46 protein-coding genes and 2 pseudogenes (2 of these 48 only partly in view) are annotated in these 57671 nt (G+C 69.7%); 21 read left to right on the top strand and 27 right to left on the bottom strand.

Annotated elements, in window-relative coordinates:
- Positions 1-121 carry the beginning of a LysR family transcriptional regulator gene (locus ACWEOO_RS06425; protein WP_452142103.1) on the bottom strand. It extends 782 nt beyond the left edge of the window, so the window shows 121 of its 903 coding nt (coding positions 1-121); the start codon lies at positions 119-121; its stop codon lies beyond the left edge, outside the window.
- A gap of 116 nt (positions 122-237) precedes the next feature.
- Between ACWEOO_RS06425 and ACWEOO_RS06430 the strand changes: the two genes are divergently transcribed.
- The 5 genes from ACWEOO_RS06430 to ACWEOO_RS06450 are packed head-to-tail and all read left to right on the top strand — an operon-like array spanning position 238 to position 3602.
- On the top strand, positions 238-948 hold the full coding sequence (locus ACWEOO_RS06430; protein ID WP_452142104.1) for an SDR family NAD(P)-dependent oxidoreductase: 711 nt from the start codon (positions 238-240) through the stop codon (positions 946-948).
- Between the two features lies 1 nt (position 949).
- The gene (locus ACWEOO_RS06435) at positions 950-2026 is read left to right on the top strand and encodes a YbfB/YjiJ family MFS transporter (protein ID WP_452142105.1); all 1077 of its coding nucleotides are present in this window, start codon (positions 950-952) and stop codon (positions 2024-2026) included.
- Positions 2023-2385, top strand: a complete 363-nt coding sequence (locus tag ACWEOO_RS06440; RefSeq protein WP_452142106.1) for an SgcJ/EcaC family oxidoreductase — start codon at positions 2023-2025, stop codon at positions 2383-2385. The genes ACWEOO_RS06435 and ACWEOO_RS06440 overlap by 4 nt, the downstream gene beginning before the upstream one ends.
- A gap of 11 nt (positions 2386-2396) precedes the next feature.
- Entirely contained in the window at positions 2397-2792 is a 396-nt protein-coding gene (locus ACWEOO_RS06445) for a VOC family protein (RefSeq protein ID WP_363709931.1), read from the top strand.
- A 24-nt stretch (positions 2793-2816) separates the two neighbouring features.
- Positions 2817-3602 (top strand): arylamine N-acetyltransferase family protein, encoded by a 786-nt coding sequence (locus tag ACWEOO_RS06450; protein ID WP_452142107.1) that lies wholly within the window; start codon positions 2817-2819, stop codon positions 3600-3602.
- Positions 3603-3703: 101 nt separating this feature from the next.
- On the opposite strand, the gene ACWEOO_RS06455 is transcribed toward ACWEOO_RS06450, so the two are convergent.
- The gene (locus ACWEOO_RS06455; RefSeq protein WP_452142108.1) at positions 3704-4312 is read right to left on the bottom strand and encodes a flavin reductase family protein; all 609 of its coding nucleotides are present in this window, start codon (positions 4310-4312) and stop codon (positions 3704-3706) included.
- A 210-nt stretch (positions 4313-4522) separates the two neighbouring features.
- On the opposite strand from ACWEOO_RS06455, the gene ACWEOO_RS06460 reads away from it, so the two are divergent.
- The gene (locus tag ACWEOO_RS06460; protein WP_452142109.1) at positions 4523-5188 is read left to right on the top strand and encodes an ArsR/SmtB family transcription factor; all 666 of its coding nucleotides are present in this window, start codon (positions 4523-4525) and stop codon (positions 5186-5188) included.
- 63 nt (positions 5189-5251) lie between these two features.
- Entirely contained in the window at positions 5252-5491 is a 240-nt protein-coding gene (locus ACWEOO_RS06465) for a hypothetical protein (protein ID WP_359940554.1), read from the top strand.
- Positions 5492-5822: 331 nt separating this feature from the next.
- Here ACWEOO_RS06465 and ACWEOO_RS06470 read toward each other — a convergent pair whose 3' ends face one another.
- The 4 genes from ACWEOO_RS06470 to ACWEOO_RS06485 all read right to left on the bottom strand — a co-directional run bounded on the left by ACWEOO_RS06470 (position 5823) and on the right by ACWEOO_RS06485 (position 8533).
- Entirely contained in the window at positions 5823-6485 is a 663-nt protein-coding gene (locus tag ACWEOO_RS06470) for an anti-sigma factor family protein (RefSeq protein WP_452142110.1), read from the bottom strand.
- Positions 6482-6991 carry a sigma-70 family RNA polymerase sigma factor gene (locus ACWEOO_RS06475; RefSeq protein ID WP_359940557.1) on the bottom strand — a complete coding sequence of 170 codons (510 nt, stop codon included), beginning with the start codon at positions 6989-6991 and terminating at the stop codon, positions 6482-6484. The genes ACWEOO_RS06470 and ACWEOO_RS06475 overlap by 4 nt, the downstream gene beginning before the upstream one ends.
- A 234-nt stretch (positions 6992-7225) precedes the next feature.
- Positions 7226-8053 carry a hypothetical protein gene (locus ACWEOO_RS06480; RefSeq protein WP_452142111.1) on the bottom strand — a complete coding sequence of 276 codons (828 nt, stop codon included), beginning with the start codon at positions 8051-8053 and terminating at the stop codon, positions 7226-7228.
- Positions 8054-8116: 63 nt separating this feature from the next.
- Positions 8117-8533, bottom strand: a complete 417-nt coding sequence (locus ACWEOO_RS06485; protein WP_452142112.1) for a MarR family winged helix-turn-helix transcriptional regulator — start codon at positions 8531-8533, stop codon at positions 8117-8119.
- 52 nt (positions 8534-8585) lie between these two features.
- Here ACWEOO_RS06485 and ACWEOO_RS06490 point away from each other — a divergent pair, with 52 nt between their 5' ends.
- The 3 genes from ACWEOO_RS06490 (at position 8586) to ACWEOO_RS06500 (ending at position 10449) form a co-directional block, all read left to right on the top strand.
- The gene (locus ACWEOO_RS06490) at positions 8586-9173 is read left to right on the top strand and encodes a TIGR03086 family metal-binding protein (protein ID WP_452142113.1); all 588 of its coding nucleotides are present in this window, start codon (positions 8586-8588) and stop codon (positions 9171-9173) included.
- A gap of 68 nt (positions 9174-9241) precedes the next feature.
- Positions 9242-9856: a hypothetical protein gene (locus ACWEOO_RS06495; protein WP_452142114.1), complete on the top strand. Its 615-nt coding sequence runs from the start codon at positions 9242-9244 to the stop codon at positions 9854-9856.
- Positions 9853-10449, top strand: a complete 597-nt coding sequence (locus ACWEOO_RS06500; RefSeq protein ID WP_452142115.1) for a hypothetical protein — start codon at positions 9853-9855, stop codon at positions 10447-10449. The genes ACWEOO_RS06495 and ACWEOO_RS06500 overlap by 4 nt, the downstream gene beginning before the upstream one ends.
- A 3-nt stretch (positions 10450-10452) precedes the next feature.
- Here ACWEOO_RS06500 and ACWEOO_RS06505 read toward each other — a convergent pair whose 3' ends face one another.
- The 5 genes and pseudogenes from ACWEOO_RS06505 to ACWEOO_RS06525 all read right to left on the bottom strand — a co-directional run bounded on the left by ACWEOO_RS06505 (position 10453) and on the right by ACWEOO_RS06525 (position 26295).
- Positions 10453-10755 carry an alpha-glucosidase C-terminal domain-containing protein gene (locus ACWEOO_RS06505; RefSeq protein ID WP_452142339.1) on the bottom strand — a complete coding sequence of 101 codons (303 nt, stop codon included), beginning with the start codon at positions 10753-10755 and terminating at the stop codon, positions 10453-10455.
- A pseudogene (locus ACWEOO_RS06510) lies at positions 10732-12288 on the bottom strand (alpha-amylase family protein); the annotation flags it as partial. The gene ACWEOO_RS06505 and the pseudogene ACWEOO_RS06510, both read right to left, overlap by 24 nt.
- 51 nt (positions 12289-12339) lie before the next feature.
- Positions 12340-25335, bottom strand: a pseudogene (locus ACWEOO_RS06515) (glycosyltransferase); the annotation flags it as partial.
- 260 nt (positions 25336-25595) lie between these two features.
- Positions 25596-25973 (bottom strand): hypothetical protein, encoded by a 378-nt coding sequence (locus ACWEOO_RS06520; RefSeq protein ID WP_452142116.1) that lies wholly within the window; start codon positions 25971-25973, stop codon positions 25596-25598.
- Positions 25966-26295 (bottom strand): YbaB/EbfC family nucleoid-associated protein, encoded by a 330-nt coding sequence (locus ACWEOO_RS06525; protein ID WP_452142117.1) that lies wholly within the window; start codon positions 26293-26295, stop codon positions 25966-25968. The genes ACWEOO_RS06520 and ACWEOO_RS06525 overlap by 8 nt, the downstream gene beginning before the upstream one ends.
- A gap of 115 nt (positions 26296-26410) precedes the next feature.
- On the opposite strand from ACWEOO_RS06525, the gene mycP reads away from it, so the two are divergent.
- A complete protein-coding gene (gene mycP / locus ACWEOO_RS06530; protein WP_452142340.1) occupies positions 26411-27601 on the top strand; it encodes a type VII secretion-associated serine protease mycosin in 1191 nt (396 codons plus the stop codon).
- Positions 27602-27657: 56 nt separating this feature from the next.
- Here the strand turns inward: mycP and ACWEOO_RS06535 are convergent, their stop codons facing one another.
- The 5 genes from ACWEOO_RS06535 to eccCa form a co-directional block, all read right to left on the bottom strand.
- On the bottom strand, positions 27658-27948 hold the full coding sequence (locus ACWEOO_RS06535; RefSeq protein ID WP_452142118.1) for a hypothetical protein: 291 nt from the start codon (positions 27946-27948) through the stop codon (positions 27658-27660).
- 24 nt (positions 27949-27972) lie between these two features.
- Positions 27973-28302 carry a hypothetical protein gene (locus ACWEOO_RS06540; RefSeq protein ID WP_359940587.1) on the bottom strand — a complete coding sequence of 110 codons (330 nt, stop codon included), beginning with the start codon at positions 28300-28302 and terminating at the stop codon, positions 27973-27975.
- A 117-nt stretch (positions 28303-28419) separates the two neighbouring features.
- Positions 28420-29874: a hypothetical protein gene (locus ACWEOO_RS06545; RefSeq protein ID WP_452142119.1), complete on the bottom strand. Its 1455-nt coding sequence runs from the start codon at positions 29872-29874 to the stop codon at positions 28420-28422.
- Positions 29875-29888: 14 nt separating this feature from the next.
- A complete protein-coding gene (locus tag ACWEOO_RS06550; protein WP_452142120.1) occupies positions 29889-30260 on the bottom strand; it encodes a hypothetical protein in 372 nt (123 codons plus the stop codon).
- A complete protein-coding gene (gene eccCa / locus ACWEOO_RS06555) occupies positions 30257-34141 on the bottom strand; it encodes a type VII secretion protein EccCa (RefSeq protein ID WP_452142121.1) in 3885 nt (1294 codons plus the stop codon). Before eccCa ends, ACWEOO_RS06550 begins: the two co-directional genes overlap by 4 nt.
- Positions 34142-34256: 115 nt before the next feature.
- Here eccCa and eccD point away from each other — a divergent pair, with 115 nt between their 5' ends.
- The 7 genes from eccD to ACWEOO_RS06590 all read left to right on the top strand — a co-directional run bounded on the left by eccD (position 34257) and on the right by ACWEOO_RS06590 (position 42604).
- The gene (gene eccD / locus ACWEOO_RS06560; protein WP_452142122.1) at positions 34257-35585 is read left to right on the top strand and encodes a type VII secretion integral membrane protein EccD; all 1329 of its coding nucleotides are present in this window, start codon (positions 34257-34259) and stop codon (positions 35583-35585) included.
- A 3-nt stretch (positions 35586-35588) separates the two neighbouring features.
- The gene (gene eccB, locus ACWEOO_RS06565; protein ID WP_452142123.1) at positions 35589-37004 is read left to right on the top strand and encodes a type VII secretion protein EccB; all 1416 of its coding nucleotides are present in this window, start codon (positions 35589-35591) and stop codon (positions 37002-37004) included.
- Between the two features lie 87 nt (positions 37005-37091).
- Positions 37092-37415, top strand: a complete 324-nt coding sequence (locus ACWEOO_RS06570) for a hypothetical protein (RefSeq protein ID WP_359940605.1) — start codon at positions 37092-37094, stop codon at positions 37413-37415.
- A 12-nt stretch (positions 37416-37427) separates the two neighbouring features.
- On the top strand, positions 37428-38633 hold the full coding sequence (locus ACWEOO_RS06575; RefSeq protein WP_452142124.1) for a hypothetical protein: 1206 nt from the start codon (positions 37428-37430) through the stop codon (positions 38631-38633).
- Between the two features lie 302 nt (positions 38634-38935).
- Positions 38936-39712, top strand: coding sequence for a type VII secretion protein EccE (locus ACWEOO_RS06580; protein WP_452142125.1), 777 nt, complete (start codon positions 38936-38938; stop codon positions 39710-39712).
- 211 nt (positions 39713-39923) lie between these two features.
- The gene (locus ACWEOO_RS06585; protein ID WP_452142126.1) at positions 39924-40958 is read left to right on the top strand and encodes a LuxR C-terminal-related transcriptional regulator; all 1035 of its coding nucleotides are present in this window, start codon (positions 39924-39926) and stop codon (positions 40956-40958) included.
- Positions 40955-42604, top strand: coding sequence for an AAA family ATPase (locus ACWEOO_RS06590; protein WP_452142127.1), 1650 nt, complete (start codon positions 40955-40957; stop codon positions 42602-42604). Before ACWEOO_RS06585 ends, ACWEOO_RS06590 begins: the two co-directional genes overlap by 4 nt.
- Here the strand turns inward: ACWEOO_RS06590 and ACWEOO_RS06595 are convergent.
- Together ACWEOO_RS06595 and ACWEOO_RS06600 are read right to left on the bottom strand one after the other, a co-directional pair.
- Complete coding sequence (locus tag ACWEOO_RS06595) at positions 42599-43165, bottom strand: hypothetical protein (protein ID WP_452142128.1); 567 nt, start codon at positions 43163-43165, stop codon at positions 42599-42601. The two genes, ACWEOO_RS06590 and ACWEOO_RS06595, sit on opposite strands and share 6 nt — an antisense overlap.
- Positions 43162-43728, bottom strand: coding sequence for a hypothetical protein (locus tag ACWEOO_RS06600; RefSeq protein ID WP_452142129.1), 567 nt, complete (start codon positions 43726-43728; stop codon positions 43162-43164). Before ACWEOO_RS06600 ends, ACWEOO_RS06595 begins: the two co-directional genes overlap by 4 nt.
- A gap of 127 nt (positions 43729-43855) precedes the next feature.
- On the opposite strand from ACWEOO_RS06600, the gene ACWEOO_RS06605 reads away from it, so the two are divergent.
- Positions 43856-45355, top strand: a complete 1500-nt coding sequence (locus ACWEOO_RS06605; RefSeq protein WP_452142130.1) for a protein kinase domain-containing protein — start codon at positions 43856-43858, stop codon at positions 45353-45355.
- On the opposite strand, the gene ACWEOO_RS06610 is transcribed toward ACWEOO_RS06605, so the two are convergent.
- The 6 genes from ACWEOO_RS06610 to ACWEOO_RS06635 form a co-directional block, all read right to left on the bottom strand.
- Positions 45356-47392, bottom strand: coding sequence for a transglutaminase family protein (locus ACWEOO_RS06610; protein WP_452142131.1), 2037 nt, complete (start codon positions 47390-47392; stop codon positions 45356-45358). It abuts the gene before it with no gap.
- The gene (locus tag ACWEOO_RS06615) at positions 47389-48516 is read right to left on the bottom strand and encodes a DUF58 domain-containing protein (protein WP_452142132.1); all 1128 of its coding nucleotides are present in this window, start codon (positions 48514-48516) and stop codon (positions 47389-47391) included. Before ACWEOO_RS06615 ends, ACWEOO_RS06610 begins: the two co-directional genes overlap by 4 nt.
- A complete protein-coding gene (locus tag ACWEOO_RS06620) occupies positions 48513-49511 on the bottom strand; it encodes an AAA family ATPase (protein ID WP_452142133.1) in 999 nt (332 codons plus the stop codon). The genes ACWEOO_RS06615 and ACWEOO_RS06620 overlap by 4 nt, the downstream gene beginning before the upstream one ends.
- Positions 49511-51856, bottom strand: coding sequence for a fibronectin type III domain-containing protein (locus ACWEOO_RS06625; RefSeq protein ID WP_452142134.1), 2346 nt, complete (start codon positions 51854-51856; stop codon positions 49511-49513). Before ACWEOO_RS06625 ends, ACWEOO_RS06620 begins: the two co-directional genes overlap by 1 nt.
- A gap of 78 nt (positions 51857-51934) precedes the next feature.
- A complete protein-coding gene (locus tag ACWEOO_RS06630) occupies positions 51935-53278 on the bottom strand; it encodes a BTAD domain-containing putative transcriptional regulator (protein ID WP_452142135.1) in 1344 nt (447 codons plus the stop codon).
- A 152-nt stretch (positions 53279-53430) separates the two neighbouring features.
- A complete protein-coding gene (locus tag ACWEOO_RS06635; protein ID WP_452142136.1) occupies positions 53431-53619 on the bottom strand; it encodes a hypothetical protein in 189 nt (62 codons plus the stop codon).
- Between the two features lie 235 nt (positions 53620-53854).
- Between ACWEOO_RS06635 and ACWEOO_RS06640 the strand changes: the two genes are divergently transcribed.
- Positions 53855-54694, top strand: coding sequence for a hypothetical protein (locus tag ACWEOO_RS06640; RefSeq protein ID WP_452142137.1), 840 nt, complete (start codon positions 53855-53857; stop codon positions 54692-54694).
- 13 nt (positions 54695-54707) lie between these two features.
- On the opposite strand, the gene ACWEOO_RS06645 is transcribed toward ACWEOO_RS06640, so the two are convergent.
- Positions 54708-55259 (bottom strand): hypothetical protein, encoded by a 552-nt coding sequence (locus tag ACWEOO_RS06645; protein WP_452142138.1) that lies wholly within the window; start codon positions 55257-55259, stop codon positions 54708-54710.
- Between the two features lie 83 nt (positions 55260-55342).
- Here ACWEOO_RS06645 and ACWEOO_RS06650 point away from each other — a divergent pair, with 83 nt between their 5' ends.
- Positions 55343-55678 (top strand): hypothetical protein, encoded by a 336-nt coding sequence (locus tag ACWEOO_RS06650; protein WP_452142139.1) that lies wholly within the window; start codon positions 55343-55345, stop codon positions 55676-55678.
- 522 nt (positions 55679-56200) lie between these two features.
- Here ACWEOO_RS06650 and ACWEOO_RS06655 read toward each other — a convergent pair.
- A complete protein-coding gene (locus ACWEOO_RS06655) occupies positions 56201-57208 on the bottom strand; it encodes a hypothetical protein (protein WP_452142140.1) in 1008 nt (335 codons plus the stop codon).
- Positions 57209-57462: 254 nt separating this feature from the next.
- Positions 57463-57671, bottom strand: the 3' end of a protein-coding gene (locus ACWEOO_RS06660; protein ID WP_452142341.1) for a GmrSD restriction endonuclease domain-containing protein. The gene runs 1936 nt beyond the window's last position; the window shows 209 of its 2145 coding nt (coding positions 1937-2145); the start codon falls outside the window, past its right edge; it ends in the stop codon at positions 57463-57465.

Consider the following 57671-nt stretch of genomic DNA (forward strand, 5'->3'; position numbering starts at 1 on the left):
GCTCGAGCGACTTGATCTGCTGCGACAGGGACGGCCCCGCGATGTGCAGCCGCGCCGCGGCCCGGCCGAAGTTCAGCTCCTCGGCGACCGCCACGAAGTACCGCAACTGGCGCAGCTCCACGCCCCGCAGCCTAGTAGGCCGAGCCTCCCAGCTGAGAGCAAACCGGTCGTGGAAAAGCCTCCATGGTTCGACAACTATCGAACTACAGACAGCACCATTTCCCGAACAGGAGCACCATGAACCACCAGAAAGTCGCCGTGATCACCGGAGCCTCCCAGGGCATCGGCGCCGGGCTCGTGACGGCCTACCGCAAGCTCGGCTACGCCGTCGTCGCGAACTCGCGCACGATCACGCCCTCCGACGACCCCGGCGTACTGACCGTTCCCGGCGACCTCGCCGAGCCCGGCACCGGCGCCCGGGTGATCGAGCAGGGTCTGGAGGCGTTCGGCCGGATCGACACGCTGGTCAACAACGCGGGCATCTTCGTCGCGAAGCCGTTCACCGAGTACACCGACGAGGACTACGACGTCGTCACCGGCCTGAACCTGCGCGGTTTCTTCGACGTCACCCGGCGGGCGATCGCCGCGATGCTCGAGAACCCCGACGGCGGTCACGTGGTGAGCATCACCACGACGTTCGCCGACCGCGGCTTCAGCAGTGTCCCGGCCGTCCTGGCCGCGCTGACCAAGGGCGGTATGAACTCCGCCACGAGGTCGCTGGCCACCGAGTACGCGGCGCGCAACGTCCGGGTGAACGCGGTCGCTCCGGGCGTCATCCGGACGCCGATGCACCCGGAGGAGACGCACGAGTTCCTCGCGGCGCTGCACCCGGTCGGCCGGCTCGGCGAGATCGAGGAGATCGTCGACGCGGTCACGTACCTGGAGACCGCGAAGTTCGTCACCGGCGAGATCCTGCACGTCGACGGCGGCCAGCAGGCAGGTCAGTGACATGAAGCAGTGGCGCCTGGCGGGACAAGGCGCGGCGGCACTGGCCGGCGGTATGGGCATCGGCCGGTTCGCGTACACGCCGATCCTGCCGCTGATGCACTCGCAGGCCGGTCTTTCGCCGCGTCTCGGAGCAGCGCTCGCGACGGCCAACTACACCGGCTACCTGGCCGGTGCGTTGGCAGCGGTCGTCGTACCGCGGCTGCTGCACTCCCGCTGGGCGCTCCGGCTGTCGCTGCTGATCCTGGCCGCGACCCTCGCGCTGATGCCGCTGAGCTCTTCGCTCTGGCTCGGTCTGCGCCTGGTCGCGGGAATCGCGAGCGCGTTGGTGTTCGTGATCGCTGTCAACGCCGTGCTCCCCCGGCTGCAGAGCCATCACGTCGGCTGGACGTTCGGCGGCGTCGGCGCGGGCATCGCCGTGTCGGGCATGGTCCTGGTCGGCGGCAGTTGGCGTACGGCGTGGTGGATCACCGCCCTGCTGACGGTCGCCTGCGCGATCCCGGCCTGGCACCTGACCGGCTCGTCGGCACCTGCCACTGTCGCCGGCGGGACCAGGTCGCGCCATTTCACCGCGCTGCTCACCAGCTACACCCTGGAAGGGATCGGCTACATCATCGCCGGTACGTTCCTCGTTGCCGCGATCAACGAAACCGCCTCCGGCCCGGCCGGCACCAGCGCCTGGATCGTCGTCGGGCTGGCCGCCGTACCGTCGACCGCGCTCTGGGCGCGGCTCGGCCGGCGATGGTCACGGTCGGCACTGCTGATGGTCGCGTTGCTCGTCCAGGCAGTCGGTATCGCGCTGCCGGCCGTCCTTCCCAGCGTTGCGGCGGCGCTCGTCTCGGCCGCACTCTTCGGCGCCACGTTCCTCGGCGTCGCCAACCTCGCGATCGCGCTCGGCACCGAACTCCGCGTGCCACACGCCGTCGCGGTCCTCACCACCGGCTACAGCCTCGGCCAGATCGTCGGCCCGCTGGCGGTCGGTCCGCTACTGCACAACGGATACCACCAGGCGCTCCTCGTCAGCGCCGGCGTCGTCGCGCTGGCCGCGATCGCCGCTCATCCCCTCAGGAGAATCGCATGAACCACGTCCTCACCACCGTCCTCACCACCGTTCTGGACCAGTGGAAGTCGGGTATCGACGACCACGATCCGTCCCGCGTCGCGGCGCTCTTCACGAAGGACGCCGTTTTCCAGGGCTTACACCCGTACGGCGTCGGGCGCGACGCGGTCGCCGGGTACTACGACTCGCAGCCGCTCGGCCTGTCGCCGCGGTACCGGATCCTGGAGACCCGGGAGCTCGCCGACGATCTGATCCTCGGCTACTTGACGGTCGACTTCACGTTCACCGACCGCCCGACCCTGACCGTCAACCTCGGCGTACTGCTGCGCCGGACCGACGAAGGCTGGCTGATCGCGCACTACCAGGTCTCGCGGTTGTAGATACTGGCCGCATGAGTGCCAAAGAGCTTCGGCTGGTTGTGACGGTTGACGACTATGACGCCGCGGTGGCCTTCTACCGGGACGCGCTCGGGCTGCCCGAGCGCGAGTCCTACACGACGGGCGATGCCGAGGTGATGATCCTCGAGGCCGGGCGCGCGACGCTCGAGATCGCGAATCGCGCGCAGGCCGACTACATCGACGAGGTCGAGGTCGGGCGGCGGGTGGCCGGCAAGTTCCGGGTCGCGCTCGAGGTCGACGACTCGGCCGGGACGACGGCCCGGCTGGCCGAGGCCGGCGCCGAGGTGGTCGCCGAACCCACCCGGACGCCGTGGAACTCGCTGAACGCCCGCCTCGAAACCCCCGGCGGCATCCAGCTCACGTTGTTCACGGAGCTTGACCTCAAGTGAACTGGAAGTGTTGAGGTAGCGGGCATGTGGAACATCGAGACCCTCGACCTGGACGCCTACCTCGCCCGGATCGGGCACGACCGTGTGCCGCCGTCGGCCGACGCACTGCGCAGCCTCCACCAGGCGCACGTGCTGGCGATCCCGTTCGAGAACATCGATGTGATCCTCGGCACCCACCCCGGCATCGGCCTCGACGCGATCCAGTCCAAGCTTGTCGGCCGGCAGCGCGGCGGGTACTGCTACGAGCACGCGCTCCTGTTCGGCGCCGCGCTCGAGCAGCTCGGGTACGACGTCGTACGGCGGGTCGCTCGCGTGCAACCGCACAAGGCCGGGCCGCGGACGCACGCGCTGCTCAAGGTCGGCGTCGACGGGCAGGAGTTCCTGGCCGACGTGGGGTTCGGGGCCGGGCAGCTGTACCCCACGCCGCTCAAGGACGGCGCCGTCGTCGACCAGGCCGGCTGGGACCACCGCCTGGAGCTGCAGGGCGACGTCTGGACCCTGTCCAAGAAGACCGCCGACGGCTGGATCCCCCAGCACGCCTCCAACGACGAACCGGTGCGGCCGATCGACTACGAGGTCTACCACCACTACGTCTCCACCCACCCCAACTCCCCCTTCACCGGCCGCCCCGTCGTCATGCGCGTCGCCGAAGGCGTCGTACGCCGCCTGGTCGGCGACACGCTGACCGTCGAACACGCCGACGGCCGCAACACTTCCCGCGCCGTGCCCGCCGCAGACCTCCCCGACGTACTGGCGTCCCTCGACGTAATCCTCACCGACGAAGAAATCGACCGCCTACGCCTGATGTAGGCGACCGCCATCGCCGAGTCGTGGGAACTGGCTGCGCCGGACGACCACAGTCCACGACTCGGCGGAGGGGGCCGGAGCCAATCGCCACGACTCGGCTCTCGTCACGCATGTCTTGGGGTTTCGGTGCGGAAGGATTCGCCCAGCTCGGGGCCCAGGCCGTAGTAGTGGCGGAAGTTGTAGATGAGGGGTGACCAGGCGGCGGGGTCGACGTGCGAGGTTCCTGGTACGACGATGTGCTCGGCGGCGTGGACCCGCCGGACTTCGGCCTGGGCGATCAGGAAGTTGCCGCTGGCATCGAGTTGCGCGTGGACGACCGTCGCTTCGAACTGGAGCGGGCATTCGGCGACACGGGGCGGGGTGACGAGTTCGGAGGGCGTCGGGGTGAGGCCGGCTGCTTTGAACTTCTCGCGTTCGTGGTGGAAGCGGGCGCGTTTGTGCTCGGGGACCGGGTGCGCGGCGGTCAAGGGGGCGAGCCGTTCGACGGCTGTCCACTGGTCGGGCGACGGGTAGTTGATCACGACGTCCCGGCGCTCACGCAGGTTGATCGCCGTCTGCCCGGAGACACCGACCCCCAGGACCACCACGTCACCGAGCGCCCACGCGGACGACATCGGGGCGAGGTTGACGGTGCCGTCCTCGTTCTCGGTGCTGAGCAGGGCGACCGGCGTCCCGACGTACAGGATGAATGGTTCGATCGTCAGGTGCGTCACGAAGCTCGACGCTAGGCGCGGTTTCGTTCGGCACACGCCGAACCGTTGCGCCGGCACCAGCCCGAGCCCAAACCCACCCCGCACCCCAAGCCTCCCCCAGGCACCCGCACACCCACAGCTCGCCTCAGGCACCCGTGCTCGCGGCCGGCGTTTGCCGTGTGGCTGGATGGTTCGGTGGGGGGCTAAGTGTGGGGGCGGGATGATGGGGTTATGAGTGCCGAAGGTGAGGAGTTGGCGGGCTGGGCGCGGATGTTGGCTGATGGGACTCGGGCGACGGTTTGTCTGGCGTTGCTGGATGGGCGGGCGTGGACGGCGAGTGAGTTGGCCAAGGTGGCGAAGGTGTCCCGGCCGACGATCAGCGAGCACTTGAATCTGCTGGTCGGCGGCGGGCTGCTGACCGAAGTACGACAGGGTCGGCACCGGTACGTGAAGCTGGCCGGACCGGACACGGCCGAGTTGCTCGAAGGGCTTGCCGCGTTGGCGCCGCGGCGGCCCGAGGTGGTGAACAGTCTGGCGGCCGTGAGCAAACGGGACGCGTTCGCCCGGGCGCGGACGTGCTACGACCATCTGGCAGGCAAACTCGGCGTCGCTCTCGCCGACGCGATGACGGAGCGGGGTCTGGTCGACTGGTCCGAGGGGATCAGCCTGACGCCGAAAGGCCAAGCCTGGCTGGACGATCTCGGCATCGAGCTCAGCACCCGCCGCGGACGCCCGGCAGTCAGGTCGTGCCTGGACGTGACCGAACGACGACCGCATCTGGCAGGTGCGGTAGGCGCGGCATTGTGTGAGCACGCGTTGCGCCACGGCTGGGTGACGCACATCCCGGGTGGCCGCGCTCTCAAGGTGAACGGCGCGGTCCAGGCGTTCGGATTCTGAGAACCGGATGCGGGAACACGCTTTCAAGAGGCGCCGCGGCCGTTTTGCACCTAGCCTTCGGCCATGACTGAGTTCGAGCCCGGCACCGATCTGGTGTCCCGACTCCCTCTGCCCAGCCATGTCGTCGTCCTGGTCGATGACACCTGGCGTCGCGGCTGGCTGATCGGCCGCGATCACGAGGAATCGGGATGGACCGCTCTGGTGCAGTACGAGGGCGACGACGGCAACGAGCGGACGGAACGCCTGCCGGCCGACCGGATCGCTCTGCCCGCGTCGGAAGGCCCGACTGAGCAAGCGTCCTAGGGAGGGTACGCAACGCGAAGGCCCCCGGTGGTGATGAATCACCGGGGGCCTTTGCACGTAACGCTGCCAGGGCGCCTCAGAAGCATCGAGCACCCCGGCCCAGGCCCTTCGGGCGGTTGACCTGGGACGGGGTCCTCGGTGGCGTTACACAGGGTGTATCGCTGGTGACGGCGCGAGTGTTACAGATTCCCCAGAACTTTCTTGCGGCCCGGTCACGACGTACGGCGACCCCGGCGCACGTCCCTGAACGCCGGGGTCTGGAACGACGGCCTCTCGAGCGACTGTCGTCCCTTCACCTCTAGGTGCCCCGACAGCCTGTGTGCATTCGTGTTCAGAAACGAACTGCCAGTAACACTCGTCCGGTTTCGGAGCTGCGGATGTCCAGGGCCCGGATCTCGTTGCGCTGCAGCTTCGTCGTCGCCGCCGGTTTCACCGTCGTCCCGGGCGCGGACGTCCAGCTCGCGATCAGCTGCACCTTGCCGGACGTGTCGGTGACGTACAGCTCGTATCCGCGGGCGCGTTCGCTCGGCGTCGCGAGCTCGTCGTACCGGCAGCTGATCTCGATCGTCGTCCCCCACGGCTCGGGCACCAGCCGGGCGTCCGCGGACAGTTTGCTGGACACCGTCTGGGCGAGCACGACGTAGTCGCCCTTCGGCTCGTCGCGGGTCAGCGGGAGCACGACGAGCGCGCCGATCACGGCGGCGGCGACCGCGATGCCGGCGGTCAGCGCACCGAGCCGGATCCGCTGCCGGCGCCGGTCGCGCTGGACGGTGCGGACCAGGCCGGGCAGCAGGTTCGGCGGGTCGGCCGCGACGGTGGCCATCGCCCGCTCGGCCGGCAACGCGGCCAGCACACCGGGTACGCCGGCCAGCGACGCGACCCCGGCCGAGCATTCCGCACAGGTGTGCAGATGCTCCTCGTACACACGCCGGTCCTTCGCCGACAGCGCGCCGAGCAAGTAGGCCGCGTCCCAATCCCGGTACGGGTCACTCACTGGCTTGTCACCCCCTTCTCCTGCAGCGCGAGCTTCAACGCCCGCAGCCCGTAGTGCAGCCGCGACTTCACGGTGCCTGACGGGATGTCCAGCTCTTCGGCGATGTCGGTGACCGTCCGGCGTCCGTAGTACGCGCGAACGATCACCTGCCGGTGTTCCTCCGACAGCTGCGCCAGTGACTCGGCCACCAGCCAGGCGTCGAGTACGGCGTTCGCGTGGTCGGCGCTCGGGTTCTCCGGGAGGTCGTCGCTGGCGACCTCCCGGCTGACCCGGGCGCTGCGCCGGTCGTCGATGACGAGGTTGCGCGCCACCGTGAACAGCCAGGCCCGGGCCCCGGCCTCGTCCTCGGTCAGGATGTTCGGCCGCCGCCACGCGCGAAGCAGGGTCTCCTGGACGACGTCTTCGGCCAGCCGGTCGTCGCCGGTCAGCCGGACGACGAACCGCCACAGCGCAGGCGCGTGGACGTCATGCAGCTCACGCAGCAGCATCGCCCGGTCGTCGGCCATCGGCGCTCCTGCTCTGTGGACAGCGGGGTGGAAGATCGAGTCGGACACGTCACTTGGTCACTGCGGCTGAAGAAGAGCGCCGCCTTCTCGCCACCATTCTGCACAGGCAGCAAAGCACCCGCCTGGTGCACCGTGAAGTACGCGCCGGCCATCGAGCCGGAGCACAGCAGCGCCGCTCCTCGCGGTGTGGTTTGGTCGTGTGCCTGGTTCGAACGATTGAACGCAGTACATGGTTCAACGGTGAGTGATTTCTAGATCACACTCCGGATCGGTTGCCTTCCGGGTGGCGAATTGGTACCCGCGCGCGGCGACGGTCAGCCCGGCGCCCCAGACGACGTACGCCGGGACCGCGACCCAGAAGAAGCTGTCCGGCAGACCGACATCGCCGTACGCGGGCTCGCCCTGGAGCACGTTGACGATCATCTGGATCAGCCCGACCGTGAAGTACGCCGTGATGCCCGCGCCGAGCGTGAAGCCGGGGAGCAGGAGGAGCCATCGCGGGAAGTACCGGCCGATGCGGTGCACGAGCAGGAACGGCAGGAGCGTTCCCGCCAGCACGAAGCCACCTTCGAACAGAAGGACCGACAAGTTGCCGTCGTACGGCATCTGCCCGAAGCCGACGACCGCCTGCGCCGCGAGCCTGGTCAGGCAGCCGGCGACGGCCAGGCAGGCGCCGGCGACCGAGGCCCAGTGCGGCCACGGCTGGGCCGCGGCCTGATGAGCTTTCGCCAGGCGGCCGAGCAGTACGGCGCCCGCGACCGCGCCGAGACGGCTGAGCATCCCGAGCAGATCGAAGGGAATTCCGAGACCCGGCAGGACCATCGCGACCAGGTCGAGCAGGATGAACCCAGCCGCGGCGAGCCAGCCCGCGGCGAGCACCCAGAGCAACCGCGGCCGGACACGGATCACGGCCAAGGCTGTGACGAGACAGCCGATCGCCGCGGCCCAGTTCGGAATCAACAGGTCACTGCCCGGCAACTTCCACTCGAAGGCGTGCCCGGTCGCGAACCAGACCCGCAGACCGCCGTACGCCACTGCCCACACCACGACCGCTCGCTTCATGCCGCCAGTCTGTTGAGCTCCGGAGGCGATCGGATCACTCGCGCGAGGGAAAGGCCTCCACCGTCAGCGTGAGTGCAGCTCCTGCAGGATGCGGAGGAAGGCCTTGCGATCGGCCGGCGTGAGCGCGGTGAGGACCTGTTCCTCCTGCGCCTGGATCTCCTTGCGGACGGTACGGCGTACGCGCCGACCCTGCGGCGTGATCGCGAGCAGCCGGACGCGACGGTCGGCGGGGTCCGGGGTGCGGTCGATCAGCCCGGCCTGCTGGAGCTCGTCGAGGGTCCCGATGATGCGGGACTTGTCCGCGCCGATCGCCTCAGCGAGCGCGGCCTGGGTCCGGACCGGGGTGTCGTCCAGCGCGGTGAGCACCGAGTAGCCCCACATCGAGACCTCGTGGGCGGCGAGCACCGGCAGCTCGAGCGCGATCAGCTCCCGCACCAGCGGGTACAGCATCGCGGCCAGGTCGGGACGCTCGGTTGCCATGCCGGGAAAGGTAGCACTGGCGCAATCATATGCTGGCGCATACGATAGGCGCATGCACACTATTGACTATGTTCCGCTCGACGCCGAGGCCGTCCGGGCCGGCATCGAGCTCGTCTCGACCGCGACCCCCGCCGACCTGTCCCGGCCGACGCCGTGCCGGGCCTGGACGCTGTACGGTCTGCTCGCCCACATGGCCACCCAGCACTACGGCTTCGCGGCCGCGTCCCGCGGCGAGTCCGATCCGGCGGTCTGGAAGCTGCGCGACCTCGGCGACGACCCGGTGAAGGCGTACGTCGAGTCCGCCGAGCACGTCCTGGACGCGTTCGCGGAGCCCGGCGTCGCGGACCGCACGTTCCCGCTCGTGGAGTTCGGCGCCGACTTCCCCGGCGGGCAGGCGATCAGCTTCCACTTCATCGACTACGTCGTGCACAGCTGGGACGTCGCGAAGTCCCTCGGTACGACGGTCACCTTCGCCCCCGCCACGCTCGAGGCGGCCCAGGCGGTGGCCCAGGTCGTCCCGACCGGCGACGTACGCCGCACGCCCGGCTCGCCGTTCGCGCCCGACGTCGCGTGGTCCGGTGACGACCCGCTCGACCGGATCGTCGCGCACCTCGGCCGCGATCCACGCTGGCCCAACTAGCGGTCAGATACTTGCCTGATCCGGCCATCCGCGGCCGTCGGCGGCATCGGCGGCCGAGCGTCGTACGCATGAATGACGAACGGTTGATGCTCCCGATCGGGCACCTCGTCGGCGCCGGCCGGGTACGGCGCGGGACCGACGTGGTCGCGCTGGACGACCGGCAGTACGCGGTCTGGGCACTCGCGCACGGCTCCCCGCATGCGGTGGCCGAACAGATCACCTGGCAGCGCGACTCGATCGTGGAGCTCGCCCGGCACACGGGGATCGCGAACGCCGCGGATCTCGTCCAGGAACTGCTCGGCATCGGACTGCTGGCCGAGGTCAGCCTCGCCGGCGAGGAGACGCTCGACTTCGCGCGCAGCCATCAGCTGACGCCGCTGATGCTCGGGCTGGGGAACACCGCGAGCGATCCCGGCCGGTTCGCCATCGGCTTCCTCGGACAGCCGGTGCTGCACGTCGACTTCGCCGTCTACGACCTGTGGCAGTGGTCGGCGATGGACGACACGCTCTGGGCCGTCTGTGAGAGCGCGGCGGATCTGGTTCGCCGAACTGCTGAGGACACGACGGGCGGTGTCGACGCCGAGATGCTGCTCGCCAGGTTTCTGGCGGCTCTGCACCCGCTGCTGCTGGTCAATGCGGCGTACGTCGATGTCAGCTTCCGGTTGAGTGGAGTGAGCGCATGAGCAACGCACTGATCTTCCCGGTCGGCCACTACCTCGGCGCGAATCATCCGGGCGGGCAGCACGTCGTCCGGATCGGCTGGCAGCAGTACGAGCTCGAGGCCGGCGATGAGCTGGCCGTGTGGGCCCTCGCTCACGGCGTACCCGGCACTGCCGACGCTCCCTGGACCCGGGCGACCGCCGAGACCGTCGCCCGGGCCGGTGGGATTGCTGCGGCGCCGGTTGTGCTCGACAAGCTGCTCGGCCGCGACCTGCTCGTCGAGGTCGAGCCGGGGACCGCGGAGGCACAGGAGTTCGCGCGCAGCTGCCGGATCAGGTCGCTGCTCGTCGGCTCGGGCGAGCACCCGAGCGCCCCCGGGCGTTACGGCCTCGGCGCCGTCCCCGCCAACCCGACGGCGCGGGTCGACGGGTTCAGCTACGAGCTGTGGACCTGGGGCCATGCCTGCGACAGCCTCTGGCTCGCCTGCGAGTACTTCGCTCGCGCCGAAGCCGGACAGGGCGTCGACGCCGAGGCCGAGCCGATGCTCGACCGCGTTCTGCCTGCGGTTCAGCTGCTCCTGGCCAACGGCGCCGCGTACCTCGACGAAGCCCGCTGAAGCTCACTTCGGTGCGCGGCGGCTCAGGGTGAGCCAGTAGAAGCCGTTGCCTTCCAGCGTGACGGCGTACGGCAGGTCGCCGATCACCCGGAACCGCTGCGGCCCGAGGATGTCGGCCGGTCGCCGTCCGGCCCAGGCGCTCAGATCCAGATCGGTCGCCTGGGTCGTGCCGGCGAGGTTGAAGATCCCGAGCACCACCTCGTCACCGTCCTGCCGGGCGAACGCGAGCACGTGGCCGTTGCTGCCGTCGAGATCGATGAAGTTGCCTATGGCAAGCGCAGGATGCTGCTTGTACGCCCGGATCAGGTCGCGGGTCCAGTGCAGCAGCGACGACTCGTCGTACAGCTGCTCCTCGACATTGATGCCTCGGAAACCGTCGGCCGGCGGCAGGTAGAGATGCCGGGGGTCGGGGTCGCCGTTCGACGGCCGGTACGGCGCGGCGACCGAGAAGCCCGCGTTGCGGTCCGGGCGCCACGGCATCGGGGTGCGCTGGGCGTCCCGGTCCGGCAGCGCCGGGTTGTCGCCCATGCCGAGCTCGTCGCCGTAGTAGATGATCGGCGACCCGCTCAGCGCGAACAGCAGTCCGTTGGCCAGCTTGATCCGCGCGGGGTCGTTGCCGAGCAGCGGCGCCAGCCGTCCGACGAAGCCGTCGTTGGACTTGCGCTGGTGCGTCGGGTCGTACGTCGCGTGCAGGTACTTGCGTTCGGCGTTGCTGACCATCTCGGTGGTGCGCTCGTCGTGGTTGTCCAGGAACGTCATCAGCGCGGCGCTCGCGGGCAGGGCGGGACGATGCCGGACGAGCTCGCGGATCGGCTCGGCCACCTCGCTCGCGAGTGCCATGTACAGGCGGGGCATCAACGCGAAGTCGAACGCCATCTGGAATCCGTCGCCGCCCTTGGCCGGGTCGCCGAAGTACGCCATCAGGTCGTCGAGCGGCTGGTTGGCCTCGCACAGCACCATCGCGTCGTACCGGTCGGCGAGCGCGCGCATCCGCCGGACGAAGGCGTGCGTCTCCGGCAGGTTCTCGCCGTTCGTGCCTTCCCGGACGTACAGGTACGGCACGGCGTCCACCCGGAACCCGTCGACGCCGAGGTCGAGCCAGAACTCCTGCGCGTCGAGGATCGCCTGCTGGACCGCGGGATTCTCGAAGTTCAGGTCCGGCTGGTGGCTGAAGAACCGGTGCCAGAAGTACTGCCCGCGCACCGGGTCCCAGGTCCAGTTCGAGGTCTCGGTGTCGGTGAAGATGATCCGCGGACCGATCAACGGTTGGCCGGACGCCGACGTGATGCGCAGCCAGGTCGACTCCGGGTCGATGGCCCGCCGCTCGCCGGTGTCCGGATCGACGATGTACTCGCCGCCGTCCGGATCGGTGTGCAGCGGGGTGTAGAACCGCTCGGGCGTGTCCGACCAGACGTAGAAGTCGCCGTACGGGCCGTCGGGATCGCGGCGGGACTCCTGGAACCACGGGTGCTGGTCGGAGCTGTGGTTCGGGACGAAGTCGACGATGATCCGGATGCCCCGCCGGTGGGCCTCGGCGAGCAGTTCCTTGAAGTCGTCGAGGGTGCCCGCGCTCGGGTGGACGTCGGTGTAGTCGCTGACGTCGTACCCGCCGTCCTTGAGCGGCGAGGGGTAGATCGGGTTCAGCCACAGGCAGTCGACGCCGAGCAGTTCGATGTAGTCGAGCTGCTCGATCAGGCCGCGGAGGTCGCCGTAGCCGTCACCGTCGCCGTCGCGGTAGGCCCGGACCAGCGCCTGATAGAACACGGCGCTCTGGTACCAGTGCCCGCCGTCGCCGCTCCCGGGGTAGACCACCTCTCCGATCTCCTCGGGACTGCGCACCTGGTGCGCTTCGATGCCGCGGTAGACGTCGACGGTCTGCTGCGCGATCACCTCCCAGTGGTACATCGGGGACAGCGCCTTCTCCCGTGCGGCTTCGGCCCGCCGCCCGGCGCCGGCCGGATCGTCCAGGACACCGAGGATTGCCGTGACCAGCTCGTCGACGGCACCGGCCGGATAGGCCAGACCGTTGCTCTGGTCAACGAATCCGATCTGGTCCGAGGCCACCAGCGGCAGCCCGGCGGTGGCCAGCTCGTTCGCGACCACACCGAACGGCTCGTAACGGCTCGGGATCACGCCGACGTCGGCACTGGCCACCAGCTCCGGCAGGCCCTCGGCGTGGCCGATCCGGCCGAGGAAGACGACGTCCCCGGCGGCGAGGCGCCCTTCGGTCACCAGCGCGGACACCTGTTGCTTCAGCTCGGCGGCGAACTCGCCCGTGTCGTCCCCGACGACCCGCAGTTTCGCGTCGGGGTAACGCCGTTGGACGGCCGGCAACGCGGCGATCAGGTCCTGGACGCCTTTCTCCTTGGCCAACCTGCCCTGGTAGTAGATCACCGTGTCCTGCGGCCCCGCCTGCAGCCGGGCACGAGCCGAGTCACGATCCACCGTGGCGCGGTCGATCTTCCACCGGCTCGGGTCGGTGCCGTTGGGAATGATCGTGACGCGGTCCGGTGACAGGTGGAAGGCCGCGACCGCCTCCTCCTTCATCTTGGGCGAGTTGACGATGACGTGGTCGGCGCGGCGAACTGTGCGCCACTCCAGCGCATGGATGCTGCGGCTGGTGTCGGTGTCCAGCCGGCCATCACGCCGGCCGATCTCGGTCGCGTGCACGGTCAGCACCACCGGTACGCCGTACGCGTCGGCGAGGTCGAACGCGGACCGGGTCATCCATCCGTCGTGGGCGTGCAGTACGTCGGGCAGCTGGTCGGGGTGCGCGGCCAGGTACTCCTGCCAGGCGGCCAGCGTCCGGTCGCTCATCGCATCGGACCAGCCGACCTCGTCGGCCTTGAGGTGGTCCTCGGTCCGGTACCCGTCGGGCGGCGGGATCAACATCACCTGCAGGCCGCGGCCCTGGCTGATGAGCTCGGTCAGTCCGGCCGCGCCGAAGCCGAACAACTGCCTAGTGACGTTGAGCGCGTAGTGCCCCAGGCCGACCTGCGCGGGCAGCAGTGCCTTGACCACCGATCCCAGGCCGCCGACCTGCGCGCCGAGGCCCTGCAGTGCCGACTCCCAGGAGTTGTGCGCGATTCTCAGTGGTCGCGCGGTGCCGGGCGCCAACGACACCGCGGCCACGTCCTGTTCCAGTACGTCGACGCGCGACGCGACGCGATCGATCAGTGGGATCAATTCGGGCTCCAGAAGAGCGAACCGCTCGGACACGGTCCAAGGCATCAGGCCGAGACTGGTGACGGTGTCGAGCAGAGCGAGATCGGCCCGTACGCCGGTCTTCGGGTCGGACTCCGGCGCCTGGTCGGCCACCCAACCCAACACGGCCAACTGGGTCTCCTGTCCGCGTTCGTGCGCGCCGTCGGCCGGGGTCCCGACCAGCAGCTCACCGATCTCGCGCAGTTCGTGCCCGACCGCCGGAAACACCTCGACGGCATCTCTCAGCAACCGCGAAACGGTCACGGTGACGCTGTCCTCGTCGGCCTCCCATTTCGCCGGCGCGTGGTTCTCCACATCACCCACGACGAACATCAACTGCCGCGAGCGACCGTCCCGCTCCACCCGGACCCGCAGCGGATCGGCCGGATCGACCTCGGCGCCGTCGAGCTTCGTCAGCAGCTCCAGCAGCGCCCTCGTCCTCCCGTCGGCGAACAGGCCGGCCGTCATCTGGGCGACCGCGGCCGAGTTGTCGACGGTCCGGCCCTCCGTGGTGAACAGCTGTCCCAGAGCCGCCGCGTTGCCGTGCTGGTCGTCGTCCAGCACCGCCCGCAAGGCGCGCTGCTTGGTCTTGCCTTCCGCGATCGCCCCCTCGGCCATCCGGTGGTACCCCTGCAGCGCCTGTTTGCCCGCGCGGAACCAGTTCAGCGGGTAGTGGCCGGCGGTGCCGGTGATGCTGGTCAGGACGGCGTTCACCGAACCGGTCGTCACCTCGTCCTTCGCGGTCTCCCCGGCTTCCGTCACGGCGGCCACGGTCGATCCCAGGGCGCTGACCGCGGCGAACTCGCCGATCCCCGGCAGCAACGCGGTCAGCGGGAAGATCTTCCGCCAGAACGGCGGCATGATCGGCGCCTGCGGTTCGGCGACGACGAGGTCCGCGACGACCTGACCCGGTACGGCGGGCCGAGTGCCGCCGGACTCTGCCAGCGCGGACCAGACCAGGTCGTGGACACCGCCCAGCAACCGGTCGTCGCTCTGGCGACTGCGGACCAGCGACGCGTGCGCGAGCTGGGCGGACGTGAGGTCGGTGTAGTGCGTGTCGAGGTCGCCGTACCCGCTTTCGACCATGGCGTTGATCCAGGTGTTGACGATCGTGTTGCCGGCCTGGACCGCCGCCACCACAGGGCTGACGAACAGACCGATCGCCGTCCCGACCGCGCCTGGCGCCAGGATCGTCGGGTACCGGACATCAAGGACCTGGCCGATGTCCAGGCCTCGGTTCGGACGCCGGTCGAACACCGGCCGACCGAGCTCGTCGTCACTGACCCGGCGAGCGAGCAGGGTGGTCGCCGCGGCGGGCGGGGTCTGTCCGGCCTCCCGGATCAGCGCGCTGATGCCGAGTTGCAGATTGCGGGCCCGCAGCGCTTCCTCCTGCCGGCGCGCGTGGATCCGGCGTACGTCGTCGAACTGGCCTTGCCGCAGGCGATTCGCGACGTCATGGCGGGTACGGCGCCGTTCGCCGAAGGACGCGCCGACGTACCCGAGCCCGGCCGTGACCCCGAACACGGCAGCCAAGGCCCACTGACCCGCGCCGGCTCCGACCAGCGCGATGGGCTCGATCGTCGACATCACGCCGTACGGCAGGTTGGACCACAGGTGATAGCGCTGTGAGCGCTGCAAGACCCAGGGCTCGCTTTCGTACGTCGACCAGCGGCGTGCCGTTGGCGTCGGTCGTGCGGGTTCTGCTGCCGGGACCCTGACCACGTTCTCGAGCAGCGGCCGGATCACGTCCCGGACGTCGTCGCGCAGCATCGCGGCCTGGGCCGTCTCTCGCTCGGCTCGCAGCGCGGCGCCCCGGCCACGGACGGCCTGCTCGAGCTTCTCGCCGGCCAGCTGACCCCGGTACATCAGATAGCCCTGTCCGCAGCCCTCCGCCAGGCCGTAGCCGATCGCGAAGGTCGCGCCCAGCCACGACGAGTTGTGGAACAGGGCCAGGCCGAGTGCGGCGTTGCCGACGCCGATCAGCAACTTGTCCAGCGCCATCCCGCTCAGGAAGATCGCGCGCCGCGGCACCCGGGAGGGCTCGGCTTCACCGCGGTCGAGGCGCTCCTCGAGCTGCTCGGCCATCGCCTGGGCCGATCGCGCCCGGCCGCGCCGGGTCAGGACTCGCCGCAGCGACGAAGGGATGAGATCGTTCAGCTCCGTCAGTGCCTGGTCGTCCAGGCCGAGCTCGGCCAGATGTTCGGTCAGGTCCTTGACCAGCATCCGGAACGTGCGCCAGCCGGCGGCGGACACCAGCTGCTGCTCGAAGCGCGCGAGCACCGCCGCGATTCCGGGCGGCAGCGGCGTCGTGCTGTCCAGGTGCTCCGCGACCACGGCGTACAGACCCTCGATCGTGAGCCGTTCGCCCCGCAACCGGTCGACGCCCGGTGGAGTCCGGAGGTGGTACGTCGATGCCTCGGCGCCGCGCACCACCTGGCCGTGCCGGGCGGCGAGCCCGGCGCCCGGCTCGACGACGACGGTGACGACATCCGGCGAGCCGTCGGTACGCGGGACGGTGATCGCCACGGTGTTCTCGCCCGAGCGGGCGAAGGACAGGCCCCGGCCGTGCGGGCCCTCCTCGAAACGATTGAGCCAGGAGGCCAGCCGAACCAGGTCGCTGCCGTCGAACACCGGGATGACCGCCCGGCTCGGCTCGATACCGGCCTCGCCGAGCGGGCGGGTCTCGATCAGCCCGCGGACGCGGGTGACCCGGCGCGCGCCGTTGTGCCTCAGCACATAGTCCGCGAGCTCCCGGTCCAGGCTCCGCAGCGCGGCGAGCTTGGGCTCGTAGTCAGGGCTGCTGGGCAGCAACCCCTTCTGATAAAGGAATTCCCGCAAGGCCCGAGCGTCCCGCCAGGTCGGTTCGGCATGGTGCAGGCTGAAGCTGCGCAGCCAACCGACTGCGGCCTGGTCGTTGAGACTGAGCTCGTGACCGGCCTGGCCGCCCAGCGCCTGCCAGGTCAGCAGATCCGCGGACACCCGGTCGGCCGCCGACCGGTGACTCTCGATCGCCTTCGCCACCCGTCCGGCCAGCTCGTGAACACTCGGATCAGCTTCGCGGTCCGCCTCGAACGGCACCACGACATCCGCGACCGGATCGGCCGACGGCTGGCCCTGCCCGTCCAGGCGAACCGCGAGGGTGAAGGATTGGTGCCCATTCACACTGACCGTGACCACACCGGCCTGCTCCGTCGGCGCCAGCGTGGCACCCACCGCCTGCTGGAATCGCGGTCGACGCAACGTCTCGTCCAGCCAACCAATGTCGACGGTCAGCGGAAGGCCCGCGACCAGGCCCGGTCGCGCGCCGTACTCGAGAGCGAGCTCGACGAGTGTGCCGTAGCCGGAGCGGTCGAGCAGCCGGAACCGGTCGAAGTGGTTCACGGCGCCGATGTCGAGCCCGGCCGCGGACACCGCCTCGCGCAGTCTGGCGCGGCGCCGGCGGTTCAGTCGCCGGGCGTCGTACCGGCCGAGCTGGTCCGGCGTTCCGGCGTTCAGCCGTCGGTGCCGGACCTGGAGCTTCGTTGCGGTCAGTACGTCGGCCGGCGTCAGCCGGTCCGGTACGTCGTACCCGCGGCGCAGCGCTGCGCTTCCCCCGAGCTGCGCGGCGGCCTGGCTCGCGGCGGTTGCGAGCTCGTGCAGCGCTCCCGGGGCCGGGACCTGTGTGTGAGCCGTCCGCAAACGGTCGGCGGCGAGGGCCAAGTTCGCCGGCCGGTACGGATCGTCCAGTCCCGCGCGGATGTCGGTCAGGGCTTCGCGCACCGTTGACCAGTCGACGAGCGACACGTCGGCCGGCGGCATCGCGAACGCTTCGTCCGCCGCCTGCAGACTCGCCCTGACCGGCTCCACGATCTCGAGCTGCGCCGCGAGCGCCGCGATGTGTCCGGCCGCGGCCGCCTCGACCCAGTCGGCGTCCAGCTCGGCGTCGATCAGCTGCCCGAAGGTCAGGTCGGCCAGCTCACGATCGATGCCCTCAGCAACAATAATCACGAACGCGGCCGACTCGTGGTCGCCGACGCGTTCGACCGTCACCTCGCCGTGCGTCACCGGCCCACGCCGTACGCCGGCCAGCAGGGTCAGGCCATCCCGGGTGGTGACCCGCAGCCAGCCGGGGCCGACCGGCTCGATCGCGGTCACGTTCTCGATCGCGTCGGGGAGCGCCGGGGCGTCGCTCCAGAACCGTACGAGGCTGTCGTCCGCGGGAGCACGCATCGGAGAACCGCGGTCGATCCGGGCGAGGACGGCCGCGTGCTGGTCGGCAGGCAGGTGCAGCAGTTCGTCCGGCGAGACGGGAGTCTCGGCGCCGTACTCGTTGTGGGTACCGATCGGCTTGCCGGCGAAGGGCACCGGCGTACCGGCGGGATCCAGGACCAGCGCCTCGACGCTGACGACGTCGGACCGGGCCCCGCGGAGGACGGCGCTGCGCTCGACGTCCTGCTGGTCACTGTCGACGTACCGCGGCCGGTTGCCGGCGTTGTGCAGCACTAGCCGGCGGCTGGACCCGTCCTCGCGGGTCAGTACAACGAACGCGCGATGATCTTCCGTCACGGTGGTCTCGAGCTGACGGATCGCCGCGAGCACAGCGTCGCGCCCAAGTTGTCGACCGGCCTCGTCGCGGCGAAGCACGAACACGTCTGCGGCCTCGTCGAGTGCCTTCTCCAGCGCGGCATCCGGCAAGGCGCCCTGCTCCAGAGCCAGGTTCCAGGCCGCGATCGCCTGATCGAGCCGCTGCTGGGCGGCCGCCAACTGCCGCTGCACCCGGGCCGCCTCCAGCGTCGGATGCGCTGTATCGGTGGCCGGCGCGTCCCGAACGTCGACGGCCACCTGCAGCGCACCGCCGCTGCGACGAACGGCCTGGTCGAAGCTGTCGGACTGCTCGTGGCCGAGACTTGCCCTGGTCTGGTGATAGTTGGCCGGATGAATCGCGCGCTGTCGGCCTCGGAGAGCGGTGCGCAGCACGCGGTAGAACGGGGCCAGGTCGTGGTTCCGGCGGGTCCTGGCGTCCCGCAGAGCCTCGGGACTGACCAGACCGAGACGGACGCAGATCCGGCCGAAGGTCCCGGTGACGACGCCGTCGAGCCAGGTCCGTACCGCCGACGGCACGTCGCCGAACTCCTCGACGATGTGCGCGTACGCTCTCGCGAGCAACTCCTCGTTGACCAGGTGGCGGGACGCCCCGGCGTACAGCTCGGTGATCTCCTGCCGCCACTGCCGGACGAGCGGTGTGCTTGGGATCCGGTCGATGTCGTTCTGCAGCTGGAGTTGTTCCGCCGGGCTCGACGCGGCGAAGACGAGATGCGCAGCTTCGTGCAGGACGGTTTCCATGATCGCGGCGCACGTCGGGTTGGCGTCGAGGGTGATCACCAACTCCGCGCTGCCGTCCGGATTCGGCTGGAAATGGCCCCTGCGCAGTTCCGTGATGCGCTCGACCTGGCAATATCGCTGGTAGAACGCGTCCTGGGTCGGTGGCGTGACCAATTCGATCCTGTCCAGGACATGCTTCGGCAGCTTCAATCGGCCGAACGCTTCTCTGGCGATCGTTTCCCGCTCCTGGAGGGGCAGGAGGTCCGCGACGACTGCGTCTGTCGCAGCCAGCAGTGACCTGTCGCCCTGCTGCCGTCTCGCGTTGGCGACGGCCGCTTCGAGCAGTTGACGCCGTACGGCGCGGCCGATGAACGACCCGGTCCCGTGACTCTCGATCGCCGTACGACGAGCCGCCGCGTCCGCCGGGAGCGCGGCGACGAACTCGAAGTCGATCGGCCGGAGGTTCCCGTCGCCGTCGACAAAGACCTGCAGGTCGGTCCGGACGTAGTAGCCGGCGTCCAGCAGCCGTTGGAGGTACTGGTCGTACTGGCGAACGGTGTCGAAGGTGACAGCCGCACGCCACTGCTCGGTCTCCGCGGGGTCGACAGCACTCGTACCGATGAAGCCGCCCGGGGCCTGAGCCATTGCGACACCGGCGTAGTCCTGCCCGGCGATCGTCGCCCGGACCAAGCCGTACGGCGTCGGTCCGTAACCCGTTGCGGCGGCGCCGTGCAGGCCTTCGTACTCTGCGATCGCCTGCGCCCGGTACCGGCTCCCGTCGGGCCAGAGCTTCACGACCCACTCGCTGCCGTCAGGTCGCTCGATCAGATAGACGCCGGAGTGAGGGCCGAGCCGCGCGACGGACCCGGCCTCCCCGGCACTGCTCATCCGCGGCAACGACGCCGGCAGCTCACCGAGATCGGTGGCTTCGGCCCAGTCCGCCGGCCGGGTTGTTAGTGCGTCCGGCACCTGCGGCGCCCCGGTTACCTCGGCATCGAACTCGACGCCCTTGCTGAACACGTCCGCATACTCGAGCCCGACCCAACTCTCGACCTCCGCCTTCAACGCGTCAGGGCCGAGCGCCCGAAACCCCGGACTGGTCAGCACAGGCCTGAGCCCGTCGAGCAGCACCGCGTCGTTCCCGGTGACCGCTTCGACGACGGTCACCATCCGACGCTGCTCCTCGAGCGTCAACCGCCGGTACGACGGCACCTGCCCGAACACCTCCGCGACAGCGTCGTCGCCGCGCGGCCCGGAAACGCGACGGGCCCGACCGGAGTCGTGATTGCCGGCCGCGCGCTTCACATTCTCGATCGCAGCCGCCAAAAGCTCGTCACCGAGCAGCAGGCCGCCAGGGACCACAGCAGCGAACTCGACGGGACGGAAGATGCCCCGCTCGTCCACGAACCCACGCAGATCGGCGGGCGGTTGGTGGCCAAGAGCAACCAACCGACGAACGTAGTCGTGAAGCTGCAGCACAGTATCGAGCGTCACCACCCGCCGCCAACGAACAGCCTCCGCCCGAACACCCGGACCACCGCTCAGCGCAGCGCCCTCAAGATCAGCCGACCGCCCGTCACCCGGCGTGGTGATGGAGCCTCCGTCGACGGCGTCTGTTGCGAGGCCGACGTACTGGGTGCCGTCGAGCTCCGCTGTGACCAGGCCTCGGGGCGCCGGGCCGTAGCCGGTACGTGCCGCGAGGTGGGCGCGCTTGAGCTCGGCGACGGCGCGGTCGCGTGCTTCGGGGGTGTCGGGGTAGAGCTTCACCAACTGGTCGGCGGTTCGGCGGATGCCGCCGCCGTCCGGCGGCGCGGAGAGCTCATCCGGTGTGAGGTGCGTCGCCGTGGTCCAGTCGTACGACGGGGGCTCGAGGTTCTCGTTGAGGGGTGGGGCGCCGCGCACGGCGACCGGCGGGGTGAAGATCCGTTCGGCGCCGAGACCGTCGGCCGCCCACGCGATCCACGCGTCGACGACCTCGAGCGGGTTCGACCCGGCGCGGCTGAAAACGGCGAGGTTCACACCGCCGGGAACAGCCGGCGGAGTCGTGGACGGCAACGGTCGGACGCGGCCGACGTCGTACGCCCAGAACCGACCGTCCGGGTCAATCCCGAACTGGAGGTCGGTGATGACCAGGTTGTTCGCAACGAAGAACGCACGGATCGCCAGCAGGCTGTCGAGAGTCGCCTGCGTCGGACGGAGCACCTGCGGCCCGTGGAAGTCCGGGATGCTCGCCCAGATGTCGCGACTGATGGTCGGGAAGCGGTCGGCGACGAACGCGTCGCGTTCGAAGACAGTGGTGTACCGGACCGGCGCGACGACATCGGCCGCGCCGGGTTTGGTGAGCAGGTCGAGCGTCCGGCGGAGCTGCTTGAAGAACGACACCTCGATCGTCGGGAGCGCGATCAGCACGACCTTGTCGTAGAACGCGAAGGCCGCTTTGGACCCACCGACGCCGAGCAGGCGGCCGAGATGCGGCTCGAGGTCGTCGATCGGTACGCCGTCGGGGTTGTCCGGCGTACGCAAGATCAGCGTGTCGTCGGGGCCGAACTCGACCGTGCCCTCTTGATGCGGCATCGTCCGCGGGCGCAGGCTCTGCCAGCCGTCCGGCGTACGGACGACGATGTCGACGCCCATGATGTCGGCGAGCTGCTGTGCCAGGTCCGCGGCCTGCGGCGTACTGGTGTCGAGGACGATCGACACGTTCCGGTAGAGGTCGGTCATCACCGCGAGGTGGTGCGGACTGAGCCGCGCACCCTCGATTACGAAATGCCGCTCATCCGCGTCGCTGACGAGGAATCGCTTGACCTTGCTGCCCGGCGCGCCCGGAAGCGCTGCGGCGAGTGCACGTTCGTCGAGCGAGCCTTCGAGCAGGTCGTCGTACGCCGACTCGACGACACCGCTGGTGAACGCGGGCAGCCCACCGCCGTCGTACCGATTCTGCTGGGCGGGGCGGATCCGCGAGATGTTCGGCCCGGGACGGGACGTGCGGGATCGCGGCGCGACCAGGGAATCGTGGACCGGGCGGCCCCGGCGGATGGCCCTGACCAGGGAGCGAAGGATCGTGTGCAGCGGCTCCAGGTGGTGGTCGCGGCGGGCGCGTTCGAGGGTTTCGTTGCTGATGGCACCGATGCGGAGGAAGGCATCGCCGAGACGGGTGGACAGCAGGTGGTTCCAGGCCTGCCTCAGACGACCGGGTACGCCGTCCTCCGCGAGCGCCGCGAGGAACTCCTCGTCCCGGACCTCCACGGGCTGGTCGGGGTACAACTCGTCGATCTCGGCCGAGAGTTCGGGGTCGAGGCCACGGAGCTCGTGCACCGCGGCGAGCACTTCACTGCGTGTCTCCGGACTGAACAGCCGCCAACCGAAGTGGCCGACCACCTCATGCCAGACCGACGCCGCCACGTCTTCGGCCGACAGGTGGTCATAGGCGGACAGGTAGACGACACCGGTCCCGTTCTCCAGCCGGAAGTACGCGGGCCGCGGACCGGCGGCGGGCTCGATGCCGTACTCCTCCACCAGTACGCCGTTGTTCGCGCCGACAACGACCTTCACCGGCAGCCCACGCGGCAACCGCATCCGCCGCAACACGCCGTCCACAACCCCCTGAACCTCCCCAACCCGCATCCCGCCCGCAGGGTGCGCCCCGTCCGCAGGCCGCGCCCCGTCCGCAGTGCGGGCCTCGTCCGGTCGCCTGCGTCGTGCCCGACCTTCGCCCTCCGCCTCCGCCGCCTTCGACCGCCGGATGATCCGCGGCGGCACCTTCTTCGCCGCCGACGCCTTTGGGGCGGGCGTGCCGGAGGCCGGCGTACCCGAGGCCAGGGTGCCGGCGGTGGGGGTGGTGGGGGTGGTCAGTTGGGAGGCGGCCCAGGTTAGCCAGGTGTTGAGGGTGGTGAGGGCGGGGTCGTTGGGGCCGGTGATCTGGCGGGTGCCGGCTATGTCGTATGCGTGGAACCGGCCGTCGTGGGTGATGGCGAACTGGAGGTCGCCGGGGAGGACGTGGTTCTCGACGGCGAAGGTGTGGAGGGCCTGGAGACTTTCGAGGGTGGCCTGGGTGGGCAGTCCGGGTATGCGGGAGTCGGGGTCCGGGGCTTCTTCGTCGAGGACTTCGTGACTGGTGGTCGCGTACCGGTCGACGACAATCGCATCGCGGCCGAAGAGGGTGGTGACCTGGTGGATCGGGGCTATGACGTGCTCGCCGCCGGGGAGGCTGCGGAGGTGGTTGGTCTGCGCCACTTCGGCGGCAAGGGACACGCCGGGGTGGGCGACCAGGACGACCTTGTCGTAGAACGCGAACGCGGTCTTCGAGCGGCCGGCGCCGAGGCAGGTACCGAGGTTGTCCTCGGTGATCTCGAGCTCGATGCCGTACGCCGAGTTCGCGCGGGGTTTGCGGATGAGCTTGCCGTCCTCGAGGACGACGACACCGTCCGGGCGCAGGGCGGGATCGTCGGCCGGGGTGAGCACCTGCGTGTCGTCGGAAGAGCGCAGGACGACGTCCTGCCCGGTGATGTCGGCGAGCTTCTGCGCCAAGGCGGCCGCGGCGGGAGTCAGTGCGTCGGTGACGATCTCGTGGTTGGCGGTGCGAGCGAGGGACGCGAGCTCGTGCGGGGTCACGCGGCGATCGCCGTACAGGAAGTGGTTGTCGTCTGCAACGGAAACCCGGCTCGATCCGCCGGGAACGTGCGGATGCGCGCCGCCGCGGCGGGTATCCGCGAAGACCTCGCCCGGGCGCGATCGGCGAGGCCGGCCGGCCGGGTCGAGCCTCGGCGCGCCTCGGCGGATGACAGGCGTCGCGGAGACCGTCCCGGCGGGCGAGCCTGCGAGTACTCGCCCGTCCAGGGTCTGGGTGGTCGGGTGCGAGGACTCCTGGTGGGAGGACGCTGCGGTCTGCTTCGTGTCCGGTGTGCCGGAGACGGCTTGCGGCGTCGAACTCCCATGCGCGCCGGGGCCCCTCGGCGACGCCTGAGCGGTCGCGTCGGCGACCGCGGTCTGGGCACGCGGGGTCGCATCGCCTTGCGTGGTCTGGCCTTGCGAGGTCGCGTCAGCCTGCGCCGTCTGGGTGTGCGGGGTCGCGTTGGGTTGGGCGGTCTGACCTTGCGGGGTTGCGTTAGCGTGCCCGGCCTGCGCCCGCGCCGTCGCATCCGCCTGCCCGGCCTGGGCCTGCGCGGTGTGGTCGGCCGGGGTGGTCTCGTTGGAGCCGGGGGCTTGGGCTGTTTGGTCGGGGGTGGTGAGTTGTTCGTCTGTGGTGTCGTTGGGGTCGGTGTCGCTGGGTTGGGTGGCTGGGTTCCGGCGTACGGCGGTCTCTTGGTCCGCGCGGGATTGCTGGGTGCTGGTTGGGGACGACGTACCCGGCTGGGCTGGGCGACCGGCCGTGGTGGTGCTTGTGGTCGTCTGGCCGAGGCCTGCGCCGACCGGGGCCAGCGTCTGCTGGGTTGAGCTCTGCGTTGCGTTCTGGGCGGTGTTCTGACTGGAAGCCTGGCCGAGGTCCTGGGCGCCGTTCGCGGGGGTGGTCTGGCCGGCTGGCGGGGACTGGAGTTGGCCGCCGCCGTCAGGGCCGCCGCCGCCGGGTGGATGGCCGCCGGGGACCGCGGAGATGATCTTGTTGCCGATGTACTCACCGGCCTTCTCGCCGATCGACTCCAATGGGCCGTGTACATCGCTCGGCGTGGAGTTGCGCACCGCGCCGTGGGCGCCGGCCAGCCAGGCCTCCTGCAGGGTCGGGTTGTGCCAGCCCTCGCCGAATCCCAGGGCGGTCAGCGAGCTCGACAGCGGCGACGTGATCGCGTTGTTGACGAACGTACGGCCGATCTTCCCGAGCCCCGGCACCTTCGCGAGCCCGGCCCCGACCCCGTGCGACAGCGGTACGCCGACCACCGCGCCGACCGTGGTCATCGCCGTACCCCGCCAGTCCCAGTCGTGCGTGGTGACGAAGTTGCCGTCGGCATCTTTCACGGGCCGGCCGTTGCCGTCGACGACCAACCGCCGGTCATGACCGGTCGCCTCGCCCCACCAGCCGGCCAACGTGTGCGGAATGACCTCGTCGGCCACCTCCGCGCCGACCAGCCCGAGCACCTTCGGCACCATCTGCCGGCTGAACACGAACTTGCTGGTCTGCTGCGCCGCGTTCGCCACCATCTCGCCGACCATCCGCGCCTGCAGCTTCTTCGCTTCCCGGTTCACCAGCTTCTTCAGCAACTGGAGCAGCAGCCGTTTGACGCCTTCCTGCCCGAGCTTGCGGATCAGCGTCCCCATCACCGGCCCGAGTCCTGCCAGGATCGTGATCCAGCTGACGATGCCGATGATCAGCAGCTCGCGCTTGGTCCGCAGGATCGTGTCGCCCATCGTCCGGAGGAACTCCGCGACGTGCTTGACGTCGTCCGCCATCGCGACGGGACCGCCGGCATTGGCGTCGGTCGCATACCGACGCAGGTACTCGCTCAGCGCGCTCCCGGCCTCGCCCTGGTACGCCGCACCGAAGCCGTTGCCGGCCGCCTGGATCGCCGCCGACAGTTCACCTGTGAGGTACGCCGCGCACACGTCGTACTGGTCTGCCAGCGCGTAGAGCTTGTCCTCGTCGGCCTGCGGCTCGTACCCGCCCTCCAGGATCGCCTTCAGCCATCCCGGCAGATGGAAGCCCACGGCGGCTACTCCGCGCTCTGCGGGGCTGGTTCCCAGTGGTCCCCGACGCGCGCCAGCCCGACATCCGTTGCCCGCACCTGCTGGGCCGAGTCCGAGTCGGTCGCTTCGGTCCGGTCGGCGCAGGCGGTCATCTGGTAGCCGCGGCCGAGCAGCTCGGCCTCGATCGACTTGGCTCCGTCGGGGAACTGCGCTGCTCCGCTGTTGGTCCAGCCGTCCGTGATCTGCTTGCCGTAGTCGTCGTGACCCGCCGCGCTCTCGATCGCCTGTTGCGTCAGCCCGAGCATCAGACCGGTCAGCTTCGCGCGGGCGTCGCCGCCGGCCTGGCGGCACGCCTCCGCCGCGCTGTCCACGCCGTTGAGGTCGACCTGGATCCGGTCAGTCATCGAGGTCCTCCTGGAAGGATTCGTACGCGGCCTGCATCTTGGCGGCCGCCGCGGCGTGCGCCTGGCCGAGGGTCGCGAGGATGGTCGCGGCCAGCGCCTGGGGACTCTCGGTGCGGTAGATGCCGCGGTCGAACTCCAGCTCCCGTACGTCGCCGCGCCCGGTCACGGTCACCTTGACCAGCCGGTCGGGCGAGACGGCGGTCGCGACGATCTCGTCGAAGGCACGATCGAGCGCAGCCGCTGCCGCGGTCAGCCGCTCCAGCCCGCTGTCCAGGCCGAGTGCGGCCAGCTCCTTGTCGAGGTTGAGCTTCGACACGTCCATGATCGACACCTCCGAGTCACCAGGGTGAGGTGTCGGCGGCAACATGGTCAGTCGTTGGCCACAAGGGGTCAGAACCCGTGTCACGATCGGGCCGCGCCGTACGGTCCGGAGCGTGATGACTGTCAGAGCAGCAGCGGCGACCGCCGTCCTGGGAACGCTCGCCGCCACGGCGACACCGGCGTGGGCCGGGCCGCCGGCCGGGCAGTGCCAATCCGCGGAGGCCGGCGGACCGACGATCACCAAGATGCCATGGGCAACTACCTGGCTCGCGCCGGAACGCGCCTGGCCGATCAGCACCGGCCACGGCGTGACGGTCGCGGTGATCGACTCCGGCGTGGACGCGGACCACCCGCAGCTCGCCGAGCCGGGCGCAGTGCTGCCGGGCAAGGACGTCCTGACGCCGGGTGACAAGCGCGCGAACTTCGACTGTGTCTCGCACGGCACGGCGGTCGCGAGCATCATTGCCGCGCGACCGGTGGCCGGGATCGGCTTCCGCGGCATCGCGCCCGGTGCGCGGATCCTCCCGATCCGGGTCAGCGAACGCGACGCGAGCGAACAGCAGGGCGCGGCCGTCGACGCGACCGTGTTCGCCGGCGCGATCCGGTACGCCGTCGACGCCGGCGCGACCGTCGTCAACATCTCGCTGTCGCTGTACGTGGACCAGAAGCCGGTCCGCGACGCCGTGCGGTACGCCCAACGGCATGACGCCCTGATCGTCGCCGCGGCCGGTAACGCCCACAACCAGCAAGGACCGGATCCCGTCACGTACCCGGCGGCGTACCCAGGTGTCCTCGGCGTCGGCGCGACGACGATCGACGGCTCGCGGCTGTCCGGTTCGCAGGTGGGGTCGTACGTCGACATCTCGGCGCCCGGCGGCGGCGTACTGGCGGCAACCCGCGTTCGCGGACACCGCTATTACGACGGCACGAGCTTCGCGACCGGCTTCGTCAGCGGTACGGCGGCCCTGGTCAGAGCAGCAGATCCGCACTTGTCCGCGGCCCAGGTCGCGGGCCGGTTGATCGCCACCGCGACACCGGCGCCCGGCCCGGCCGATCAGTACGGCGCCGGCGTGGTGAACCCGTACCGCGCCGTCCAGGACGTTGTGGGCACCACGCGCCCCGCGGCGCTGCCGCCCGTGAAACCTGTGAAGGTGGATCCCGTGGCGGAGCGGCGTACCGTCGTGCGGCACGCCGCGGATCAGCAAAGCCGCCGGATCGCTGTGCTGGCAGGGGTTGCCGCGTTGCTGCTGGTCGTCGGAGCGATCGTCGTACCTCTCGGCCGCCGCCGCGGATGGCGAGCCGACTGAGACGACGACAGGAGCCCGGCCCCGAGAAGTATCGGGGCCGGGCTCCGGTGGTTGTGTCAGACGTCGAGCGCGGTCGCGGCCGACCTGTCGGCGCGCGCCATCCGAATCCAGGCGTCCTCGAGGGCGCTGCCCCGGCGGCCGAGGATGAGGTTGATCTCCTCGTTGGCCTGCGTCCACAACTGCTGTACTTGCTGCAGCTGCGGCGAACCGGCCTCACTGCGCCAGGCCGACAGCAGCGCCTGCATGGCGGTCTGGAACTGGCTCTGCAGCTCGGTCACCTTCCGGTTCGCGGTGCCCATGTCGACGGAGCCCTGCATCATCGCGGAGCCCGGGTAGTTGATCATCATGACGGCATCCCTCCTGGAGCCTGTCTAGAGCTTGGTGACGTCGAGGACGGAGCCGCCGGACGCACCCAACTGGTGGAACGCGGCCTGGCTGCCGGTGTCCTCGGACTCGTAGCCGGTCTTCGAGGTGGTGATGCCGTCGGACATCTGGTGCAGCTTCGTGCAGAGCCTGCCGACCGCCTCGAGATGGTTGCTGTGTCCCTGCCAGAAGACGTTCTTGATCTGTCCGTCCATCGGGGTGAGGCCGCCCATCGCGTTGTCGAGCGCTGTCATCACCGCCTTCAGGTTGTCGCCGATCGTGGCGGCCTCGTGGGCCGTTCGTTGCATTCGCTGGAGTTCGGTCTCCACACCGGCCATGGTGTTTCCTCCTCGCTGGTTGCCGGCGCGTGATCACCGGTCGATGTCACGCTAGGTCCCGGTCCCGCGTCCTCCGGACGCGTTCCGGATGCGGCCACGGAATGGCCTCTTGTGCCGTCAGAGCTTCCACAGCTCTTCGTCGAGCACGTCGTCGACGGCGGTACGACGGGGGCGCGCGGAGCTCCTGCGCCGGTGTGGCGGAGGCGCTCCGGACGGAGTCCGTTGTTCGCCGTTCGTCCGGCCCTGCAGGTCGGACTGCACTCCTTGGCGGCGCAGCCGCTCGGACGCGGTGGACTCGGTCGGCACCGTGAACCCCGACTTCGCCGCTGCCGCTCCCGGGCGGATCTCTCCGCGAGCGGCGGGGGCGCCGGCGCCCGCGCCGTTCATCGGCGGGTACATCGGTGGAGTGCTCGACTGTGTGCCGGTGGCGCCAGTGGTCGCGGTCTTGCCGCTCAGCGTGGGCTCGGCGCCGGCACCTCCGGCGGTGGTTGCTGAGCGCAACGACTGCGTCCCGCGATCCGTCGTACCGCTGGGCAGGCCGGTGTACCCGCCCCCACCGCCGCCGCCGAGGGGCATGCCGATCGAACCCAGACCGCTGTTTCCCAAGCCACCGCTGTGCGGAGTGGACGGCGGGTAGTGGGTCGGGTTGAGAATCGGCTCCGTGCCGGCGCCACCCGCCAGGGCAGGCTCGTCGGTGGGTAGGCCCTGCGGCACGAGGCTATCCGGGGTCGAGGTGGACGGCGTGTCAGCGCCGAGCAGATCCTTCGCATGCTGGGCGAGCGTCAGCCACTTGTCGAGGTTCTCCGGAACCTTTCCGGTCAGGTCGATGCCCTTGCCGATGACGTCGATGAGTTTGCCGGCTTCCTCCACCGGATCCTTCGCCTCCGGTTCCTTCGCCTCCGGGGTCTTCGGCGACGACGGCTGCTCCGGCGTCCCCGCGTCCGGATCCCCGGGCGCCGCCCCGCCGCCTCCGGAGTCCACGCCGGGTCCCTGAGCACCTGGAGCTTGCGATCCGTCATCCACCCCGGGATTGCCCGGGCCTCCCGGAGCGGCTCGCGGTCCGACCCAGCGACCGGGGCGTTCCGGGTCCTTGTCGGTCAGCGATTCCCTCATCAACTGTGCGACCAGTTGCATCCGGCCGCGGGCGAGGTCGTCGAGACGGTCGATCTCCTGGGTGGCGCGGTTGCGTGCATCGACGTCGTCCGCCGCGGCGTCCCGGATCCTGACCTGCTCGGCGCGCGCGTCGGCGAAACCCCGGATCGCCGGCTGGGCCGCACCCAGCACACTGGCGACGGCCTGCAGCCGCAGCATCACGATCACGCCGAACTGGTTCCAGCGCCGTAGGACGTCGAGGTCGCGGTTGATGCGCTGGTCGAAGGCCGCCTGCGCCGCCGAGTCGTTGCTCTGTCGCCAGACCGTGATCTCGCCGCTCGCCGACGAGATCCCCGCCTCGACGTTGTTCGCGAGCACCGCCGTCTTTCCCCAGGCCTTCGCCGCGGCGCCCCAGGCGTCGGGATGCTCGGCCGCGACGATGTCGTTGAGCTCCGCGGCGTTCAGCTTGCTGTAGTCCATGTCGGCCGCCTCTGCTACTTCGGTGCGGGGTCGGGGAGCTTCGGGAACAACGGCGAGACGTCCTGCGCGAGGTACGACTCGACATGGCGGAAGGTCTCGTTGACAGCCCGTTCGCGGGCCGCGTTGTCGCCGTCCACGCCCGTGTAGGTGCCGATGACGTGATCGGCGAACTGCCGCAGCGCCTCGACCCCCAGCGGGACGTCGGTGCCGAAGGACTCGAGCTCGTGCAGCAACGCCAGATGGATCCGCTGGATGGTCTGGCTCTCCTCCATCCGGCCGGCCAGGTTCGCGCCGTCCTTGATCAGTCCGGCGACCTCGGTGAAGTCCGCCGGCGGCAGCTTGTCGCGGAAGTTGCTGACTTCGTCGGTGTCGAACAGCAGGCTCATACGGTTTCCTCCGTTGCCGGACAGTTCACGAGATGGATGAGGTCGGGGTTGCCGCGGCGGTCGACGTGCACACCGCGGCCGGGCGGGAGCGACTGCGGTTTCGTGGCGCCGAGCAGCGGACCCTCGGACTTGTCGCCGCTCATCAGGAGGCCCGGCGTCCCGAGGTCGCGAAGCCGCGCGATCAGCGGCTCGAAGATCGCCCGGCCCGCGCCGCCGGTGCGGCGGGCGACGACCAGGTGCAGGCCGATGTCGCGGCCCTGGGCGAGGTAGTCGACGAGACCGGACAGCGGGTTCGCGGTAGTGCCGGCGACGAGGTCGTAGTCGTCCACCAGGACATGGATCTGCGGCCCGGTCCACTCGCCGGACAACCTGCGGTCGAGGACCGGAACCAGGTCCGCGACCATCGCCTCGACACCGCGCGGATCCGTAAAGGTTCCCATCACGTGCTCGGCGTCGACGGTCAAGGAGCGCCGGTAGTCGACCAGGATGATCCGCGCCTCGTCCGGTCGCCGGCGCTCGGCGATCGATCGCGCGACCCAGCGCAGGAACCCGGTCTTCCCCGTCTCGGTGTCCCCGAACAGCAGGAAATGCGGGTCGGCGTCGAGATCGACGTACGCCGGTCCGAGGTCGCGCTCGGACAACCCGATGGGCAATCCGGTCGCCGGTCCCTGATGCCGGCTGACCACGACACTCAGCTGCTCGGCGGACAACTGCAGCGGGAGCAGCCGGACGCGGGGTGCACCCGAGACCGGCCACGCGGCGGTGAGTTGGGGTCCCAGGTCCGCGTCCGGGGTGGCCACGACGAAGTGGTGCGCCTTGTCGGCGAGGCCGCGGCCGGGGCTGTCGGTCGGTACGCTCATCGCGGCCCGTCGGTCAAGGATCGAGTCGGACGGGTCGCCGAGCCGGAGCTCGACGCGGGTGCCGAACAGGTCGCGGATCGTGCCGCGCAGGTCGAACCAGCGCGAGCAGCTCGCGATCACGTGCACGCCGTACGCGAGGCCGCGGCCGGCGATCTCCGCGATCGTCGTCTCCAGTTCCTCGAAGTCCGACCGCAGGACCGGCCAGCCGTCCACGACGAGGAAGACGTCGCCCCATGGGTCGCGCGCGAACTCACCGGCCGCGCGCCGTTCGCGGTACGACGCCATGCTTTCCACACCGTTGTCCGCGAAGTGGCGCTCCCGGGCGGCCAGCACCTGGTGGACCTCGGCGACCGTCCGGCGTACGGCGCCCGCGTCCAGGCGGGCTGCCACGCCGCCGACGTGCGGGAACTCGCGCAGCGCGGCGAGTGATCCGCCGCCGAAGTCGAGGCAGTAGAACTGCACCTCGCGGGGCGTATGGGTCAGCGCCAGCGCCGAGACCACCGTGCGGATCGCGGTGCTCTTGCCGCTCCGGGGACCGCCAACCACCACAGCATGCCCGGCGCCGGCCGAGAGGTCGACGACGAACGGATCGCGCCGCTGCTCGAGCGGTTTGTCGATCAGGCCGATCGGTACGCGCAGGGCTCCGCGCGCCCTGGCGGCGGCGACCGTGAGGCCACGCTCGGGGTCGACGGTCAGCGCCGGCAGCAGGCTGGTCAGGGCCGGCGGGTCGTCCAGTGGTGGCAACCAGATCTGGTGGGCCGGTTTGCCCTTGTTCTGCAGACGATCGACGAGAATGTCGAGCAGCTTGTCGCCGACACCGTCCTCTTCGGGCTGCTCGTCCGGGTCGATCGTCGCGGCCGGAATCGACACGTACGCACTGGTGTACTCGGACACGTCGTCAGCCACATCGTTTCCGGCGGTCGAGCTGACGGCAGCGCGGTGCACACCAGACACGTACGCGGATCGGAACCGGACCAGCGTCTCGGTGCCGATCTGCAGGAACCCGTGCCCGGGCGCCCTGGGCAGCTCGTACGCGTCCGGGATGCCGAGCACCACCCGGCTGTCCATCGCGGAAAACGTCCGCAGACCGATCCGGTACGACAGGTGCGCGTCCAGCCCGCGCAGCCGGCCCTCCTCGAGTTTCTGGCTGGCCAGCAGCAGATGGACGCCGAGCGCCCGGCCGAGCCGACCGATCTGGTTGAACATGTCGATGAAGTCGGGCTTGGCGGACAGGAGCTCGGAGAACTCGTCGCAGATCACCAGAAGCGTCGGTACCTCGGGCAGGTCGGCGCCGGCGGCCCTGGCGAGCTCGTACTCGCGGACGGACTCGTAGTTGCCGGCCCGCCGGAGCAGCTCCTGGCGGCGGATGAGCTCACCGCCGATCGCGTCGGACATCCGGTCGACGAGCGCGAGTTCCTCACTGAGGTTCGTGATCACGGCGCTGGTGTGCGGCAGCCGGTCCAGCTTGGTGAACGTGGCACCGCCCTTGAAGTCGACGAGCGCGAAGTTCAGGCTGTCGGACGGGTGCGTCGCGGCAAGCGCGAGCACCAGCGTCCGGAGCAGCTCGCTCTTGCCGGAGCCGGTCGCACCGATCAGCAGTCCGTGCGGCCCCATGCCGTCCTGGGCCGACTCCTTGAGGTCGAGCTCGACCGGTGTTCCGTCCGCGGTGACTCCGAAGCGCACGCGGAGTCGGTCCCGGTTCGGCCTCGGTCCCCAGTGCCGCGCCGGGTCGAAGGTGTAAGGGTCGCCCAGGCCGAGCAGGTCCGTCAGGCCGAAGGCGGACGCGAAGCTCTCGTCGCCGTCGGTTCCCGCCGACAGCCGTAGCGGTGCCAGACGGCGGGCGAGGGCTTCCGCGTCCTGGACAGTGAAGCGGTCTGCCGTACCGACCTCGGACTCGCCGTCCGTGGTGACGCTCGTCAAGACGCCGTCGTCGGCGACGTCCAGCAGCACGCTGGAGCGATCGAGCAGCCTGGGCGGCTGGGTGGTCAGGTCGATGACACTGACGCCTTCCACACCGCTGCCTGTCATCAGGTGGTCGGAGCCGGCGACGTCGCCGCCGTCGATCAGTACTACGACATGCGGACCGTCGACGCGGCCGGTCGCTGTCGGGTCGAAGCGCGGTCGCTGTGCGAGCAGGTCGTCCAGCACCGACTCCAGATCCGGAACGCTCTTGCTGATCAGCCGGATCGGCCCGAGCGCATCAGCTTTCTCGGGATGGTGCGCGTGCGGCAGCCACTTCAGCCACTCCCACTCCGCTCTGGTGTCCGGACCGACCACAGCTGTGATCAGTAGGTCGTCCGGCGAGTGGAAGGTCGCCAGCTGCGCCAGCAGTGCCCGGGCCAGGCCACGGACACGATCCGGCTCACCCTCGACGTACACGCGTGCGAAGCCGCGCAACGCCATCGCCACGGGCAGCCCCGGGACCGACGAGTACGTCGTGATGAAACGGCGCAGGGCCCCCGCGGACAACGGCTCCAGCTCTTCCAGTGGGGCTGTGTCGGGCGGGGCAACCGGAGTGGCGAGCGGTTGGGCACCGGTGCCGACACGGACGATCGCGAAGTCGGCGTCGTTGCGGCGGCGCTCCCAGAGCCGGTAGCTCTCGACGAGCGTCCACAGCTGGGTGGGATCGGGATGCAGGTACGACAACGCCGTGCGTTGCTGGGCGACGGACCGCCTGGCGCGGATGCGCTGCTGGGAAAGGTGCCGCAGGTAGCCACGACGCGCCCTGGCCATCTCGCGGCGCGGTGCGCCCTGTCCGGCGAAGGCGACCGCTGCCATGCCCAGTGCGGACAGTCCGAACAGGCCGCCGACGATGTAGCTCATCTTGCCGCCACCGCCGAGCGTCGAGTACATCAACGCCATCGCGGCACCGCCCGCGAGCATCGGCACCATCATCACGTACTGCGACAGCTGCCGGCCCGCGGGCACCGGCAACGCCGGCGGCGGGTCCAAGGTGACGTCGCCGCTCGGCAACGCCGGTCCGTCGCGCCGCGGCGGCCTGCTGACGATGACTGTCGACATGCTCCAGGACGTTAGGTCGCCGCAACGCCGTACAGCCGGCTGCGGCCACTAGCTGACTGGCCGCAAGCTGCAAGCACACGGCTGGCGCCGGTTGCCGCGTGTCACGGTGACGGACGTGAGCATTCGTGGACTGGTCAAGGTCACCATCGACGCACCCGAACGCCGCATCGACCTGGCACTTCCCGAGCGGTCGACGGTGGCCGAGGTGCTGCCCGGCATCCTGCGGCACGCCGGTGACGACCTCGCCGACCTCGGCGCACTGCAGGGCGGCTGGATCCTGCGTCGCCCCGACGGTGAGGCGCTGCAGACACACCGGGACCTCGCCGCGCAGGAGGTCCGGGACGGCGAGGTCCTGCATCTCGCACCGGCACACCAGCACTGGCCGGAGCTGGAGTACGACGACCTGGTGGACGCGATCGCCACCGACGCACGGGCCGGCGGCCGGGCATGGACTGCCGGCGCGACCCGCTGGTGCGGGCTGATCGCCGGAGCGATCGCACTGCTCACCACGCTCGTCATCCAGTTGCGCGGCGGGCAATCGTCGGACGACGTAGCGTTCTTCGCGCTGATCGTCGCAGCAGTGTTGATGGCGGTCGGTGTGGTCCTGTCACGGGCTGTTGGCGACGCGGCCGCCGCTGCGTTGGCCGGCGCGATGTCGTTGGTGCTCGCGTTCACCGGTGGAGCATTGTTGCCTGGCGCAACGTTGGTCGGCGCACCACAGCTGACCGCGGGCGGTGCTGTGCTGCTGTTGTTCGGCTTGCTCGGGTACGTCGGGATCGCCCGGCACACCGCCGTCTTCGTCGCCTCGGTGACTGCCGGAGTGCTCGCGGTGGCAGCCGGCTGGTTGGGTGGCGGGCTGGACGGGACCCGCTCCGCGGCCGTCGTCGGCGCCGTAGCGGTCGCGTTGATCCCGACGGCTTCGCCGTTCGCGATGCGGCTCGGCCGGCTGCCCAAGCCCGTTTTGCCCACCAGCGCGGCGGATCTGCTCGCCGATGCTCCCCAACCGCCACGTCGGCTGGTGTATGCCGCCGTACTGCGGTCGGCGGCGATCTACACAGGCATGCTCGCCGGACTGGCCGTCGGGCTGGCCGGATGCCTAGCGGTTCTCGCCCGTTCGACATCTACGCCTGCACGCATCCTGGTGATGTTAGTCGTCGGCGTCTGCTTGTTGCGGGCGCGGCTGCTGCCGGTGGTGGCGCATCGGCTCAGTCTCATCGGCGCCGGTCTCTTCGGCCTCGGCTGGTTGCTGGTGTTGACGCCGTACTCGTTGCTGGTCTTCGCAGCAGTCTCCGCGTTCCTCGGGCTCTGGTACACGCGGCACAAACCAGGGGCTCACCTGGGTCGGTACGCCGAGCTGACAGAGCTGGTCCTGGTGCTGCTGATCGTGCCGGTCGTGCTGTGGGTGCTCGGACTGTACGCGTACGTGCGCGGGCTGGGCGGGTGACCGATGGCGTCCAAGCGGGATCAACTGCAGTCACACCAGTTCGTACAGCAGCGCATGACACATGCCTTGCTGCTGCGGGAGACCGATCCCGAGTTCCCGCCGTTCCGTCGCGGGATCGTCGCGATGCTGGTCGGTATCGGGCTAGCGGTTCTCGTACTGGCGGGGATAGGCGTCTACGGCCAACTGTCGCCCGGCGGCAAGACCTCGTGGCAGAGCGGTGACCGGGTCATCGTCGAGAAGGAGACCGGGACCCGGTACGTGTACCGCGACGGCGTGCTCTATCCCGCGGCCAACTACGTGTCGGCGTTGCTGCTGGCCAACAAGTACAGCGCGCCGCTCATGGTCTCCGCGAAGTCTCTGCTCGGCGTGCCGCGCGGCCAACGGGTGGGCATCCCGGACGCACCGGATTCCTTGCCGTCCAAGAGCCGGCTGCTCGGGAGCGGCTGGTCGTTGTGTGGCCGGCCAGAGGTCGACTCGTCGGGCAGTCCGATCGTACGGTCGGTGCTGCTCGTGGGAACCGAGCAGTCCGGCACAGCGGCGGAGTCCTTGCTGGTCGTCGGGCCGGATGGCCGGCGGTACCTGATCTGGCGCGGCTACCGGCACCTGATCCAGCAACAGGCGACAGTCGCCGCGGCACTTGCTCTGAACACCGAGGCGTGGCTGCAGGTCCCGTCCGTCTGGCTGGACCTGGTCCCGTCCGGTCCACCGCTCGGACCGATCTCCGTCCCTGGTGCGGGTACGCCGTCGGCTCTGTTGCGTCCAGGGCGGATCGGCACGCTGTACGTCGTACAGACCTCTAGCGGGCAAGGACAGTATTACCTGCTGCAGCGGGACCGGTTGATGGCGATCAGCTCGTTGCAGTACGACGTACAGCGCGCTGCGCCGGTGACTCGTAAGGCCTACCCGGGGTCCGTGCCGGAGGCTGTTGCGCTGGATCCGACCGTGGTGGCACAGGTCGCGGGTGGGATGGGCACGCCGACGACGGACTCGGCGCTGCCGGCGACGCGGCCGACGTTCGCGCGCCCGGCGTCCTCTGGGGACTCGGTGTGTGCGGTGTTCGGAGGTGGTGAGTTCCGCCCACGCTTCACGCTGGCCGGATCGCTGCCTGCAGCCGGCGATGCCGGAGTGACCACGGGGCGCGGGCCTGGCGGTCTGCCGTTGGCCGACGTGGTCGTCGTACCACCCGGGCAGGGCGCCGTCGTGGAGTCCATGGCGTCGTCCGGTCAACCGGCCGGATCCGGGGCGCTGTCGTTCGTCAGCGATCTCGGACGGCGCTACCAGCTCGCGAGTCGCGACGTACTGGGCGTTCTCGGCTACGACCGGCCGCCGGTGATCCGGCTGCCCGCGGAGCTGGTCAGCCGGCTGCCGGCCGGTCACGCGCTGGATCCCGAGGCGGCGACCTCCCCGATCGGCCCCTAGCTGACGTCCGGTGACCTGATGCGGTCGGGCCGCCGGGCCGCCCCCGGATCCCTGATGTGGTGCACACGACGAACCCGAGGAGGAAGTATGGACATCGGCACGCTGACCGTGGTGCCTGACGAGCTGCGCCAGTTCGCGGCGCTCGCGCCCCTGTCGACCGTCACTCCGGTCTCCGGAACGGTCCAGGCGACACCGCCGCTCGCCGGCCCGATGCCGGAGAGCGCGACGGTCGAGGCGCACGTGCGTTTCTGCGTCGAGAACACCGGCCAGGTCACGCTGCAGGCGACGAGCGGGATCGCGTCGCTGATCGACAGCGCGCTGTCGATCGCAGGGCTGTTCGAGTCGACCGACCTCGCGAGCGCGGCCGCGCACGGGGCGCTCGCCGACGAGTTGCCGACGGCAACGGACTGACGGGAGCCGACGATGGGCGCGTACTTCGGGATGGAACTGAACGCGATGGCGACGATGCTCTACGGGCAGCGCGCCGAGCCGTGGCACGCGGGCGCCGACATGTGGGGCTCGGCCTGCGGGCAGCTGCTCGCGACCCACGGCGACCTCGGTGCCGCCAACAGCGTCATCGGCACCTGGCCGCAGAGCATCGGCTCGCTGTCGCAGGTGGCATTCGACGGGCAGGTCGTGGGCAGTCTCGCGTCGCTCGGCGAGTGGGCCGCGTACACCGGCGCGATGTCCGCCGCGTTGCGGCTCGGCGGGACGGCGCTGAACGCCGCTCAGGCGGTGATGCCGGCGCTGCAGAGCGGGTACGACACCGCCGTCGCGCTGAGCGGCGTACCGATCATCGGGCCGTTCGCGGCGCAGGTCGCGGTCGGTCTGCAGCAGGTCGGCGCCGGGATGATGGAAGCGGTCGGTGTCGTCATGCAGGCGCCCACCGCCGTACCGCCGCCGACCCAGGGCTGGCAGGGACCGGGTGGCGGCGCACCGATGCCGTCGTCGCCGGTGACTGCCGCGTCCGTGACGGACGTGCTGGATGCGACGGACAAGTTGTTCGACGTGATGACGAAGGGCGCCAGTCTGGTCCAGACGATCTCGGGCCTGGCGCAGTCGGGGAGTCTTGGGAGCGCGCAGGATGCGCTGGACAAGCTGCCCGGGTACGAGAACCTGCCCGGCACGCTGATCCACCCGGACCTGCCGACGCTGGCCGGCGGGACGGCAACGGTGCCGGCGTCGGTTCCCGACCCGTCGATCGGTGTCCCGCTGACACCGGGCGGGTCGCCCGGCGGGTTCCCGGGCGCAGTCCTCGCCGGAACACTCGGTGCGGGCTCTCTACGGACCACACCGGCCGCCGCCTCCGCGGTGGCGGGTGCACGGATCGCGGCCGGGAGCGAGCCCGCGTTGGCCGGCAGCACTGCCCGTGCCGCGGCAGCGGCCGCCAAGTCGACGCCGGCAATCGCACCGCCGATGGCCGGCGCCTCGGGCGGCGGCTCGAACGAGATCCGCAACGGCGCACGCAAACGCTCCCGGCAGGACGACTCCCTAGGTCGCAACGGAGTCCAGCCCGACCTCCAAGGCCGCGCCGCCCAAGACTCCCCCGCACAGTTCACCCTCCCCACCCCCCGCCGCCGACCAACAGGCCCACACCTCGACAACGAACTCTTCACCCCACTCCCATGACCCCAACACCAACCACCCCGGCCGCCGGCATCCCCAGCCTCCCAGCTACACCGCAGTCCGCTGGGGGTCCTGTCCTCGCCACAGTCACCCCACCGCGTACCGCCACCACCTCGCCCGGCACCTCCGCCTTGCCTGGCGCAGCCGTCTCGTCGCGTGTGCCTGCCCAGTTGCACCGGCCGGCCCCGGCGACCGCCGGATCGGCCGGTGCGCCGGTGTCGGGCGCTGCCGCCCGACCGCGTGCTGTGCCGGCGAGTGCGCCACAGCCGACGCCGCCTGCTCCAAGTGCGCGTCTGCAGGTCGGGGTGGCGCAGCTGGTCTGCTGGGAGGTCGCGCTCGGGGTGGCGGCAGGCTTGGCGGGGCGAGGCCCGGCGACGGATGTGGTCGCGGGACTGGTCGTGCTCGGGGTCATCGGTGTGACGGCTACCGGGTGGCGTGGGTTGTGGTGCTTCCAGTGGATCCGGCTGGCTCTCGGCTACCTGCTGCGTGGACCGCGCTTCGTGGCGGTCGAGGCGTACCGCGGGCGGCTCGAAGTCGGCGATGTCGACGCCGGCACGGTCATCCGGCCCGACGGCGTCACGGTGCTGCTAGAGACCGACGTACCGCCGGACGCAGCGCCGGCCGATCTGGTGGAGGACCGCACCGACCTGCGCATCAAGCTGATCCGCCGCCCCGGCCGGGCCTGGATCGCGATCACCGCAGTCCGCTCCGTCGACCGCCGCGAAAACACCGAACTGGACCTTCTCCTGTCCAACACAGTCCGACGGCTGACCAAGCGCCTCCACCGCCAGGGCCTCCGCGCCGAGCCGCTGGGCCCGGGCGACCTCACCAACCTGCTCGCCTCGCTGACCCCGAAGCAAGTCTCCGAAGAGTGGGACGCACTCGACCTCGGCACCGGCCGCTACCGGATGTACGCCGTACCTCAGCACCTCGCTCTGCAGCAGGCAGGCGCCGTCACCGTCACCACGTCGAGCGACCTCGACCACGCCCTGGTCGTGGCCCACGCCGACGCCCCGCAAGGCCCGGCCGCGGTCCACCAGACCGGTCGGCAACGGGCCGCGTTCCTGGCTGCGCTCCCTTGATCGAGCGTGGCTGGAGCCCCGCTGGACACCCGCTGTACCGGGTGTACCAGGCGTGGACATCCGCAAGATCCCCACTGGACGGGGCCCCGCGATGGTTCTGGTGTTCCGACCGAGTCCTGGCGACTCACCGAATCGAGCGAGGTGTCCCGTGTACCAGTCAGAGCCCTCCGAAGGCGCTTCGTACCCCCGTGCGGCTCGTTACCCGCGAGCCGTGAAATCCGCACCGCACGTCCGCACCACCGGACTGCGACTCGCCCACCTGGGCGTCGACGCGACCGCCGAGCGCACCTACCTGGTGGTCCTCGAGCGGCCCTCGTGGACCCCGGCCGAGCTCGGCGACCGGCTCGGGCTGGACGAGGCCGCGACCCGCGAAGTGATCCAGCACCTGAGCGGCCTCGGCCTACTCGCCCGGGACAGCGCGGGCGACGTCGTACGGCCGCTCAACCCCCGGCTCAGCCTCACCGCCCTGCTCGCCGAACGCGAGGCCGACCTCGCGCGCGTCACCCGTGACCTGGAACGCAGCCGGGTCGCCGCGGCCGAGATCGCCGGCGAGTTCGCCCGCCGCCACCCGGCGCCACTCGGAGACGGCAACAGTGCGCTGGACTGGGCCGGCAGCCCGGCCGCCGCACAGCGCACGCTCGAGGGGCTGCTCAAGTCGGCCGCCGGTGAGGTCCTGGTCAGTACACCGGCCACCGCCGCGCTGTCCGACCCGATCGCCGGTCTCCGCGAGCTGGGTACTGCTGTGCTGGCTCCCCACGTCCGTTACCGCATTCTTGTTCCGGACGCCGCCCGCACGGACCCCATGCTGTCGAGACGGCTGCAGCAGCTGAGCCGCAACGGAGCCCAGGTCCGTACGGCGCCCACAGTCCCCCTCTGCGCCATGATCGTGGACGCGGCGACCGTAGCCCTGCCGGCCGACCGGACCGGTCGCGGATCGGTCAGCATCCTCCGGCTGGCCGCGGCTGTCGGGGCCATGACCGAACTGTTCGAGCGTGTCTGGCACACCGCCACCCCGTTGCGTCAGCCGACCGGTTTGGGCGACGCGTCCGGCCTGACGGTCCGCGAACGCGAAGTGCTCTCACTGCTCGGTGACGGCGGCACCGACGCGTCAGCGGCCGCGCAGTTGGGTGTCTCGGTTCGCACCGTCCGCCGGATGGTCTCCGAGATGATGGCGCGTCTCGGCGCCCAGAGCAGGTTCCAGGCCGGAGTCAAGGCGGCCGACCGCGGCTGGGTGGGTACGCGATGAGCCGCACGCTCCTGGTGGCACCGGACCGCCCAGGCGCCTACCCGAGTATCGGTGCCGCTGTACTCGACGCTCCGGACGGCGCCGTCGTCTCGATCGCTCCCGGTGTCTACCGGGAGACCATCGATCTCGCCGACCGTTCGGTGACCCTGACCGCCGACGCGGGTGAGGTGGTCATCGACGCCAGCTCCGCACAGAGCCCCGTACTGCGCTCCTCGGGCGGACGGCTCGTACTGCGTGAGCTGACCATCCGCGGTGGCGAGGCGCCTGCCGTAGAACTGAACGGCGGGACCCTGCGCGCCGAACGGTGCACGCTGACAACCACCTTCGGCGCTGTCGCACTCGTCGCCGGTCCGGCCGAGGTGTCGCTGTCGCACTGCCAGATCGACGGCGGCGAGCACGGCCTGGTCCTTGAGGACTGCACAGCGCAGATCGAGCACACCAAGGTGTCCGGTGCCTCCGCGGACGGCGTCATCGTCCGTCTCGGCGCAGCCGTCGTCCTGCGCGACTGCCAGGTCACCGACTGCGGGCGGCGCGGCATTTACGCGTACCAGCACGGCCGACCCACAATCGAGAGCTGCGAGGTCACCGGCACCGCAGAAGCCGGCGTACTGATCGCCTACGAGTCCACAGCGGTACTGCGGCACACGCTGGTCCGCGACACCGCCGGACCGGCTGTGGTGTTCGGACGCCGCTGCCGGGGCGAGGTGCTGTCCTGTCGTTGGGAGAACACCGCCGAGCCGGCTCTCGACGTCGCTGAGGCTGAACTGGTCTCCGTGACCGCCGCTGTCCAGACAGAGGCAAGGGCGACCACCGAAGAGCCGGCCACGGCCGATGTGGAGTCGCTGCTCGCGGAGCTGGACGCCATGGTCGGTCTGGCCGGTGTGAAGGACGAAGTGCGGAGTCTGATCGACGAGATCCAGGTCAACGAGTGGCGACGGAAGGCCGGGCTGCCGGTCGGGAGTCTGAGTCACCACCTGGTGTTCGCGGGCGCACCTGGTACCGGCAAGACCACAGTGGCTCGCATCTACGGCAAGCTGCTCGCGGCACTCGGCGTACTGCCGAAGGGGCAGTTCAGCGAAGTCGCACGGCGCGATCTGGTCGGGCAGTACCTCGGGCACACCGCGGAGAAGACCACGGTCGTGTTCCAGGAAGCGAACGGCGGCGTGCTGTTCATCGACGAGGCGTACGCGCTGTCCCGCGCCGGCGCCGAGAACGACAGCTTCGGCCAGGAGGCGATCGACACCCTGGTCAAGCTGATGGAGGACCATCGTGACGAGGCCGCGGTCATCGTCGCCGGGTACAGCGCCGAGATGCTCCGCTTCCTGGATGCCAACCCCGGGCTCGCCTCCAGGTTCTCGAAGACGATCGACTTCGAGAACTACTCCGCCGACGACCTGACCCTCATCGTGCAGCGGATGGTCGCCGCGCACGAGTACGACCTGGACGACGGCACCACGCCGATCCTGCAGCGGCATTTCGCCGTCGCCTCCCAGGCCGCGAACTTCGGCAACGCCCGGGACGCCCGTCGGCTGTTCGACCGGGTCCGGAAGGCGCAGTCGCAGCGTCTGCGCCGGCTGGGCGGCATGCCGAGCATCAGCGACCTGCGCACGTTGCAGATCGAGGACGTGACCGCAGCCGTGTCATGAGACCGTGTCGAGTACGACGACGAACCGTGAGAGCAGTGCGGACACCCCGTCGAGGACGGTGCCGAGCTGGGCGGCCGGTGCGCCCGGCTCTTCCCCGACCTGCTCGCCGATGGTCGCCAGGACTTCGCAGTGCGCCCACAGCGACGGTGCGACCCAGCCCCACTGCCACAGCTCGTAGGTCATCGGGCCCACCCTCGCCAGCGGCTCCAGCCCCGGTACGCCGATCGCGAAGTGGCCCGGGTCGTCGGGACTGTTGCCCAGGCCCACAAACAAAGGCCGCAACCGGTAGTGATGCGCGAAGGCGATCGCATCGTCGAGCGGAGCCAGCACGCCGCGGCGCAGCAAGGCGTCCATGTGCTGCTCCGCGTCGTCGACACGGGCGGCCTCGCACTCGGCCAACAGGTTCGTCACGTCGGCCGACCGGTGCGCGAGTTCCCAGACACGGAGCTCGGGTTCACTCAGGAGCTCCGCCGTGCGGCCGATGCGAACGACGTGCCGCATCGGGTCCCCGGCGAAGTACGGCCCGGCGCCGTGGCCGATCGGAAACACCGGCGCGATCACGACCCACCCTCCGGTACGGCGATGTCGAGACACGCGGCACTGGACGCGAGCAGCGGGTGCAGCGCAGTCAGTACGGCGCCCACGTCGGCGTGGCGTTCTTGGCACGCGATCAGGAGACTGGGAGACAGATGGCACCACAACCACAGGTCGTAGAGAGTCCGGGTCATCCCGACGAGCGGTTGGGCGGTCGTGCCCGTCGTGAACATCGTGGTGACCTCAGGAGAGGCCCCGTGGCCGGTGTGCAGCGGGAGCAACCTGTGACGCGCCGCGAAGTCCGCCGGGGAGTCCGGGTCGACCTCAGCGAGCAGGGTCCTGCTCAGCAAGCTCTCGATCAGCAGTGCGGGGTCCTGGATCTTCCTGCCTGCCAGGAGCGCAGTCATGCGCGCCCGGTCCCAAGGGTCGCGGTTCTCGGCCAGACCGTGAGCGAGTGCCCAGACCGTGAATTCCTCGTCGCCCAGCTCGACGATCTCCCATCCGAGGCGTACCTGCTGGACATGAACGTCCTCGGCGTCGGCGTAGTACGTCCCGAGGCACTGGCCGATCGGGAACATCAGCGTGCTCATACGGCTCACGCTCGCAGCCGCACCGGGGTCCGCCGGACCTCTTGCAGCATGTGGCCAGTGTGTGGCCGCAGGCGCCGCAGAGGCATGGACGACCTGTTCGCACGGGAAGATGGGACACGTGACAGACATGGCAGGACCTGACTCCGTCCCGGCGATCCCGGGGTGCACGGACGTGGTCCTGGTCCGCGCCGGGATCCCGAGCGTGTACCGATGCCTACGGCAAGGAACTGCGGTCAGTGCGCTGGTCTACTCGGTCCGCGTCGATGCGAGTACCGCCTCGACGTTCAGCAAGCAGGCCAAGGCGTTGCAGGGCGTGGACCATCCGCACGTGGCGCCGGTTCTCGAGTCCGGTGTCGTCGACGGCTTCCCGTACCTGATCAGCGTCGCCGACACCGGGACGCTCGCGGAGCAGGTGCGGAGCCAGCTGCGCTCGCCCGCTGAGCTCGCTGTCCTCGGCCGGCAGCTCGCTGAGGGCCTGGCCACGCTGCACGGCGCCGGGCTGATCCACGGGGGTCTAACGCCCGGCGCGGTGGTTCTGCAGCCGGATGGGCGTCCGCTGCTGTCCTCACTCACACTTGGACTCGGCCAGCACACCGGTCACGCCGCCCTGAACTCACCGAGCCAGTTGTACGTCGCCCCGGAGACGTTGCGGGACGGGACGCTCACTGCGTCGTCCGACCTGTACGCGCTGGGTGCCGTGCTGCACGCAGCGATCAGCGGGAAGCCGCCGCTGGCCGCGCGGATGGGTGAAACGGCCGGGGAGCACATCCTGCGCGTTCTGAACGAGCCGCCGGAGCGTCTCGACGTACTGCCGGACGCGTTCGCGGAGGTGATCGCACGCCTGCTGGAGAAGGACCCGGCAAAGCGCCTGGTGTCCGCGGAGGTCGTCGCCGCGGCCCTGGCGGCGTTGGCGACGCCTACGACCCCGCCGATGCCTCCAGTACGACCGGTCACCGCCACACCGGCTCCCCCGGCACCAAAAGCGCCCGCTCCGCGACCGGCAACACCGTTGCCCCGCCCTGCTGTCATGTCCCGAGCTCTCCTCCGCTCGTCGCCGGCGGCGCCGCCTCCCGCGGCAGCAACTCCTGCCGCACCGTCTCCTGCCGCACCGCGTCCTGCTGCGCCAACTCAGGCGGTCGCCCCACCTCCGCAAGCGCCGAGCACAACGCCACAGCCGGTCGCCCCGACCCCACAACCGGCCGCAGCACCGGCAGCGGTCGGCAGCAAGCGACGTAGCTGGCTGCTGGTGGCGGCAAGTGTTGTCGTCGCAGCCGCCGTCATCACGACCCTCGCCGTGGTCAACCGCAAAGGCCAGACCGACACCCCTCCGCTCAGCGCCCCGACACCGACAGCCTCCACACCGGCGCTCGTGGTCAAGCTCAACCCGCCGGCCGACCACAGCACGTACGTCGAGCTCAGCTGGAGCGGACCGCCCGACGTCAACTACGTGGTCGTCGTCGCTCAGGCCGGCAAGCGCGCCGACACCAAGCTCGTCTACAAGCACACCAAGTACCGCGTGGCGGTCGTGCCCGGCATCCAGTACTGCTTCGCGGTGCAGGCCACCGACGGCATCAACCAGATCGAGACCGACCCGCGCCCGATCCGCGACGCCCAGTGCGAGCGCTGATCAGCCGATCAGGCTGCGCACGCTGAACGTCGTACGGACCCGCTCCGACAACCGTCCCGCGGCCAGTCCGCGCTGGGCCTTCCGTACGGCGGACCAGGCGAACTCGCGGTCCGGGTCGGAGTCCTGCCCCGACCACAACGCCCGGTCCAGGCACCCCGCCAGCAAAGTCATCGCCTGCGACACCGGACCGTCCGAGTCGCGCGCCAGATCGCGTGCCGTGGCGGCCGGTGTCACGCGCATGCCGTGGTCCCGCAGCAGATCACGGGCCTCCGCCCATGCTCCGAGCGTCCCGTGCCGCCGGCGCCGTCTCCGACGTACCGCCTTCGCCGCGGGAACACCGACGATCCACAACACCAGCACCGCTCCGGCCGCGACCGCAACCACGATCAGCACACCCCAGCCCGGCCAGTGGTACGTCGTCTTCGCCTCCGGCACCGGCAGTGTCGGCTCGGACTGGTGTTCGCGTTCGATCTCCTTCGTCGACGGCAACTGCTTCCGCACCGTCTCCGCGGCGCCGGCCAGTCCACCGCCCGCCTTCGACACTGCCGTCCCAGTGGGCTCGAGCGCGACCCAGCCGACACCGGTCACCGCGACCTCCGGCCAGGCCAGGACGTCACGGTTCCGGATCACGTACGTCCCGTCCGGACTCGGTGTGTCCGGCTGCTTGAAGCCCACCACCAGCCTTGCCGGTAGACCGAGCAGCCGGGCCATCACGACGTACGCCGCGGCGAACTGCTCCGACGTACCGCGCTTGCTCCGCAGCAGGAAGTGGTTGAGCTGCGGATACCCGTGACCGGTAGGCAGGTTCTCGCCGGTGGCCAGCTTGTAGTTCGTCCGCAGGTACTTCTCGAGCACCAGCGCCAGTTGGAACGACGGGCGTACGTCGCCGGCGATGCTGCGTGCCAGCTCGTCGATACCGGCCGGCATCTCACCGAGATCGGCGCTGCTGCCCGCGTCCGCGTCGATGCCCGACGACGCGAGCTGCTCCGCGTCGACCGTGGGCTCGACCCAGTTGACCCGGTACTGCGACGGCCGCTTCTCCTCGGCCAGCAGCGCACCGGACGCCGGATCGACCAGCAGCGGCTGGTCGTCCACGACGGACAGCGTGCGCGTCTGGCTCGGCAGCCACGGCAGCGACCAGTCCGCGAGCGCGACGTCCGCGGACTGGCGCCGTACCGGCACTTTCACCCGCGAGTCGAGCGGCAGCTCGCGGCCCAGACGCTGGAACCTCGGCGCGGCCGTCCAGGTGACACCGTCAAAGTTGTCCAGGGCAATGACCGGCCAGCGGTCCACGGGGCCGTCAGCGCGCGCGGTGAACACCACCGCGTCCGGCTCGCGCAGCCGCGCGGCGACCTCGGTCAGTGGGTTGCTGAGAACAGTCGGCGAGTCAGGCGGGCTCGGCTTCGCGAGGTGAACCGACGTCGACGCTGGCAAGGCAAGTCCGAGTGTGGTGGCACCGACCGCCATAGCAGCGAGCGCAGCGACCAGCCGAGCCCAAGCAGCACGCTCACTCGGCCACTGCAGCAGAACCAAGGCGAAACAACCAGCAAGCGCCAGTCCAACCAGTACTGCGTCCAGTCCGGTCACTGTTACGTACGCCTGCGACAGACCGGCCACCACAACGGCAGGTAGCAGCGCCAGCAGCCGAGAGCGTTGCAGAAGACGCGCGCCGACCAGACAGGCCAGCAGAACAAGTATCGGGACGAACGCGACCAGGTCCGGCGACGGGCTGGCCGGCCACGTCGACTCGAGCGTACGACGCCAGCCGGACGTCACGGCCTCCCAAAGCGACACCGGCCGGCCGGCGGCACCAGGTATGACGACCAGCAGCGCCACGACACCACCGACCAGCGTCAGCGGGACTCGCGCGCGGGCAAGTTGCGGTCGACGCAGAATCGCTTCCTCAACCAGAAGGGCAACAACAGCGACCGCCAACATCGGCCACAGCACAGCCGACGTACCGAACAGCGGCGCGAACAGCAGCCCCGCAACCACACCGGCAGCAAGCACTCCGAGGACCGGGAGACGTCGACTCATGCTGGGACTGCGTTCCACGCGTCGACCGCGGTCTGTGCTGCACCGGCGTGGATGACGTGGACACCTGCGCCGGTGTGCAACGACGGCTCGTCGTGTGTCAGGTCGATGCACACGGCAGGGCGGTAGCTCGAGCTCAGGCTCGGCACCGCGGCCAGCCCGGCAGTGTCGCCGGTCAGCACGACCAGCGCGCCACCGTCATGGGCAACAGGCAGGGACTCGAGCAGGTTGGTAGTGGACGCCGACTGCTCCACTCTGGCGAGTTCGTCGAGCAGGTCGCTCACGGACTGTACGTCATGGTCCGTGCCGCACGCTGTGGTGAGTCGAAGGCGCTGACCTGACTGTGCGGCGACCACCAAGATCGACGCCGCAACCGAAACAGCTGTGTCGAACTGGTCCGCGGTGAGCGCGGCCGTCCTCGTGTCCAGGAGAAGCTGCAGCCGCGGCTGATCCGGGTCGACGTACTCACGCACCATCAACCGGCCTGCGCGCGCGGACGCCTTCCAGTGCACGTGGCGGACCTCGTCACCGGGGACGTACTCACGCAAGCGGCGCAGGTCGATCGAGCCACGCAGCGGTCCGGCCGACACAGGCCCTTCGAAGTGATGCCGTTGCCGGATACCGGCCGCCGTCCGAGCGGCGTACCGCTTCGGGTGAACGAGGAGCGTTGCCACGCTGCCGATCGACACCTGGCAGGAGACGAGCCCCAACGGGTCGGACCGGCGCAGCAGCAACGGCCCGACAGGCAATGGCCCTCGACGGGCGGTCGGGAGCTCGTAGTGGTACGTCGCGACGCCGTTCGGCGCCAGGGCTGCGACCGCTACCTCGGGCTGGTGCGCGCCGGCGTTGTCCGCAGCGACGAAGGCCGGCTGCCGGCGTGTGGACTCGTTACGCACCACCAGCCGGGCCAACGCCGGCTGACCGCACTCGACGCGGTCCGGGTACAGCACACGCTCCACAGCGACCTTCGGCCGACGCACGACGGTCAGCACGCTGACGAGTACCGCGGCCAGACCAGCACCGGCCAGCACTCGCAGCATCGGGTAGCCGAGCAGCTGACCCGCCACCAGTAAGGCAACGGAGCCGGCCAGCACTCCCCAGGCTCGTAGCGTGAGCCTGGTTCTCATGGCACGACGCCAAGAGCCCGCTTGAGGTCACGCCGTACCGGGTTGCCAGGCGCCGGGGTGTCTTCGAGTACGTCGTCCACGACGCTTTCCGCCGTACGACGAGCCAGCGCGGCCTCCGCGGTCAGGACCAGGCGATGCGCGAGCACCGGATGCGCGATGCCCTTCACGTCGTCCGGTGTCACGAACGACCGCCCGTCCGTCGCCGCGATCGCCCGGGCCGCGCGGATCAGGGCGATGCTGCCACGCGGGCTTGCGCCGTACCGGACCGCGCTGTGCAGCCGGGTCGCGGCGGCGAGACGCACGGCGTACGCCATCACCGCCTCGTCGACGTACACCGACCGGACCGCGGCGATGACGGCGCTCAGCGTCTCCGGGTCGATCACCGGCTCGAGGTCGTCCGGTGTCGGTCCGGCGCCGTCCAGGGCCACGATCTCCACCTCGGCGTCCAGGTCCGGGTAGCCCATCTCGATCCGGAGCAGGAAACGGTCCAGCTGCGCCTCCGGTAACCGGTACGTGCCCTCCATCTCGATCGGGTTCTGCGTGGCCAGCACCATGAACGGGTCCGGTACGCGGTGCGTGTCCGCGTCGACGGTGACCTGCCGCTCGGCCATCACCTCGAGCAGCGCGGACTGCGTCTTCGGCGTACCACGGTTGACCTCGTCGGCGAGGACGACGTTCGCGAACACACCACCGGGGTGGAACACGAACCGGCCCTGCCCCTGGTCGTACACGACCACACCGGTGATGTCGCCGGGCAGCAGGTCAGGTGTGAACTGGATCCGGCTCCAGCGGCCGCCGATGCTGCGCGCCAGACTGCGGGCCAAGCTGGTCTTGCCCAGCCCCGGCAGGTCCTCGATCAGCAGATGCCCGCCGGCGAACAGCGTCGCGACCGCCAGCCGGACGACCTGCGGCTTGCCGCGGATCACCCGCTGGACGTTCGTGGCGATCAGCTCGTACGCCTGCTGCGGCTCCATGCCACGCTCCGAGTCCCGCATCACCACTGCGCATCCTTCCGTGCGTGCTTCCGTCGACGTGACGTACGTCGTACCCGTGCTGCCGGCGTACTCGCCGGAGGCAACGCCGGGGCTCCGGCGGTCGGAGCCGCCGTCGTGGAACCCGCTGCACCCGTAGCAGTCGCACTGCTGCTGTTGTTGCGCTCTCGCGTGATCGCCTTGACCGTGAACGTCAACTGCAGAGCAGTGAGCCCGGTGTAGCGGGTGCTGGTCGTTGTCACAGTCCTGTCCGCCTGGCCGGTGGCCGAGACGACGTAGTGCACCAACTGGCCACCGTTGAGGTTCGGTGCGGTCCAAGTGAGCGACACCGAGCCCCTGCCCGGAGTGGCGGTGACCTTCGGCGCTGCAGCCGGGGCGTACGGGTAGACCGTGCGTGTGGCCGCGGAGCGCGGTGAGGTGCCCGCACTGTTCTTGGCGGTCACTCGATAGCTCACGCCCTTGCCCAGCGCCGGCTTCAGCGTCGTCGACGTCATGTACGTCGGCACTTGCGTCGTCGACCCGTCCGAGCCGAGCACTGTGTACCCGGACAGCGTGTAGTCGGAAGTACTGGGCGAGGTCCAGGAGACAGTGACGGAGCCATCGGCCTTGGTTGCCGCACTGACCTTCGTCGGAGCGTCCGGCGGCGCGGCGGTCCCGCCGATCGACGTCACCTTGGTGTCAACAGCCGGGCCTGTCCCGACACGGTTGGTCGCGGCCACGGTGAAGATGTAGCCGCCGCCGTTCAGCAACTGGCTGAAGCTGTGGCTGCGAGCGCTGCCGCCAACAGTGACCGAGCCTGACGCCGGCAGGCCGACCACGAACGTGCCGGGCGCGACCCGGAAGCTCACCCTGTATCCGGTGATCGCAGCGCCGTTCGCACGGGCAGCCGTCCAGTTGACCGTCGCCTTGCCCTGGCCTGACTTGGCGGAGACCGATCCCGGCGCTCCCGGCGCGGCCGGCGGCGGCACGGTCGGCTTCGTCGGCTTGGCGGTCGGCTTCGCCGTCGGCTTGACCGTCGGCGGTGTGGTCGGCTCGGTGGTCTCGGTCGGCGTCGGCTTGCGCTCCGTCGTCCTGGGCTCGACCGTCTCCGTCCGGCGGGGCTTGTCCGGTCCGACGGTGACGTGGATCGGCGGCAGGATCGGTCGCCGGGTCGGCGGCGGCGTGGACGGCGGCGGCGTGGACGGCGGCGTCGAGGTCGGCGTACTGCTGGGCGTCGGGGTGCTCGGGCTCGGCGTCGGCTTCTCGGTCGCGGACGGCGACACCGGTTTGTTGCCGCCGTCGACGTCGACCTCCTTCACCGTCCCATCGCCGTCGACGACGGTCACGACCTCACCGGTCTCGTCGTCGATGTAGATGCGGCCGTCCTGCCCGGGAGTCACTCGCGGCCCGTGCTTGTGATCGCCCTTCTTCTTGGCGAGCTCATGCGTGTGCAGCGGCTTGCCGTCGGGTCCGAACGTCCGGACGACGCGCTTCTCGGCGTCGAGAACCGCCACAGCGGCACCGGTCGCGGCGACAGCGTCGTACCGGCCTGGCGGCAGACTGATGCTCTCAGCAGCCTTGGTGCCGGCAGCGTCGACCAGCAGCAACCGCTGCCCGGCCAGGATCGGGATGCGGCCCTTGACGTCGGACTGGGCTACTACAGCGTTGGCCGGAAGTGAGCCGCTGACATCCATCCGCACGGCGCGCCCTGCCGTGTCACCGGTCAGCGGCGTCAGCGTCCGCTTCGACAAGTTGGCGAACGCAGGCTTACCGGCCACGCTCAGCAGCGCACCGGCATCGCCGGTCTGCGCCGGCAGCTCACAGGCCAGCGCGGTGGACGACGGCGCCAGCCGGCAGAAGTGGTCGGCGTTCCGCAGCCAGAGCGCGCCGTCGGCGGTGGCGATCGCGCTGGACACCACACTGCCCACGGTGACCGTCTGCTGCTGGTCGCCGAGCCGGACGATCTGCCCGTGCTGCCGGTACACCAGGTACGGCCCGCTCTGCGCCTCGATACCGATCGGTTCCTCCGGGATCCCGATCCGGACCGTGCTCTTCACCGTCAGGTCGGACTTGCCGAACACGATCACCCCGTCCGCACGGACGACGTACCCGTTGGTGGCACCCTGGACGACCTGGCTGCCCGCCTCGGCCTGCACGCCACGGACCTCGGCGTCAACGCTCTTGCCGCCGCCGTCGACCCGGAAGACCGCGCCGACGGTCGCGTTGTAGACCCAGTGACCGGCCTGCTGGAAGGCGACCGCCGGGGCGCCGCGACCGAGCGCGGACAGGCCGACGAACGTCCCGAGGATCAACGCCGCGACCGTCCACCAGGCGACCGGCCGACGGATGGCACGGGCAATACGAGTCATGCGGCTACGGTGCCTTTCATCGGTCCAGTTGCGGTACAGCGGCGATACATCCGGCCATGAGTCGTCCGGAAGCGGTCGTCACGAGGCCACCGGGGACCGCGCCGGGTTCTCGGGTTCGCCCAGCTCGGCGAGGGCCGCGCGAGCCTCGACGGCGGTCGGCGACTCCGGCAGCAGCCGCAGCGCGCGACGCAGGCACTCCGCGGCCTGCTGCCGCGCACCGGTGCTCGCCTCGGCCAGCGCCAGGTTGACCAGCACAGTGCCTTCGGCGTCCCGGTCGTCGTGCACAGAGGCGACGCCGAGAGCCGCAGTGAACTCAGCGCGTGCGTCGTGGACCCGACCGGCACGTGTCAGGGCTATGCCCAGGATGTTGCGGGTGATGAGCTCGCCGTACCAGTCCTTTCCTGACCGGGTCGCGGCTGCAACCTGAGCGACGAGCGGAGCCCACCCCGGCACGTTTCCACCGGTCTCGATGAACTGGTGCACCGCACTGGTCAGCAGCCACGCGTTCGAGACATCGTCGGCCGCCAGCAGTTGGCTGATCGCAGTGGTGAACTCGGCGTGCCGGCTGGTGAACCAGTGGCGTGCCGCGGCCGCGTGCTGTCCGTTCAGTGCACCGGCGGCCTCGAGCACGGTCCGCACGTACGCATCAGGTCCGGGCGGCTCCGGCTTGGGCTCTTCCGGTACGTCGGTCAGCAGTTGCTGCTGCAGCGCGCGCAGCTCCGGCCCAGGCTCGGTGCCCAGCTCATCCACCAGCGCGGTCCGCGCCTTCTGGTACGCCGCGAGCGCGTCAGCCCGCCGTCCCGCGTCCCGGTAGGCAACGAGCAGCCGCACCCAGTTCGTCTCCCTCAGCGGATCCTCGGTCGTCAGGCCTCTGCACAGTGCGACCGCGTCCGCGAACCGCGACGTACCGATCAACGCATCGGCGAGCCGCTCCCGGACAGACCAGTGCAACTCGGTCAACCGCGCTACTTCAGGCTGATGCCCATCGGTGACCAGCCCTTCGTACGGCGTACCTCGCCAGAGCGACTGTGCCGACTCCAGGTGCTTCACGGCCGCGGCCGCATTGCCTGCTTCCAAGGCCTCGTCCCCCGCGGCCAGCAACGCCTGCAACCGATCGGAGTCCAGCTCACCGGCCTCCACGCGGATCCGGTACGCCTTGGACCTGCTCTCGATCCGCTGACCGTTCACACCGACCGGCGGGAGCGCTCTCCGCAGCTGCCAGATGTACGTGCCGATGTTGCGCTCGGCCGACACCGGCGGCGTCTTGCCGGCCCAGACGGTGTCGATGATCTCGCCCACAGCCACCCACGTGTTGGCCTTCACCAACAGCAGCGCCAGCAGCGCCCGGGGCTTGTCGGCACGGATATAGCTGACCGCATCGGTGCCATCGATCTCCACCGGCCCCAGCACCCGGAACAACACCGCCGCACCACCTCCACCTGCGCTGGACCCACACCGAACCCCTCCGACGCAACAACCCACAACCCGGTTCCGCACCCACCGCCCACATCCCGCTACAGAAGGTAACTACCCACCCCCACCCCGCGCCACCCCATGAAACCTGAACCGAAGGGTCAGCCGTACGCCCCCGCGGCGATGTCAGCGTCTAGCGTCGGCCCCGTCAGCCGCCAGCCGAGCAGGTCGCGCGTGACGGCACTCGACGCCGACATGTCCACGCTGATGAACCTGCCGACGAATTGCTCAGGAGCCACCGGGAGGTTCAGAACCCCCTCGATGGCAGTATCGATCTCATACGTCGACACCGCCTCCTCCGCGACCGCATGCAGCCATGAGCCCGCCGGCGCCGCCTCCAACCGAGCCGGACCAGCCAGCGTCGGACCGGGCTACGGCCGCCCACACGTTGCCTCCCGTGCCGACATACCCGGACACGCCGTGCCGACGTGCTGCGGACACGGCCGCGGCGACGAAGTTCCGGGCGCCTGGACCGTGCACCGTCAGGGTGAAGCGGGCGCCGACAGCCCGGACTCCCGTCTCTGCGTGGTTTTCGCTACCGCCACGGTGCGAATCCGGACCGACGGCCGGCAACGGACCGGTTTCCAGTGCAGGCCTGCCTTCGACCAGTCCGGACAGACAGACCAGAGCTCCCTACTCGACGAGGCGTCCGCGCTGGTCAGCGGAGACCGCGAGACCCAGGTCTCCGAACCCGCGTTCACGATCCGCATCAACGACGCCGTCGCCGCCACGCCGGCAACCGCCGCCCTCGAAGCCACCGCGACCGTCGCGCCCGGCGTCAACCTCCGTTTCGTTTCCAAAGGCACCGAGAGCGTAGCGGCCCTGCGCGACGACTCCATCGACCTCGACATCGGCGCCGGCCCACCCGCGGCTCTCGACATCCGTTTCGCACTCCTCGACCGCGAACACCTCGTCGGCATCGTCCGTGCCGGCAGCCCGGCGGGGCAGCGGACGATGGCGTCTACGGGCTGCAACCGCCAGGTCGTCGCCCAACTCGACGCAGGAGTGACCTACTTCGTCTCCGCCGGCACTTCCTCCGGCCAAGGGGAGGTCTGCCAGATCGGCCCCGCGGAAGCCTGGTCTTCGACGCCCAACTCGCCTCCACCGGTCACCGTGACCGGCACCGTGACCTGCGACCAGTCGGCAACCGCAGAGATCAACTTCTTCATAGCACAGCGGTTCGTGGCCCAGGGCAACGGCTTCACGTTCCCACTACGCGACCCGACCCCGACCACCTGGACAGTCCCGGCGTTCTCCTTCACCGGCGTACTCCTCGGCTCCGGTCCCGCACCCGTAGACCTCAGCGCCTTCGCCAGAAACGCCACCACCACATTGCCAAACCAAGACCACCGCCTACACCGCTAAGGCACGAACTCGATCACCGTTTCGGGGGTAGGGCGGCGACAGTGAGGTTCGCGCTCAACGTCTGCGAATAGCGTTTGCCGCCTTGTTCATAGATGAACTCGACCCCCTTGGACATCAGCGGACGTCTCGTCGTAGTGACCCGAACATGCAGGTAGACGATCTTCTCGTCCGGCAAGGTCTGCCCCGGCAGCAGCGTGTACCCACGCACCTCGGTCGACGGCTTCCTGGACGGATCGTCACCAGCCGACCCACCGCTGCTGTCCCACGACATCGGTACACCAGTGACAAACGCATCCTTGTCGAACACCCGAGCCGCGACGAACACGATGCCATCAGGCAACGTCCCAGGCCGAACATCCTCCAACGTCAACTTCTCCGACGAGCGGTTGGTAATTCCCGGCGCGAAGTACCAAACATCGTCGTTGACCTGAGCAGTCGGAATGCCAATCTCATACGAACCGTCCTCGACACCGAAAGCATCCCCCTCACGGATCCTGCCCGGATCGCCAGAACCCCGCACCACCAATCCAGCACCCACGCCGACCGCCACGAAGACCGCGGCCACAACGACAACGACTCTCCTCCGCACCCTCAAGCCCCTGTCTTGATGCCTGCAGAAACCTTCACGCAGTGTGGCAACATGCAGAAATGCCAGAGTTCCGCGTTCACGACGGCTGCCACTATGCCATCCAGTTCCACTACGCCTTGCCGGACGACGCCTGGTGCGTAGAGCTGAGCGAAGCTACCCCGGCGCCCGACCTATGGGCCGACGATCCCGACGCACCGACCCACATCCCTGGGCCGGCTTTCCTGGTCGCCGTGATACCTGACGAGGACCCCGGCCAGAAACCCACCATCCACATCCACAGCCATGACGAGCACATCATCCCCTACGAGATCATGCGCTGGTTCATGGAGAAGGCAGCCGAAGAGGTCGAACGCCGCCGCCTCACACTCGAGCAAAACCATGAGACAGGGGACTGAATCCGCGCTCCCAGCAGGCGGCCCACTCTGAGCCCTCCTCCGTCCGAATCCAACGGAAGCCCAACGCTCGGCCGAGCCAAAATTCGAGCGAACGAGAGCGGCGCCACCCGCTGACATAGGTTACGCACCGGCAACCGGTAGGACGGTCCGGCAACTGTCAGCACACGCCCAACCAGCGACTGGGCACCCATCCGCCCCGGAGCCGCCTCAGCCAATTTGCCTGAGTAATAGCTGACCTTCGCGTTCCCGGCGGCGCCGGCAGGCATCTGACCTGGGGATTTGTAGGCCCCATAGGACTCGAACCCTCAACCCGCGGACACTGGCAAAAATGCGCTCATCGTTTGTGATAAATGGCCAAACCTGCCCGTGACCTGTGATTTCACAGCACCAGGCTTCTCATCGGTCAGCATGCTCAATCAGCGTCTTCCGTTGATTTTGCTGAGTAAATACGGACACTCCAAGCCTGTCCGGACCCACCGGCCCGACATCGAGACTGCGACGGTGAACGGGATCGTCCACCTGTCACCCGACATCGTCGCGCACCTCTAGGTGCTTCCTCGCCACTTCGATCCATGGACCAGCTTGTACATCGATGACCTGCGCAGCAGTTGCAGGATCGCTAACCGTGGCCTTATGCCTGTACAGGAGGGTGAGTATCGCATCTGGGTTGTCATCGAGGACCGTAATCGGGAGCACCGTCCCAAGGCTGCCCGACATATCCCGACGGCAGGGCGCGCAATAGACGAGCAAACGCCCGGCCATCTGCGATTCGCCATAGCGGGCGGTGACGAGCCATTCTGCAGGGGCTCCGCAACGGGAACATTGCCGTTCTCGCGTAGCGCATGCTCGTTCCCTGGCAGCCAGATCGCCCTCCGACACCACGGAAGGGGCCGCCTGCCACCGGCGCGGAACGGCTCTCCAATGTGTCCAATCGCGGCTTGTTGGAAGTCCATCTTCATCACAGCGTTGTACGGCGTAGCGCAAACCGGGATCGCTGATAGAGAGAAAGTGCGTGTGGGCACCCGGCCGCGTCCAATCGGGCCAGCCGTCGACGTTCAAGCCTTTGGCAGGTGCTGGCCCCGCGAGGAAGAGATGGACGTCGAACTGCTCTCGAAGCTCCTCCGTGAAGATTGCACCCAAACGCGCAGTCTTCCGATTCATCTGTGCGTTGCTCCAGCCAGTGAAGCCTTTTGCCTCGATGAGGACGAGGTGGGCGCCTAGCGAGTCTTCCCAAGCGACAAGCAGGTCAACGTCCTCTTGTGATGCGGCGAGCTCGCCTTGGGAGGGCCACAGCTGCGGCTCACCCCGGTTGTCGTCTAAGGCCCTGTGGACGGCTGCGTATAGCCAGTCCAAGGTGTAATCCATCGCGACGAAGGCGTCCTCCGCCGGCTGGGAACCTATGGCCTGCGCCACAGCCGAGCGCAAGGCTGAACCGAGCCGAAACGGTCGATCAGCAGCCCACTGGAGGAGCAGCCCGCGCTCGTGGCTGTCGAAGCTGCGAAGACTCTCAACGAACCTGGATGCCCCCACGGCTACACCGCCCTCGTTCGACCTTAATGCGAGCACATCGTGGCATGCCCCGCCAGCACCTCGAAACAGATGGATCTATCATGTCGTGAAGAACGAACGATATGGCCACTCGCAGCGGGGTATGCCTTCGCTAGGCCGAGACAGCGCAGATGTCGGTGCCTGCCGACCGCCAGACCAACGCGTTGATTCTGGTCGACATGTGGCGATGCGAGGCTCTCGGGGGTTTCGCTTACCGATGCCGCCGGGTGGCATGGTCAGTCGGTTTCGTCCGCATCATCGTCGGCATCGTCGACTTCGACCTCCTCGACCTGTAGATCTGCGGCATATCGTTCGCGAAGCTCCGTAAGGCGGATACCGTCCACGGTCGCCCAGAAATGCCAGCCATTTGTGGCTCGTTTGCGGGCTGATCGCCCGGCGCCGGACGGTGTTTCGAAGACTCGCTCGCCGACCTGAAGACTTCCGT

Source organism: Kribbella sp. NPDC004138 (assembly GCF_053603655.1).

Coding starts and splice junctions, on each gene's coding strand:
- ACWEOO_RS06610 (WP_452142131.1), bottom strand. CDS start 47,392: ATGAGTCGACGTCTCCCGGTCCTCGGAGTGCTTGCTGCCGGTGTGGTT.
- ACWEOO_RS06620 (WP_452142133.1), bottom strand. CDS start 49,511: ATGCGGGACTCGGAGCGTGGCATGGAGCCGCAGCAGGCGTACGAGCTG.
- ACWEOO_RS06600 (WP_452142129.1), bottom strand. CDS start 43,728: ATGAGCACGCTGATGTTCCCGATCGGCCAGTGCCTCGGGACGTACTAC.
- ACWEOO_RS06450 (WP_452142107.1), top strand. CDS start 2,817: ATGTGGAACATCGAGACCCTCGACCTGGACGCCTACCTCGCCCGGATC.
- ACWEOO_RS06430 (WP_452142104.1), top strand. CDS start 238: ATGAACCACCAGAAAGTCGCCGTGATCACCGGAGCCTCCCAGGGCATC.
- ACWEOO_RS06485 (WP_452142112.1), bottom strand. CDS start 8,533: ATGGCAACCGAGCGTCCCGACCTGGCCGCGATGCTGTACCCGCTGGTG.
- ACWEOO_RS06480 (WP_452142111.1), bottom strand. CDS start 8,053: ATGAAGCGAGCGGTCGTGGTGTGGGCAGTGGCGTACGGCGGTCTGCGG.
- ACWEOO_RS06540 (WP_359940587.1), bottom strand. CDS start 28,302: ATGGCCGGTGTGGAGACCGAACTCCAGCGAATGCAACGAACGGCCCAC.
- ACWEOO_RS06625 (WP_452142134.1), bottom strand. CDS start 51,856: ATGACTCGTATTGCCCGTGCCATCCGTCGGCCGGTCGCCTGGTGGACG.
- eccB (WP_452142123.1), top strand. CDS start 35,589: ATGGCGTCCAAGCGGGATCAACTGCAGTCACACCAGTTCGTACAGCAG.
- ACWEOO_RS06490 (WP_452142113.1), top strand. CDS start 8,586: ATGCACACTATTGACTATGTTCCGCTCGACGCCGAGGCCGTCCGGGCC.
- ACWEOO_RS06435 (WP_452142105.1), top strand. CDS start 950: ATGAAGCAGTGGCGCCTGGCGGGACAAGGCGCGGCGGCACTGGCCGGC.
- ACWEOO_RS06500 (WP_452142115.1), top strand. CDS start 9,853: ATGAGCAACGCACTGATCTTCCCGGTCGGCCACTACCTCGGCGCGAAT.
- ACWEOO_RS06475 (WP_359940557.1), bottom strand. CDS start 6,991: ATGGCCGACGACCGGGCGATGCTGCTGCGTGAGCTGCATGACGTCCAC.
- ACWEOO_RS06650 (WP_452142139.1), top strand. CDS start 55,343: ATGCCAGAGTTCCGCGTTCACGACGGCTGCCACTATGCCATCCAGTTC.
- mycP (WP_452142340.1), top strand. CDS start 26,411: ATGACTGTCAGAGCAGCAGCGGCGACCGCCGTCCTGGGAACGCTCGCC.
- ACWEOO_RS06535 (WP_452142118.1), bottom strand. CDS start 27,948: ATGATGATCAACTACCCGGGCTCCGCGATGATGCAGGGCTCCGTCGAC.
- ACWEOO_RS06440 (WP_452142106.1), top strand. CDS start 2,023: ATGAACCACGTCCTCACCACCGTCCTCACCACCGTTCTGGACCAGTGG.
- ACWEOO_RS06460 (WP_452142109.1), top strand. CDS start 4,523: ATGAGTGCCGAAGGTGAGGAGTTGGCGGGCTGGGCGCGGATGTTGGCT.
- ACWEOO_RS06550 (WP_452142120.1), bottom strand. CDS start 30,260: ATGAGCCTGCTGTTCGACACCGACGAAGTCAGCAACTTCCGCGACAAG.
- ACWEOO_RS06520 (WP_452142116.1), bottom strand. CDS start 25,973: ATGACTGACCGGATCCAGGTCGACCTCAACGGCGTGGACAGCGCGGCG.
- ACWEOO_RS06570 (WP_359940605.1), top strand. CDS start 37,092: ATGGACATCGGCACGCTGACCGTGGTGCCTGACGAGCTGCGCCAGTTC.
- ACWEOO_RS06605 (WP_452142130.1), top strand. CDS start 43,856: ATGGCAGGACCTGACTCCGTCCCGGCGATCCCGGGGTGCACGGACGTG.
- ACWEOO_RS06525 (WP_452142117.1), bottom strand. CDS start 26,295: ATGGACGTGTCGAAGCTCAACCTCGACAAGGAGCTGGCCGCACTCGGC.
- ACWEOO_RS06445 (WP_363709931.1), top strand. CDS start 2,397: ATGAGTGCCAAAGAGCTTCGGCTGGTTGTGACGGTTGACGACTATGAC.
- ACWEOO_RS06590 (WP_452142127.1), top strand. CDS start 40,955: ATGAGCCGCACGCTCCTGGTGGCACCGGACCGCCCAGGCGCCTACCCG.
- ACWEOO_RS06575 (WP_452142124.1), top strand. CDS start 37,428: ATGGGCGCGTACTTCGGGATGGAACTGAACGCGATGGCGACGATGCTC.
- ACWEOO_RS06545 (WP_452142119.1), bottom strand. CDS start 29,874: ATGGACTACAGCAAGCTGAACGCCGCGGAGCTCAACGACATCGTCGCG.
- ACWEOO_RS06495 (WP_452142114.1), top strand. CDS start 9,242: ATGAATGACGAACGGTTGATGCTCCCGATCGGGCACCTCGTCGGCGCC.
- eccCa (WP_452142121.1), bottom strand. CDS start 34,141: ATGTCGACAGTCATCGTCAGCAGGCCGCCGCGGCGCGACGGACCGGCG.
- ACWEOO_RS06465 (WP_359940554.1), top strand. CDS start 5,252: ATGACTGAGTTCGAGCCCGGCACCGATCTGGTGTCCCGACTCCCTCTG.
- ACWEOO_RS06615 (WP_452142132.1), bottom strand. CDS start 48,516: ATGAGAACCAGGCTCACGCTACGAGCCTGGGGAGTGCTGGCCGGCTCC.